This is a genomic window from Haemophilus sp. SZY H53, from assembly GCF_054332375.1.
Genome location: NZ_JBTGNV010000010.1, coordinates 1 through 57671, shown reverse-complemented (window position 1 = coordinate 57671; position 57671 = coordinate 1). Strand labels below are relative to the sequence as shown.

General features: G+C 39.3%; 51 protein-coding genes, 4 tRNA genes and 1 riboswitch (2 of these 56 only partly in view). Of the genes, 44 read left to right on the top strand and 11 right to left on the bottom strand.

The genetic code is table 11. The features are described 5' to 3' along the window. Positions 1-9, top strand: the end of a protein-coding gene (gene vsr / locus ACXVWB_RS09575; RefSeq protein WP_289902463.1) for a DNA mismatch endonuclease Vsr. The gene continues 381 nt to the left of window position 1, outside the view; the window shows 9 of its 390 coding nt (coding positions 382-390); its start codon lies off the left edge, out of view; it ends in the stop codon at positions 7-9. Continuing rightward, positions 1-1057, top strand: partial view of a DNA cytosine methyltransferase gene (locus tag ACXVWB_RS09570; protein WP_049355398.1) — the 3' portion only. It extends 11 nt beyond the left edge of the window; the window shows 1057 of its 1068 coding nt (coding positions 12-1068); the start codon falls outside the window, past its left edge; its stop codon occupies positions 1055-1057. The genes vsr and ACXVWB_RS09570 overlap by 20 nt, the downstream gene beginning before the upstream one ends. A gap of 11 nt (positions 1058-1068) precedes the next feature. Beyond that, positions 1069-2220 carry an HpaII family restriction endonuclease gene (locus ACXVWB_RS09565; protein ID WP_458485343.1) on the top strand — a complete coding sequence of 384 codons (1152 nt, stop codon included), beginning with the start codon at positions 1069-1071 and terminating at the stop codon, positions 2218-2220. A gap of 157 nt (positions 2221-2377) precedes the next feature. Here ACXVWB_RS09565 and ydiJ read toward each other — a convergent pair whose 3' ends face one another. Further along, positions 2378-5455, bottom strand: a complete 3078-nt coding sequence (gene ydiJ, locus ACXVWB_RS09560; protein ID WP_458485342.1) for a D-2-hydroxyglutarate dehydrogenase YdiJ — start codon at positions 5453-5455, stop codon at positions 2378-2380. A gap of 399 nt (positions 5456-5854) precedes the next feature. Between ydiJ and ompA the strand changes: the two genes are divergently transcribed. The 9 genes from ompA (at position 5855) to bioB (ending at position 13875) form a co-directional block, all read left to right on the top strand. Further along, the gene (ompA, locus tag ACXVWB_RS09555; RefSeq protein ID WP_458485341.1) at positions 5855-6943 is read left to right on the top strand and encodes a porin OmpA; all 1089 of its coding nucleotides are present in this window, start codon (positions 5855-5857) and stop codon (positions 6941-6943) included. Positions 6944-7045: 102 nt separating this feature from the next. Next, the gene (locus tag ACXVWB_RS09550) at positions 7046-7627 is read left to right on the top strand and encodes a LemA family protein (RefSeq protein ID WP_458485340.1); all 582 of its coding nucleotides are present in this window, start codon (positions 7046-7048) and stop codon (positions 7625-7627) included. 8 nt (positions 7628-7635) lie between these two features. Continuing rightward, the gene (locus ACXVWB_RS09545) at positions 7636-8085 is read left to right on the top strand and encodes a TPM domain-containing protein (RefSeq protein WP_458485339.1); all 450 of its coding nucleotides are present in this window, start codon (positions 7636-7638) and stop codon (positions 8083-8085) included. Beyond that, the gene (locus ACXVWB_RS09540) at positions 8078-8878 is read left to right on the top strand and encodes a TPM domain-containing protein (protein ID WP_128787080.1); all 801 of its coding nucleotides are present in this window, start codon (positions 8078-8080) and stop codon (positions 8876-8878) included. Before ACXVWB_RS09545 ends, ACXVWB_RS09540 begins: the two co-directional genes overlap by 8 nt. Before the next feature lie 75 nt (positions 8879-8953). Beyond that, on the top strand, positions 8954-9280 hold the full coding sequence (gene grxD, locus ACXVWB_RS09535) for a Grx4 family monothiol glutaredoxin (RefSeq protein WP_005699458.1): 327 nt from the start codon (positions 8954-8956) through the stop codon (positions 9278-9280). 145 nt (positions 9281-9425) lie between these two features. Next, positions 9426-9518: riboswitch (TPP riboswitch) on the top strand. A gap of 36 nt (positions 9519-9554) precedes the next feature. Next, complete coding sequence (thiB, locus tag ACXVWB_RS09530; RefSeq protein WP_458485338.1) at positions 9555-10553, top strand: thiamine ABC transporter substrate binding subunit; 999 nt, start codon at positions 9555-9557, stop codon at positions 10551-10553. A 5-nt stretch (positions 10554-10558) separates the two neighbouring features. Further along, positions 10559-12163, top strand: a complete 1605-nt coding sequence (thiP, locus tag ACXVWB_RS09525; protein WP_458485337.1) for a thiamine/thiamine pyrophosphate ABC transporter permease ThiP — start codon at positions 10559-10561, stop codon at positions 12161-12163. Beyond that, the gene (gene thiQ, locus ACXVWB_RS09520; protein WP_458485336.1) at positions 12156-12785 is read left to right on the top strand and encodes a thiamine ABC transporter ATP-binding protein; all 630 of its coding nucleotides are present in this window, start codon (positions 12156-12158) and stop codon (positions 12783-12785) included. The genes thiP and thiQ overlap by 8 nt, the downstream gene beginning before the upstream one ends. A gap of 73 nt (positions 12786-12858) precedes the next feature. Then, positions 12859-13875: a biotin synthase BioB gene (bioB, locus tag ACXVWB_RS09515; protein WP_102704187.1), complete on the top strand. Its 1017-nt coding sequence runs from the start codon at positions 12859-12861 to the stop codon at positions 13873-13875. 44 nt (positions 13876-13919) lie between these two features. On the opposite strand, the gene suhB is transcribed toward bioB, so the two are convergent. Further along, positions 13920-14720, bottom strand: a complete 801-nt coding sequence (gene suhB / locus ACXVWB_RS09510) for an inositol-1-monophosphatase (RefSeq protein ID WP_297569285.1) — start codon at positions 14718-14720, stop codon at positions 13920-13922. A 200-nt stretch (positions 14721-14920) separates the two neighbouring features. Here suhB and ACXVWB_RS09505 point away from each other — a divergent pair, with 200 nt between their 5' ends. The 9 genes from ACXVWB_RS09505 to yfbR all read left to right on the top strand — a co-directional run bounded on the left by ACXVWB_RS09505 (position 14921) and on the right by yfbR (position 23796). After that, the gene (locus tag ACXVWB_RS09505) at positions 14921-15439 is read left to right on the top strand and encodes a prepilin-type cleavage/methylation domain-containing protein (RefSeq protein ID WP_297569283.1); all 519 of its coding nucleotides are present in this window, start codon (positions 14921-14923) and stop codon (positions 15437-15439) included. Then, complete coding sequence (locus ACXVWB_RS09500) at positions 15436-16152, top strand: hypothetical protein (RefSeq protein ID WP_369866785.1); 717 nt, start codon at positions 15436-15438, stop codon at positions 16150-16152. The genes ACXVWB_RS09505 and ACXVWB_RS09500 overlap by 4 nt, the downstream gene beginning before the upstream one ends. Then, a complete protein-coding gene (locus ACXVWB_RS09495) occupies positions 16152-16832 on the top strand; it encodes a DUF2572 family protein (protein WP_289902453.1) in 681 nt (226 codons plus the stop codon). The genes ACXVWB_RS09500 and ACXVWB_RS09495 overlap by 1 nt, the downstream gene beginning before the upstream one ends. Positions 16833-16845: 13 nt before the next feature. Beyond that, the gene (locus ACXVWB_RS09490; protein WP_049364346.1) at positions 16846-17112 is read left to right on the top strand and encodes a DUF5374 domain-containing protein; all 267 of its coding nucleotides are present in this window, start codon (positions 16846-16848) and stop codon (positions 17110-17112) included. 37 nt (positions 17113-17149) lie between these two features. Then, on the top strand, positions 17150-20509 hold the full coding sequence (gene recC, locus ACXVWB_RS09485; RefSeq protein ID WP_297569274.1) for an exodeoxyribonuclease V subunit gamma: 3360 nt from the start codon (positions 17150-17152) through the stop codon (positions 20507-20509). A gap of 77 nt (positions 20510-20586) precedes the next feature. After that, positions 20587-21036 carry a transcriptional regulator NrdR gene (nrdR, locus tag ACXVWB_RS09480; RefSeq protein WP_005695670.1) on the top strand — a complete coding sequence of 150 codons (450 nt, stop codon included), beginning with the start codon at positions 20587-20589 and terminating at the stop codon, positions 21034-21036. A 1-nt stretch (position 21037) separates the two neighbouring features. Continuing rightward, entirely contained in the window at positions 21038-22168 is a 1131-nt protein-coding gene (ribD, locus tag ACXVWB_RS09475) for a bifunctional diaminohydroxyphosphoribosylaminopyrimidine deaminase/5-amino-6-(5-phosphoribosylamino)uracil reductase RibD (RefSeq protein WP_289902451.1), read from the top strand. Positions 22169-22170: 2 nt separating this feature from the next. Next, positions 22171-23193, top strand: coding sequence for an outer membrane-stress sensor serine endopeptidase DegS (degS, locus tag ACXVWB_RS09470; RefSeq protein ID WP_128787089.1), 1023 nt, complete (start codon positions 22171-22173; stop codon positions 23191-23193). Between the two features lie 6 nt (positions 23194-23199). Continuing rightward, a complete protein-coding gene (gene yfbR, locus ACXVWB_RS09465; RefSeq protein ID WP_128787090.1) occupies positions 23200-23796 on the top strand; it encodes a 5'-deoxynucleotidase in 597 nt (198 codons plus the stop codon). A 50-nt stretch (positions 23797-23846) separates the two neighbouring features. Here yfbR and ACXVWB_RS09460 read toward each other — a convergent pair whose 3' ends face one another. Further along, positions 23847-24614, bottom strand: a complete 768-nt coding sequence (locus ACXVWB_RS09460) for a TOBE domain-containing protein (protein ID WP_149785903.1) — start codon at positions 24612-24614, stop codon at positions 23847-23849. 134 nt (positions 24615-24748) lie between these two features. Here ACXVWB_RS09460 and modA point away from each other — a divergent pair, with 134 nt between their 5' ends. The 4 genes from modA to ACXVWB_RS09440 all read left to right on the top strand — a co-directional run bounded on the left by modA (position 24749) and on the right by ACXVWB_RS09440 (position 28842). Then, the gene (gene modA, locus ACXVWB_RS09455; protein WP_128787091.1) at positions 24749-25513 is read left to right on the top strand and encodes a molybdate ABC transporter substrate-binding protein; all 765 of its coding nucleotides are present in this window, start codon (positions 24749-24751) and stop codon (positions 25511-25513) included. Positions 25514-25606: 93 nt separating this feature from the next. Then, positions 25607-26323, top strand: coding sequence for a molybdate ABC transporter permease subunit (gene modB, locus ACXVWB_RS09450; protein WP_263970176.1), 717 nt, complete (start codon positions 25607-25609; stop codon positions 26321-26323). Further along, positions 26310-27365, top strand: coding sequence for a molybdenum ABC transporter ATP-binding protein ModC (gene modC / locus ACXVWB_RS09445; RefSeq protein WP_049355374.1), 1056 nt, complete (start codon positions 26310-26312; stop codon positions 27363-27365). Before modB ends, modC begins: the two co-directional genes overlap by 14 nt. 148 nt (positions 27366-27513) lie before the next feature. Further along, a complete protein-coding gene (locus ACXVWB_RS09440; protein WP_289902450.1) occupies positions 27514-28842 on the top strand; it encodes an L-cystine transporter in 1329 nt (442 codons plus the stop codon). Between the two features lie 103 nt (positions 28843-28945). Here the strand turns inward: ACXVWB_RS09440 and dnaJ are convergent, their stop codons facing one another. The 3 genes from dnaJ to dnaK form a co-directional block, all read right to left on the bottom strand. After that, the gene (gene dnaJ, locus ACXVWB_RS09435; RefSeq protein WP_289902449.1) at positions 28946-30082 is read right to left on the bottom strand and encodes a molecular chaperone DnaJ; all 1137 of its coding nucleotides are present in this window, start codon (positions 30080-30082) and stop codon (positions 28946-28948) included. A 62-nt stretch (positions 30083-30144) separates the two neighbouring features. Continuing rightward, positions 30145-30549, bottom strand: coding sequence for a GyrI-like domain-containing protein (locus ACXVWB_RS09430; protein WP_289902448.1), 405 nt, complete (start codon positions 30547-30549; stop codon positions 30145-30147). Positions 30550-30786: 237 nt separating this feature from the next. After that, complete coding sequence (dnaK, locus tag ACXVWB_RS09425; RefSeq protein ID WP_289902447.1) at positions 30787-32685, bottom strand: molecular chaperone DnaK; 1899 nt, start codon at positions 32683-32685, stop codon at positions 30787-30789. Between the two features lie 268 nt (positions 32686-32953). On the opposite strand from dnaK, the gene ACXVWB_RS09420 reads away from it, so the two are divergent. Then, the gene (locus ACXVWB_RS09420) at positions 32954-34450 is read left to right on the top strand and encodes a YdgA family protein (protein WP_289902446.1); all 1497 of its coding nucleotides are present in this window, start codon (positions 32954-32956) and stop codon (positions 34448-34450) included. Between the two features lie 71 nt (positions 34451-34521). On the opposite strand, the gene mgsA is transcribed toward ACXVWB_RS09420, so the two are convergent. After that, positions 34522-34980 (bottom strand): methylglyoxal synthase, encoded by a 459-nt coding sequence (mgsA, locus tag ACXVWB_RS09415; RefSeq protein ID WP_128787098.1) that lies wholly within the window; start codon positions 34978-34980, stop codon positions 34522-34524. A gap of 307 nt (positions 34981-35287) precedes the next feature. Here mgsA and aceE point away from each other — a divergent pair, with 307 nt between their 5' ends. From aceE to ACXVWB_RS09395, 4 genes are all read left to right on the top strand, one after another. Further along, on the top strand, positions 35288-37954 hold the full coding sequence (aceE, locus tag ACXVWB_RS09410) for a pyruvate dehydrogenase (acetyl-transferring), homodimeric type (RefSeq protein WP_049355368.1): 2667 nt from the start codon (positions 35288-35290) through the stop codon (positions 37952-37954). 89 nt (positions 37955-38043) lie between these two features. Next, on the top strand, positions 38044-39942 hold the full coding sequence (gene aceF / locus ACXVWB_RS09405) for a pyruvate dehydrogenase complex dihydrolipoyllysine-residue acetyltransferase (protein WP_329505217.1): 1899 nt from the start codon (positions 38044-38046) through the stop codon (positions 39940-39942). Positions 39943-40033: 91 nt separating this feature from the next. Then, positions 40034-41458: a dihydrolipoyl dehydrogenase gene (gene lpdA, locus ACXVWB_RS09400; protein ID WP_049355366.1), complete on the top strand. Its 1425-nt coding sequence runs from the start codon at positions 40034-40036 to the stop codon at positions 41456-41458. 160 nt (positions 41459-41618) lie between these two features. Next, positions 41619-42170 carry an NlpC/P60 family protein gene (locus tag ACXVWB_RS09395; protein WP_049355365.1) on the top strand — a complete coding sequence of 184 codons (552 nt, stop codon included), beginning with the start codon at positions 41619-41621 and terminating at the stop codon, positions 42168-42170. A gap of 74 nt (positions 42171-42244) precedes the next feature. Here ACXVWB_RS09395 and ACXVWB_RS09390 read toward each other — a convergent pair whose 3' ends face one another. Beyond that, positions 42245-42694 carry a LexA family protein gene (locus ACXVWB_RS09390; RefSeq protein ID WP_075875252.1) on the bottom strand — a complete coding sequence of 150 codons (450 nt, stop codon included), beginning with the start codon at positions 42692-42694 and terminating at the stop codon, positions 42245-42247. 273 nt (positions 42695-42967) lie between these two features. Here ACXVWB_RS09390 and sstT point away from each other — a divergent pair, with 273 nt between their 5' ends. The 6 genes from sstT to ACXVWB_RS09360 are packed head-to-tail and all read left to right on the top strand — an operon-like array spanning position 42968 to position 48385. Beyond that, positions 42968-44209, top strand: coding sequence for a serine/threonine transporter SstT (gene sstT, locus ACXVWB_RS09385; RefSeq protein WP_049355364.1), 1242 nt, complete (start codon positions 42968-42970; stop codon positions 44207-44209). Between the two features lie 57 nt (positions 44210-44266). Further along, a complete protein-coding gene (gene modF, locus ACXVWB_RS09380; protein WP_458485335.1) occupies positions 44267-45715 on the top strand; it encodes a molybdate ABC transporter ATP-binding protein ModF in 1449 nt (482 codons plus the stop codon). A gap of 45 nt (positions 45716-45760) precedes the next feature. Beyond that, positions 45761-46675 carry an SPFH domain-containing protein gene (locus tag ACXVWB_RS09375; RefSeq protein ID WP_049355362.1) on the top strand — a complete coding sequence of 305 codons (915 nt, stop codon included), beginning with the start codon at positions 45761-45763 and terminating at the stop codon, positions 46673-46675. 52 nt (positions 46676-46727) lie between these two features. Beyond that, entirely contained in the window at positions 46728-47183 is a 456-nt protein-coding gene (locus ACXVWB_RS09370; RefSeq protein ID WP_014065643.1) for an NfeD family protein, read from the top strand. Further along, entirely contained in the window at positions 47180-47785 is a 606-nt protein-coding gene (locus tag ACXVWB_RS09365; RefSeq protein WP_458485334.1) for an NAD(P)H-dependent oxidoreductase, read from the top strand. The genes ACXVWB_RS09370 and ACXVWB_RS09365 overlap by 4 nt, the downstream gene beginning before the upstream one ends. A 24-nt stretch (positions 47786-47809) precedes the next feature. After that, on the top strand, positions 47810-48385 hold the full coding sequence (locus tag ACXVWB_RS09360) for a TorD/DmsD family molecular chaperone (RefSeq protein ID WP_308602917.1): 576 nt from the start codon (positions 47810-47812) through the stop codon (positions 48383-48385). 79 nt (positions 48386-48464) lie between these two features. Here ACXVWB_RS09360 and gyrA read toward each other — a convergent pair whose 3' ends face one another. Then, on the bottom strand, positions 48465-51110 hold the full coding sequence (gyrA, locus tag ACXVWB_RS09355; RefSeq protein ID WP_289902442.1) for a DNA topoisomerase (ATP-hydrolyzing) subunit A: 2646 nt from the start codon (positions 51108-51110) through the stop codon (positions 48465-48467). Positions 51111-51263: 153 nt separating this feature from the next. Beyond that, on the bottom strand, positions 51264-53027 hold the full coding sequence (ycaO, locus tag ACXVWB_RS09350; RefSeq protein WP_289902441.1) for a 30S ribosomal protein S12 methylthiotransferase accessory factor YcaO: 1764 nt from the start codon (positions 53025-53027) through the stop codon (positions 51264-51266). Between the two features lie 179 nt (positions 53028-53206). On the opposite strand from ycaO, the gene ACXVWB_RS09345 reads away from it, so the two are divergent. Further along, entirely contained in the window at positions 53207-53545 is a 339-nt protein-coding gene (locus tag ACXVWB_RS09345) for a YegP family protein (protein ID WP_049381360.1), read from the top strand. Here ACXVWB_RS09345 and ACXVWB_RS09340 read toward each other — a convergent pair whose 3' ends face one another. Further along, positions 53546-54262, bottom strand: coding sequence for a class I SAM-dependent methyltransferase (locus tag ACXVWB_RS09340; protein WP_289902440.1), 717 nt, complete (start codon positions 54260-54262; stop codon positions 53546-53548). It abuts the gene before it with no gap. Between the two features lie 10 nt (positions 54263-54272). Here ACXVWB_RS09340 and gloB point away from each other — a divergent pair, with 10 nt between their 5' ends. The 7 genes from gloB (at position 54273) to ACXVWB_RS09305 (ending at position 57670) form a co-directional block, all read left to right on the top strand. Then, on the top strand, positions 54273-54974 hold the full coding sequence (gloB, locus tag ACXVWB_RS09335) for a hydroxyacylglutathione hydrolase (RefSeq protein ID WP_458485333.1): 702 nt from the start codon (positions 54273-54275) through the stop codon (positions 54972-54974). Positions 54975-55109: 135 nt separating this feature from the next. Beyond that, complete coding sequence (gene hemA / locus ACXVWB_RS09330) at positions 55110-56432, top strand: glutamyl-tRNA reductase (RefSeq protein WP_458485332.1); 1323 nt, start codon at positions 55110-55112, stop codon at positions 56430-56432. Next, complete coding sequence (locus ACXVWB_RS09325) at positions 56416-57159, top strand: phosphodiester glycosidase family protein (RefSeq protein WP_458485331.1); 744 nt, start codon at positions 56416-56418, stop codon at positions 57157-57159. The genes hemA and ACXVWB_RS09325 overlap by 17 nt, the downstream gene beginning before the upstream one ends. A 123-nt stretch (positions 57160-57282) precedes the next feature. Beyond that, positions 57283-57359: transfer RNA gene (locus tag ACXVWB_RS09320), tRNA-Met, on the top strand. A 5-nt stretch (positions 57360-57364) separates the two neighbouring features. Further along, positions 57365-57449: transfer RNA gene (locus ACXVWB_RS09315), tRNA-Leu, on the top strand. Positions 57450-57476: 27 nt separating this feature from the next. After that, positions 57477-57551: transfer RNA gene (locus ACXVWB_RS09310), tRNA-Gln, on the top strand. 47 nt (positions 57552-57598) lie between these two features. Continuing rightward, positions 57599-57670 (top strand) — tRNA-Gln (locus ACXVWB_RS09305). Position 57671: the final 1 nt, after the last annotated feature.

Here is a 57671-nt window from a genome sequence, read left to right as displayed (position 1 = left end):
GTTAGATGATAACTTGTTAGAAGAACCCGCTGCACAATATAGTTTATTTGAACCAGAGTCTAAGCCTAATTCACAAGAAAAATTTACTTTTATTGATTTATTTGCAGGTATTGGTGGATTTCGTATTGCTATGCAAAATTTGGGTGGTAAATGCATTTTCTCTAGTGAATGGGATGAGCAGGCACAGAAAACTTATGAGGCTAATTTTGGAGATTTGCCTTATGGAGATATTACCTTAGAAGAAACAAAGGCTTTTATTCCTGAAAAATTTGATATTTTATGTGCTGGTTTTCCTTGTCAGGCATTTTCTATTGCAGGAAAACGTGGAGGGTTTGAAGATACTAGAGGGACTTTGTTTTTTGATGTTGCAGAAATTATACGTCGCCATCAGCCCAAAGCATTTTTTTTAGAGAATGTAAAAGGATTAAAAAACCACGATAAAGGTAGAACATTAAAAACTATATTGAATGTACTAAGAGAAGATCTAGGTTATTTTGTCTCTGAGCCAGAAATTATTAATGCTAAGAATTTTGGTGTTCCACAAAATAGAGAAAGAATTTATATCGTAGGCTTTCATAAATGCACTGGTGTTAATAGTTTTAGTTATCCCGAACCTTTAGATAAAATTGTAACTTTTGCTGATATTAAGGAAGAAAAAACTGTTCCAACTAAATATTATCTATCAACTCAGTATATTGATACTTTAAGAAAACATAAAGAACGTCATGAGAGTAAAGGTAATGGTTTTGGTTATGAAATTATTCCAGATGATGGAATAGCCAATGCGATTGTAGTTGGAGGTATGGGACGTGAACGTAATCTTGTAATCGACCATAGAATTACGGATTTTACTCCTACTACAAATATTAAAGGGGAGGTAAATCGTGAAGGAATTCGTAAAATGACTCCACGAGAATGGGCAAGGTTGCAAGGATTTCCAGATAGTTATGTTATTCCAGTCTCTGATGCATCAGCGTATAAACAATTTGGTAATTCAGTGGCAGTGCCGGCTATCCAAGCCACAGGTAAGAAAATTTTAGAAAAATTATGTTATTAGGGAATAGTAATATGGAAATTAGAGGCAATGTTGGCGAATGGAGTGAGCTGTATGTGTTGATAAAATTATTATCAGATGGAGTACTTTATCAATCGGATATAAATCTTTGTAGTGATAGTAATAATGCATATCAAGTGATAAAAGCTTTTAAGGACGAGGCGAATTATAGTTTGGAATTTGATAGAGTAGATAACCATTTAAAAGTATATCGTGTTATTAATGATGAAAATACTTTATTGAAGGAATATACATTTGATGATTTTAATGAGATATCAAAACAAATATTAGATTCAATAAAAACTAAATCAGAAAGAACGTTTTCTATTCCTAATATTCAACAGTTTTTATCTGATAACTGTATTCTTACTGCAAAAGCAAGCTCGAATTCTAAAGTCGACATAAGATTAAGAATTTATGACCATCGTCTGGCCAGTGAAACTGAATTGGGTTTTAGCATTAAATCTCTACTTGGAAGAAAATCTACTTTATTCAATACTGGACCAGGTAATAATTTTAGATATGAAGTTAAATTTTTAACAGACTCTATAAATATAAAAGAATTTAATGAGAGTACTATAATCGATAGACCCAAAATTGTATCGCGAATAAATAAACTAAATGAACTAGGTACAAAAATTTCGTTTGATAGAATTGACTCCAGGCAGTTACAGAAAAATTTAAAAATGATTGATGGTGATTTACCAGAGGTTATAGCTTGGAGTTTATATTATAGATATTTAAAAAACGAATCTTCTCTTTCCCAGATTGCCGAACTCTTGGAAAAAGAGGATCCGTTAGATTTTTATGAGACCGATGATGATAATAAGCAGAGAATGTATGTTTATAAATTAAAAAAGTTTTTAGCAGAATCAGCTATGGGGATGACTTCTGAAAATATTTGGCTTGGGGAATATGATTCATTTGGAGGAGTTATTGTTGCTAAGAATGATGGTGATATTGTTTGTTTTCATATTTATGATTTTAATTTATTTAGGAATTATTTATTGAATAACACAAAGTTTGAACAGGCATCAACTGGTGAGAATGAGAGCCAACCAGGACTAAAGGATCCTAATGCTAAGAAAAAATATTATTTTGGTTGGTTGTATAAAGAGAATGAAAGCCACTATATTAAATTAAATTTACAAATCAGGTTTAATTAGAGGTATAAAATATCTGGAATAATTCATATGTTACTTTCTATTTTAAATTTAAAAATAGCGGTAATTTTACTGTGATTTCAATAAAAGAAAGCGGTCAGATTTAAAATCTGGCCGCTTTTTTACTTTCTACGATATTGTGGTAAGTAGAAAATCTATTTTAGTGATTCAATACTTCAAGCAATGCTTGAACAGGGTGTTTTAAGATGGCTTTTTCATATCGTTTCACTTGGCTACGGCAGGAATAGCCGGTCGCGAGACAATGATTCGGATCTTTACCTTGTAATTTTTTGCCCCAAGATACGTCGTAAATATCTTTCGACATGGTTTGATTTTGTACTTCATGGCCAAATACACCCGCCATGCCACAGCAGCCGACTTTTTCAACGTTCAAGGTTTGTCCAAATTGCGCAAAAATATGTTGCCATTCTTTGGGACTGTTTGGCATGAAGGTGGATTCAGTACAATGAGGGAATAAATGCCACTCAAAAGTGTGGTCAGATTTTGCAATATTTTTCACCGCACTTTGTAATGCGTTACTTTCTAATTGATTGGTCAGCCATTCATGTGCTGTGAGTACATGGAAATCACCGCGAGAATCACCTAAAGCCTCTTTATATTCATCACGATAAGAAAGCACAATAGCTGGATCTACGCCGACCAAAGGCACATTTAATTTAGCGACGCGATTTAAAAACTCCGCTTGTGTTTTAGCGGTTTTACTAAAGCGAGCTAAAAAACCTTTAATGTGCATGGCTTTGCCATTGGGTTTAAAAGGCAGAAGGATTGGATCGAATCCTAATTTTTGCGTGAGAGCCACGAAATCACGTACCACTTTGGCATCGTAATAAGAGGTATAAGGATCTTGTACGATAAAGAGCATATTGGTTTTTTCGACAGCACTGAGACCTTCCAATTCTTCTAATTTTTTGCCTTGGTAGCCAATTTCCACTAATTGCTGTTGAAGGTTTGGCTCTGAAAGGAGAGGCAAATCGGTCATGCCCAGTGTTTTTTCAACCAAGCTTTGAGTAACTTTCAGTTTGGTGAAATAATTGAATAATGCCGGTTGTTTTGCCATATAAGGTGCAGCAACTTCTAAATTTGCCACAATATAATCTTTGGCTGGGCGCAAATAACGACTGTGGTAGAAATGGAAAAATTTCGCACGGAAACTTGGTACATCAATTTTAATCGGGCATTGGCTTGCACAGGCTTTACAAGCCAGACAAGTATCCATTGCCGCTTTTACTTCATGTGAGAAGTCATATTCACCACGCCATTTCTGCACGCTATTGCGGAAACGTTCCACAAGTGCGGTCAGTTTCACTTGTATTTTATGAAAATCTAATTGATCAGGCGATACGTTTTCATTGGCCATTAATCGCAGCCATTCACGCACCATCGCGGCTCGTCCTTTTGGCGAGAATACGCGATTTTTACTCACTTTCATGGAAGGGCACATAATGCTGTGCTCATCAAAGTTAAAGCAAAGTCCATTTCCGTTACAGTTCATCGCGCCTTTGAATTCGTCTCGCATTTGAATTGGAATTTGGCGATCATTGTCCGCACGCATTGGCGAGAGAATGGAATAGAGTTCCGCATCGCTATTAAGTGGCGTACAGATTTTACCTGGATTCAGACGATTGTTTGGGTCAAATAAGAACTTCACATAACGTAACTCTTGCCAAAGTTCAGGCGTAAAGAACTTCTCTCCATAATGAGAACGTACGCCTTTACCGTGTTCCCCCCATAGTAAACCGCCGTATTTCACGGTGAGTTCTGCCACTTCATCTGAAATTTGTTTAAAGAGTTTGACTTGTTCTTTATCGCATAAGTCTAAAGCCGGGCGAACGTGCAATACACCGGCATCCACATGGCCAAACATCCCATATTGCAGATTGTGACTATCTAATAAAGCTCTAAATTCTGCAATGTAATCCGCAAGATGTTCTGGTGGCACACAGGTATCTTCCACAAAAGGAATCGGTTTGGCTGCGCCTTTCGCATTACCTAATAGCCCCACCGCTTTTTTACGCATGGCGTAAATACGTTCAATAGAAGGCAAGTCAGAACAAAGTTGATAGCCGATAATATGATCTTTGCCTTGTGCAATTTTTTCATCTAATTGCTGACAAAGTGCGGTCACTTGGCTGTCGATTTTAGCTTGATTGTTGCCCGCATATTCCACAATGTTTAAACCAAGAATTGGCTTTTGTTCTTCTTCTGTTAAAAGTTCTTTCACTGAATGCCAAATAATATCTTGCTTAGCGAGGTTCAGCACTTTGGAATCAACAGTTTCAACTGAAAGGGCATTGGCTTTCACCATAAAAGGCGCATTGCGAAGGGCGGCATCAAATGAGCTGTACTTCACATTAATTAAGGTGCGATATTTCGGAATCGGTAATAAATTGAGTTTAGCTTCGCAGATAAACGCAAGTGAACCTTCTGATCCCGTTAAAATTCGGGTGAGATTAAATTCACTTTCATCGTTATTAAAGACATTCTTAAGATCGTAACCGGTGAGAAAGCGATTGAGTTGTGGTAAATCTTGAATGATTGAGGCACGTTTCTCTTTACAACGTTGGAAAATCGTTTGATGTAGCGTTTTTCCATTTTCTGCAAGCGGGTAGCTTTCTAAAACATCGTCGGATTTGACCGTACTTGTATCTAATATTTCACCATTCATCAAAACAGAACGTAATGCTAAAACGTGATCAGAAGTTTTACCGTATTGTAATGAGCCTTGACCAGATGCATCGGTATTAATCATGCCACCGAGAGTTGCTCGATTACTGGTAGAGAGCTCTGGCGCAAAGAATAAGCCGTGAGGTTTTAAAAATTGATTGAGTTGGTCTTTTACAACACCTGCTTGCACACGAACCCAACGTTCTTCTATATTAAGCTCTAAAATGCCTGTCATGTGGCGAGAGAGATCCACAATAATATTGTTATTAATAGATTGCCCATTTGTGCCCGTGCCACCGCCGCGAGGTGTAAAGGTTAAGTGAAGGTATTTCTCTTTATTGGCTAATTTGGTGATGCGTACTACATCAGCAACAGATTTAGGGAACAAAATAGCCTGTGGAAGCTGTTGATAGACGCTGTTATCCGTAGCAAGACTTAAACGGTCAGCATAATTTGAGGCAATATCACCTTCAAAATGCTGTTTTTGGAGTTCGCTAAGATAATCGCTTACTACATGATTAAGTTGAGGTACATTAGAAAGACGGGGCAACATAAAATCACTCACCTATATAATAGAGAAGAAAGTGAATTTGATGATATATGAAGCTCAAAAAAAAGTCGATTTTAATAGCTGTTTTTTGTTAAAATTGGAAACGGGTTACGAATCATCCTATTTTTTTTGTGAATAGATGTTCATTTTATTAACTATCTGTTCGTAAAATAACCAAAAAGGCAAAAAAAGTTTGATCTTTAATGTTTTTATAGGATAATAGACTTACTTTTGAACGTTCCTTTGGCTATGGCAAAGGAATTGAATTTGTCAAAAGGATAAGTTAGGGCAAATTCAAAACCCTAGTTAAGCAAATGTTTAGAGTGTTTCTTTTTCGTAAAGTTCACAATAAACAAGGAAACTTTTATTATTAATAACGATGACTAAATAGAGGACATCAAAATGAAAAAAACTGCAATCGCATTAGTCGTTGCTGGTTTAGCAGCAGCCTCAGTAGCTCAAGCAGCTCCTCAAGAAAATACTTTCTATGTAGGTGCTAAAGCAGGTCAAGCATCTTTCCACGATGGTATTAAAGCTAATTCAGCTGGCAAAGCATTAAACTTTGGTGAAGGTTATCTTCGTAACACTTTAACTTACGGTGTATTCGGTGGTTACCAAATTTTAAATCGTGATAACTTCGGTTTAGCAGCAGAAGTTGGTTACGATGATTTCGGTCGTGTTAAATTCCGTGATGCAGGTGAAACCTCATTCAAACACACCAACCACGGTGCTCACTTAGGTTTAAAAGGTAGCTATAACGTTGGTGGTTTAGTATCAGCTTTAGACGGTTTAGATGTGTATGGTCGTGCAGCTGCAGCATTAGTTCGTTCTGACTATAAAGAATATGAAGCTAATGGTGCTAAATCTTTCAAAGAGCACAGCTTACGTGTTTCTCCGTTATTTGCTGCGGGTGTTGAATATGCATTACCTTCATTACCTGAGTTAGCATTACGTTTAGAATACCAATGGTTAGCTCGCGTAGGTAAATTACGCAATTACAATGGTGTTGAAGGTCAAGCAGCTGATTACAACCCATGGATCGGTTCTATCAACGCTGGCGTATCTTACCGTTTCGGTCAAGGTGCTGCACCAGTTGTTGCGCCTGAAGTGGTAAGCAAAACTTTCAGTTTAAACAATGATGTGACTTTCGCATTCGGTAAAGCTAACTTAAAACCTCAAGCACAAGCTGTATTAGAAGGTATCTACGGTGAAATCGCACAAGTTAAAAGTGCTAAAGTAGCTGTTGCTGGTTATACTGACCGTATCGGTTCTGAACAATTTAACTTGAAACTTTCTCAAAAACGTGCAGACTCTGTTGCTAACTACTTAGTAGCTCGTGGTCTTCCAGCACAAGACATCTCAGCAACTGGTTATGGTAAAGCTAACCCAGTTACAGGTGCAACTTGTGATGCGGTTAAAGGTCGTAAAGCACTTATCGCTTGTTTAGCACCAGACCGTCGTGTTGAAATCGCAGTTAACGGTACTAAATAATTTTATTTAGTTATCCATTAACGGATTAACATTAGAAGACCTAAACTTCGGTTTAGGTCTTTTCTTATATAAATTAAACCTATAAATTGAAGGAATTTTTGAATGAAAAAGTGGATTATCTTGATTATTATTGCGATTGCTGCAGGGGTAGGCTTAATGTCAAGCTACAATGGTTTAGTTAAAGCAGAAACTGAAATTGATTCTGTTTGGGCAAATGTTGAATCATCTTATCAACGTCGTGCTGATTTAATTCCAAATTTAGTGAATACGGTAAAAGGTCAGGCTAATTTTGAACAACAAACATTAACCAATGTGATTGAAGCTCGTGCGAAAGCGACACAAACTAAAATTGACCCGTCTAATTTAACGGAAGAACAATTAAACGAATTCCAACAAAACCAAAATCAAGTGGGTTCAGCATTATCTCGTTTACTTGTTTCGGTAGAACAATACCCCCAATTAAAAGCTCATGAAGGCTTTATGAATTTACAATCTCAACTTGAAGGGACAGAAAACCGTATCAATGTCGCTCGTAATAAATTCAATGAAGCCGCGCGTATTTATAATGAAAAAGTACGTCAATTCCCAACAAAATTAGCAGCAATGATTTTTGGTTTTAAAGCAAAACCTTATTTTAAATCAGCTGCTGGCTCAGAAAATGCACCAACTGTAAACTTTAACTAAGGTTTATTATGCCATTCTTTTCCAGAATTCCGGTAGATAAAAAGCAAATCGAGGCGGCGATTAGTCGCCTCGAAAGCTTAAGTTCGGCTGAAGTACGTGTTTATATTGAACGCAAAGTACCCAAGGATTCAGCACAACTGTCTGCAATGGAACGAGCTTTAGAAGTGTTTGATGAATTGGAAATGCATAAAACAGCGGCACAAAATGCTGTGTTGATTTATGTGGGATATAAAAATCATCTCTGTGCAATCGTAGGTGATAAAGGCATTCATCAATTTGTTGATATGGCTTATTGGCAGTTACAATGTGATTTAATGATTGAGCAGTTTAAACAAAAAGCTTATACACAGGGCATTGTCGATGCGATTGATCGTATCTGTGATATTTTATCTCGTCATTTCCCTGTTCAACCTGATGATGTGAATGAATTATCTAATGAGGTAATTATTAATGGCTAAGCTTTTATCTTTTATGAAAAGTGCGGTTATTTTTAGCCTTATTTTTTTTGCTCAAATGGTTGTTGCGGCAGAATTTCCGCCTGCACCAAATCCTTTCCATTATATAAACGATTACACCAACACACTTTCATTAGAACATAAGCAAATTTTAGAAAATAAACTGATTGCTTATAGTAAAGAAACGAGTTCACAAATCGCGGTTGTTTTGGTTCCTACAACTGGTGAATATGAAATCGCTGATTATACCTTTACTTTAGGTGATAAATGGGGTATTGGACGTAAAAATCTAAACAATGGCGTGTTGATGCTGATTGCGAAAGATGATCGCAAAGTTTTTATCGCAACCGGGCAAGGTTTAGAAGGTGTATTGCCGGATGCTTTTTTATCGCAAGTCATCCGTTCGGCAATTTTGCCACAATTTAAACAAGGGCAATATGCCCAAGGTATTAATGATGGCTTAAACCAAATTATTGCGGCAAGTAAAGGCGAGTTTGATGCGTCACAAGTTGAAGAAGATGCGTTTGATAAGTATATTCCATTCTTAATGGTATTGGCGTTTATTGCTATTGTATTATTTGGTGAATTCCAATATCACAAAGATGAAGTCTATATTAGCCCGAATCAACGTGATCAACTGAATAAAATCATTCGTCAAAGTACGATTTCTCGTCGACGTGGTGGCGGTTCCGGTTTCGGAGGCGGATTTGGTGGAGGCTTCGGTGGCGGTGGTTCTTCCGGCGGTGGTTTTGGTGGCGGTGGCTTTGGCGGCGGCGGAGCGGGTGGAAGTTGGTAAGACCAAGTCTTTCACTCAGGTTCTATCTCATGCTAGAATAGCGCCCTATTTAGACTTATTTGAACAAGGAACATCATGGAAACGTTAGACAAAATCAAAAAACAAATCGCTGAAAACCCAATTTTAATTTACATGAAAGGTTCTCCCAAATTGCCTTCTTGTGGTTTCTCTGCGCGTGCATCTGAAGCATTAATGAACTGCAAAGTACCTTTTGGCTATGTTGATATTCTTCAACACCCAGATATTCGTGCTGAATTACCGGCTTATGCAAACTGGCCAACTTTCCCACAATTATGGGTAGAAGGTGAGTTAATTGGTGGCTGTGATATTATTTTAGAAATGTATCAAGCAGGCGAACTTCAAACTTTATTAAGCGAAGTAGCGGCTAAACATCAAGCTTAATTGACGATAGATGACCAAGATAAACCTGCTTTTTAGCAGGTTTTCTTTTGCTCAAAAAATGATAAACCCGATATAAAAGTGTGATCGGATTAACATTTTTAAATGAAATAACTTGTTGATAAAATTCCATTACGTTAGACTACATTACACTTAGTCGGGGTGCCAATACTAATGGCTGAGAAACACCCGTGAACCTGAAACAGATAATGCTGGCGTAGGAAACTAATCATCTCATTATGCTGTTTCGTTATGCAAAAAATAAGGAGAACGCATAATGAAGAAAACGCTTCCCATTTTAACCGCACTTTTTACCGCTTCCGCTTTCGCACAAGCTGCACCTCAAACATTAGATGTTTATACTTATGATTCATTTAGTGCGGATTGGAGTGCCGGACCAAAAGTTAAAGCGGCTTTTGAACAACAGTTTCCGCAATGTAAGCTGAATTATGTGGCTTTTGACAATAACGGTACTTTGTTTAACCGTGTACGTCTAGAAGGTAAAAAAATTAAAGCCGACGTGGTACTTGGTTTAGATAGCTATCAAATTGAAGAAGCACAAAAACTCAATATTTTTGAGCCAAATAAAGTGGATTTAAGCCAGTTACGTTTACCGATTAAATGGGAAAATAAAACTTTTTTACCATTTGATTATGCGCAATATGCGTTTATTTATGACAAAAATAAGCTGGCTAATCCTCCAAAAAGCTTAAAAGAATTAGTTGAGCGTCAAGATCTTAAAGTGTTATATCAAGATCCACGTACGAGCAGTATTGGACGTGGTTTATTACTTTGGATGAATGCAGTTTATCCAGCAGCAGATGTCGCAAATGCCTGGAAAACCCTTTCTAAACATACTGTCACGGTCACAAAAGGTTGGACCGAGTCTTATGGGGCCTTCTTAAAAGGTGAAGGTGATATGGTTTTAAGCGTCAATACTTCACCGATTTACCATATTCTGTCTGAACAAAAAGATAATTATGTGGCAACAGAATTTGCAGAGGGGAGCGTATTACAAGTTGAAGTGGCAGCCAAAGTGGCTAACCGTAATAATGCCTGTGCTGATGAATTTTTAGGATTCTTACTTTCTCCGCAAGCCCAAGCGGATATTGCTAAAAATAATGTCATGTTACCCGTGGTAGAGACCAATATCGAAAGTCATATTGATGCGCTTAATTCTCACTCAAAATCAATGCGTATTTTAGATACCGCAACGGTGACAAGTGGGCAGCTTAAAGGCTGGATCAATCAATGGCAAAAAGCGTTATCTAAGTAGTATTGATGCACTTATTCCAACATCCGCATTTTCGTCCTCGCCATTATTTGGGCGGAAGTGCGGTCATCTTTTTTATTGTTTTACTCTATGGTTTTTCTCTTTCTGCGGTTTTTTCAGTTGGAAGCGATTATGCCTTATCTGATTTCTTAAAAGACGATTATTTGCATCAAGTTATCGCCTTTAGTATCGGACAGGCATTCTTATCAGCCATTCTTTCTAGCATAATTGGAACATTATTTGCACGCGCTTTTTTCTATTTAGGTTTCAAAGGCAAATCACTCATTTTACGCATTTTTTCCCTCACCTTTGTTTTGCCTGCATTACTGGCTATTTTCGGTCTGATTGGTATTTATGGCACGGCCGGTTGGCTAACACAACTGCTGCAAACCTTAGGTATTTCGTGGAAACCCTCTATTTATGGTTTAAGTGGTATTCTCATTGCCCATTTATTTTTTAATATTCCCTTATCTGCCAGAATGAGTTTGCAGGCTTTGCAAAGTGTGCCGACCGAACAGCATCAACTTGCGGCACAATTAAATATCAAAGGTTTCACATTTTTCCGCTTAATTGAATGGCCTTATTTGAAAAGTCAAATCGTGTCTGCCTTTGTGCTGATTTTTATGCTGTGTTTCACCAGTTTTACGATTGTATTGGCGCTTGGTGGCGGGCCGCAAAATAGCACATTAGAAGTCGCGATTTACCAAGCCATTTTCTTTGAATTCGATTTACCCAAAGCCGCATTTTTTGCGTTGGTACAATTTGCATTTTGTTTTGCATTATTTTCACTTTCACAATATTGGGCGAAAGCACCTGAAACGCAGATTTCGCAACGTTATCGATGGGTTTTACCTGTTTCAAGAGCGGTCAAATTTGGACATGTTTTTGTCTTATTCTCGGTGTGCTTATTTATTTTAAGTCCCTTATTCAATATTATTTTCCAAGGTTTGTCAGCTACCCAATTATTTGGCTATTGGCAAAACCCACAATTATGGAAAGCGCTTGCTTATTCATTAACCATGGCACCGACCGCAGGGATTTTATCGGTATTATTTGGGTTCTTCTTATTGTTACTTTCCCGTCAACTGCAATGGTTATCTCATCCCAAATTAGCCCACTTAATTTTAACGGGGGGCATGATGATTTTAGCCATTCCAACGATTGTCTTCGCAGTCGGCTTATTCCTTTGGTTACAAGATATTGATTTTTCAGCTGGGCATTTGTTTGTAGTGGTATCTGTTTGTAACGCCTTGGCTGCCTTGCCATTTGTGATCAAAATTCTCAATACACCAATGAATCAATCGATGCAATATTATGAAAAACTCTGTTTATCGCTGAATATTACAGGTTGGCAGCGTTTTCGTTTAATTGAATATCCGTTGCTAAAAGCCCCGTTGAAATATGCCTTGGCACTCGCGACAACCTTATCACTCGGCGATTTTACAGCGATAGCCTTATTTGGTAGCCCTGATTTTACTTCTTTGCCTCATTTGCTTTATCAACAAATCGGGCAATATCGAAGCCAAGAGGCAGCAGTGACGGCATTGATTTTATTGGGCTTATGTTTAGGTTTATTTATGTTTATTGAAGGGCAGAAGGAACGACATGATTAAATTAAATAATGTGGTCTTCAATTATCAATCCATGCCGATGGTATTTGATTTACATATTCAAGCCCAGGAAAAAATCGCCATTATTGGTGAAAGTGGCGCAGGAAAAAGTACCTTACTGAATTTAATTGCTGGCTTTGAATATGCGGATAGTGGCGAGATTTGGCTAAATGGTGAAAATCATACCAAAACAGCACCTTTTGAACGCCCCGTTTCCATGTTATTTCAGGAAAACAATCTCTTTACTCATCTTTCTGTGGAAGAGAATATTGCCTTAGGTTTAAAACCGAATTTAGCCTTAAATGCAGAAGAAAAAGCCCTTGTAGAACAAGCTGCAAGTGCGGTCAATTTACAGGATTTTTTAACGAGAAAACCGACCGCACTTTCGGGTGGACAAAAACAGCGAGTGGCGTTAGCGCGCTGTTTGCTACGAGATAAACCCATTTTATTATTGGATGAACCTTTTTCAGCCCTTGATCCTAAATTACGTATTGAAATGCAGGATTTAATGGATCAATTATGTGAAGAGAAAAAGCTCACCATGTTATTGGTGACGCATCAACCCCAAGAAATTGAACGGCATATTGATCGAGTGGTTGAAATTCATCAAGGAAAAGTGATCTGATCTCTTTTTATCATATTGCAGAGTAATATGCTCAACTTAATAAAAGCTACATAGCTTAAACGAGGAAAATATAATGACCACAACAAATGTAGTACAGCTTTCATCTATTACGCCCCATCCATCAGTAGAGTATTGGTCTGTTTGTAAAGTCGAAGCGTTGTTTGAAACACCGTTTTTAGAATTAGTCTATCGTGCGGCTCAAGTGCATCGAGAGCATTTCAACCCTGGTGCGATACAGTTATCGACGTTGATGTCGATTAAAACGGGTGGCTGTCCAGAGGATTGTGGTTATTGCCCGCAATCGGCACGTTATCAAACCGGCGTGCAAAATCAGCAGATCTTGGATATCGATGAAATTGTCGAAAAAGCCAAAATTGCGAAAGCACGTGGTGCAGGACGTTTTTGTATGGGCGCAGCATGGCGTGGTCCTAAGCCTAAAGATATGGAAAAAGTGACGGCGATTATTCGTGCGGTAAAAGATATTGGCTTAGAAACTTGCGGCACCTTTGGGTTGTTGCAAGATGGTATGGCGGAAGAGTTAAAAGATGCGGGATTGGATTATTACAACCACAATCTTGATACCGCGCCAGAGAATTATCACAATGTCATTGGTACACGCCGTTTTGATGATCGTTTAAGTACGTTAGGAAAAGTTCGTCGTGTTGGTTTAAAAGTTTGCTGTGGTGGTATTGTGGGCATGAACGAAACCCGTAAAGAGCGAGCTGGTCTCATTGCAAGTTTGGCAAATCTTGATCCGCAGCCAGAGTCCGTGCCAATTAACCAATTAGTGAAAGTAGAAGGCACACCAATGGCAGATGCAGCTGATTTAGATTGGACAGAGTTTGTTCGCACTATTGCCGTTGCGCGTATTACTATGCCGAAAAGTTATGTTCGCCTTTCAGCAGGTCGTCAAGGCATGAGTGAAGAAATGCAAGCCATGTGCTTTATGGCAGGAGCGAATTCCATTTTCTATGGTGATAAATTGTTAGTGACAGGTAATCCAGAAGAAGATGGCGATCAGCTTCTTATGGCAAAATTGGATCTTGAGCCAGAAACGGAAGAAAATAGAAAGCCACTCGACAGAAATTAGTCAGAAAAAAGTGCGGTGAAATTTCACCGCACTTTTGTTAAGATTTACTTAACTTGTTCCGTTAGGCAAGGCTGAATTTTATTTAGCATTTCTTTTAAAATACGCGCTGGTGCAGCCACGATATTGCCTGAGCGTAAATAGCCATGACCCGCATTGAAATCACACACTAAACCGCCAGCTTCACGTACAATTAAATCACCCGCTGCGCAATCCCAAGGTTTTAAGCCCATTTCGAAATAGCCGTCAACGCGACTGGATGCTACATAGCAAAGGTCTAATGCGGCAGAACCTGTACGACGAAAATCAGCTGCTTCATCAATTAAGTTATTCATGATAGCAAATTGAGTTGGCATCAAGCTTGGTTGTTTGAATGGGAAACCGGTAGCTAAAATCGCCCCGTTAAGTTCATTTTGGCTATCGACACGTAAACGCACTTCATTTAATTTTGCGCCTTCACCACGCACAGCAGTGAATAATTCATTACGAATAGGATCGTAAACCACTCCCACTTCGGTACGGTTTTTTACACGGATAGCAATAGAAACAGAGAAATGTGGCAAGCCTTTTACAAAGTTGGTTGTGCCATCTAGTGGATCAATCACCCATTGAATATCACTGTCTTTGCCTTCTAATGCACCACGCTCTTCACTGATAATTGTATGATCAGGATAAGATTTCTGAATAATTTCAATGATCTCAGCTTCAGCGGCTTTATCGACGCTAGTCACATAATCATTAATACCTTTTTTACTTGTTTGGATGTCATCACGGCGCTCATAGTTTTTAGCAATCACGTTGCCCGCTTTTCGTGCCGCACGAATAGCGATATTTAACATTGGATTCATATTTCCACCAGATTTTAAAGAACAGATAAATAGGTCGCCTATTATAAGGGAGTTTTAGTAAATAGCCAGTTGAAAATGTTTAATTCACGGTTTTTCCCATTTTTTAAAGGAAATTTGCGATCGGTATCGCAAAAATAAAGTAGCCAATTTGGCTTTCTTCTAAAGGACTTTTAAAGTGCGGTCAAAAAAGAAGGCATTTTATGTATAAAGGGATAACCTTATTAGAAACCTTGATTGCGTTATTTATTTTAAGCTTAACGTTAGCGTTTGTATTGCCTAAATGGCAGAAAAACGATCCCAAATATTTTCTTGAAAAAGAGCAACAACGGCTTTATTTTTTCTTACGTAATATTCAAGCGAGGGCAGAAAACTCATCGGCGATTTGGTTTATTTTGGCCAATCGAGATACAGCAAATCAACGTTGGTGTATCACAGCTCAAGTAAAAAGCGATCATTTTTGTGATTGTTTTCATCCCCAGAATTGTCCTAAAAACCTTTATGCGCATTTTTACTATCCTTATTTTGAAGAAAAAACGATGCTTATCGGCCCTAAATTATATCCGTCAGAAGTGGCGGTGAAATTTAATGGGGCCAGAAATACCATGGAAACGAATTGTTTTATGTTACAGGCTGAAGAGCATCGAACATTGTTCTCTTTTTTCAATGTAGGCAGTATTAAATTAAAGTCTGATCAAGCAGCGAGTGCATGTACAAGATGAAACCATTAAAAGGCGAAACATTGGTGAGTTTGTTGATTTCACTTGGCTTATCCGCTTTATTATTGTTATTAGTTGCACAATTTTATGCCCAAACTCAACAGCAAAATCAGCGTTTAATGTTACAACTCAAATTACAGTCTGAATTGCAACGTACCATTCAACTCATCGGTAAAGATCTGCGTCGCGTAGGTTTTCGAGCCGTAAACCAAAAACTCATCGAGGATAATCTGGTTTTATTCGAATTAGACGAAAAGGGTACTTCAATAACCATTGCTCAAGCAGACAATGCACCATCAAATAGTTGTGTCTTGTTTTTTTATGATTTAAATACTAATGGTTGTATTGGTGAAAAATACACAAAAAATACCTGCGTAAATGGCGTTAAAAATGTGGCAAAAAATATCGAAAAAGAGCTATTTGGTTACAAACTTAACGGCAAAATGATCGAAACCAAACAAACTTATAAAAATGCGGTAAATGCAGATTGTCGCTCGGAAGAATGTCAGCGTGCTCTAATGCAATCTACTTGTAATGCTGGTGGTGGATGGACAGATTTATTGGATGAAAAAGAGTTTGAGATTTCTCAATTACGTTTTGATTGGTTAAAGGCAGGGAAAGGGATTGAAATCAAACTCGCGGGAAATCTTGCAACACATAAGCATATTCAATATGAAACTTCGCTTGTGGTGCCTTTATTAAATCAAGAAGAATGATGAAAAAAGGGATTGTGACACTGACGGCACTGATTTTACTTTCGGGCTTATTGGCGCTGATCTTATTATTTGATGAACAGATCTTTGCGTTTTTTCGAGCTCAAATGAGTTTGCGAAAATATTACGTAGAACAGAGCCTTCCTTTACAGAAAATCAGTCAGCAACAACAAACACACATTTGCCAAAACTTGCCTTTAAATGGTACTGAAAAAGTGAAACAAATCTTTTTCGAGTCTTCAGGGGCAGAGGATAAAGTGGCCTATTCTGTTTGGTGTAAACGTGCAGAGTTGTTTAAGAAATCGCCCACAAAAGGCATTAATGAAAATATGCTGCGAGATTTTATTTCCAGCGAAAAACAAGCTGATTTTCAACCGCACTTTGTGAAAGTAGATACTACTTTAACTGTTCAAAAAACACCACAAGTGTATTGGATAACGCAAAGCCAATTAGAAATTAAAGGGAATGTGAGTGGTATTCTGCTAGCAGAAGGAGATTTAAGTTTAATCGGCAAAGGGCGTATTAGCGGTGCTGTGATTACTGGAGGCTCTCTTAAGTTGGAGGGAGGCGTGACGGTAGCTTACGGTAAAGCCGTGGTGACAAAACTCGTACAAGAATATAGCCAATGGCGTTTGGTGGATAAAAGTTGGAGTGATTTGAGTGCGCAAGATCAAAGTGAATAAAGGCATGTCGTTAATGTCACTTTTATTAGCCTTATCGATTTTCAGCGGGTTATTTTTGATTTTTAACCGATGGACGACTGAGCAACGAAAAAGTGCGGTCAGAATTTTTCAAGAATTTCAGGCGATTCAAATCGCTGAAAATCAGGCTCAACGTCAGTTTTTAGGCTTGTCTTGTGAAAATAGCGTAGAACAAAATGGCATTCAATTTGCAATTCAATGCAGTCATCATCAAGTGAATATACGCTATCCTCAAGGTGAATTTTTATTGAAAACCGAGTAAAATAACGCATTGTTTTTGCTTTCAAAAGGGCGTTACTTTGTTCGTTACTTATTATTCAAACCAACCAGAAATTCAAAAGGATATTTTAGTTTCGCTGTTGGAAAATTTACCGCAACATGATCCGTTTCAATCTGACATTGTGTTGGTGCAAAGTCCAGGTATGGCACAATGGTTGCAAATGGAAATGGCTAAAAAACGCGGCGTTGCAGCGAATTTCCAATTCCCCATGCCTTCCAGTTTTATTTGGAAACTTTACGCCGATAATTTGCCGAATGTTTCTACGCAAAACCCTTTTGAAAAAGATTCAACGTTATGGCGATTAATGCGATTAATCCCTACCTTTTTACAGCAAAAAGAATTTGAACCATTAAAAAAATATTTAGCGTCTTCACCTGCATCAGAACAGCAAAAGCTTTATCAATTAAGCCTAAAAGTTGCCGATTTATTTGACCAATATCTCGTCTATCGTCCCGAATGGATTGCTGCATGGGAGGAAAATAACGATGAAAAGATCTTGGCTCAAATTGATCAGCAAAAGCAGGGGCTTTCGGCATTAAATCCTACCTTTCTTTCTCAAATTAAAGGCAATATTCACTGGCAGGGAATTTTATGGCGAGCCTTGGTGGATGATGTTCAACGTGATTTCGGTGGAAAAGCAAAGCATCGTGCTGCACTCAATCAACAATTTTTAGCATTATGTCGTGATCCCAATGCGACACTCAACTTGCCGGAACGTATTTTTATTTTTGGTATTCCAGCATTGCCAACGGTTTATCTCAATATTTTCCAAGGTATTTCAGCTAAAACAGACGTGCATTTATTCTTCAATAATCCATGTCAAGAATATTGGGGCGACTTGCGAGATCTGAGTAAATCCTATTTATTAGAAAGACAGCGTTTCGTGCAAGCAAGTGATGATGTGAAGCCTTTAATTTCAGCCGAGCAAGTGTCATGGGAATCTGCTAACCTTGATTACACCAATCAACAAGAAGAATTGTTCAGCGGAAATCCGCTTTTAGCCTCTTGGGGAAAAATGGGACGGGATTTTCTCTATCAATTAGTGCGAGATGAGGAGAATATTCAAGCTATTTCCCGTGATTACTATGCAGAACTTCCCGAAAAAACGTTGTTAGGGCAGATCCAAAATCAAATTTTGACGTTAAGTCATGGTGCATTAAATGTCGCGAAAAATGACCGCTCTTTGGTCGTGAAATCTTGCCATAGCGCGATGCGAGAAGTTGAAGTGTTGCATGATTATTTGTTGGATTTATTCAATCAGAATCAACATAAACCAAAAGAAGAACAGATTACACCAAAAGATGTGGTGGTCATGGTGGCCGATGTTAACCAATATACGCCTTATATTCAGGCTGTCTTTGGTGCGAATAGTGCGGACGCACCTGTTATTCCATTCTCAATTTCTGACAGTAAATTGTCTGAAAGTGATGTGATCGTGTCGAGTTATCTTTCCCTGTTAAATTTAAGAGAAAGTCAGTTTGGCGCGGAAGAAGTACTGGCTTTATTGGATATTCCTGCTATCCGTGATCGTTTTAACATTGCGCTTGCAGATCTCGAACAAATTCGTGAATGGGTGAAAGAGTCGGGTATTCGCTTTGGTTTAGAAAAACTGCAGAACACACTGAATTTTAATGCGTGGCAGGCGGGGCTTGAACGTATGACTTTAGGCTATGCGATGCGTGAAGAGCAAGGTGTTTGGCAAGACAGCCTTGGACTTGATAGTAGCTATGGATTGAAAGGGCAGTTAGTTGGTGCAGTGAATCAATTTTTTACGGCCTTAAATAAATGGCATCAAGATTTGCAAAAGGCACACAATATTGAAAAATGGCGTGAAAAATTGACCGCACTTTTGATGGATTTCTTTGTGCAAAATGAAGAAACAGCGGATACCTTATTTTATATTCAAGATTGTATCAATGCCTTTGCCGATGATTTGCAGACCGTCAATTTTGAAGAAACCTTGCAAGCGGATGTGATTGCGGAAGTGATGTCTGCTCGTTTAGAAGAAACACCAAACAGCCTTCGTTTCTTAGCGGGGAAAGTGAATTTCTGCACGCTTTTACCAATGCGTTCTATTCCTTTCAAAGTGGTGTGTTTGCTTGGGATGAATGAGGCAGATTACCCACGCAGTCATACACCAAATAGTTTTGACTTGATGCAATATCATCATCAAAAAGGCGATCGTGTTCGTCGAGATGATGATCGTTACTTATTCCTTGAAGCCTTGCTGGCCGCAAGATCTCATTTTTATGTGAGTTATGTGGGTTGTTCAATTATTGATAATCAACCCAAAGAGCCTTCAGTATTGGTGAGCCAGTTAATTGATTATATTAATCATTATTCAGACAATGGCTTGAGAATTGAACAACATCCAATGACGGCGTTTAGCCCAAGTAATTTCCAAAATGAAGGGAAAATTAACCGCTCTTTTGCAAAAAAATGGCTACCGATTGCGCAATTCCAAGAAAGAAAATGTCATGAATTTGTTGTGCCGATGGCAGAAAATCAAGAGCCAATAACGGAAATTGAACTCGATCGTTTTGTGAGTTTTGTTGAAAATCCAGTGAAATTCTTTTTTGAAAAGCAGCTTGGCGTATATTTCCGAGATGAAGATGATCGCATTGAAGAAAGTGAAAACTTTACGTTAAATGGTTTGGATCATTATCGCATTAGTAATGAGTTATTGCATTTAGAGGAAGCGAAATTTAACGATTATTTCGCCAAACAGCGAGTAAAAGGCATCATGCCACGCGGCGAATTTGCGGAAGTTTGTGCGCAATCCATTCGTGCTGATGTATTGGCTTTTAAAGAGAAAATTAAGGATTATTCTTCACCCCACAGTGAGAGTGTTGATTTTGTGGTGGAAACGGCACAAGGCAGTATTCGCTTGTTTGGCTATATGGAGCCATTATTTGGCGATGAAAATCAGATAATCGAATGGCGATTTGCAAAATATAAAGAGCGTTATCGTATTCGCCCATGGCTCTATTATCTCATTCAACTGGCGACAAAAGAGCAGGCACTGCCACCACGTATTATCGCTAAAGATAAGGATTTAACATTAAAAACAATAGAAAAATCAACCGCACTTGAGAAACTGAAAATGTATGTAGAGGCTTATTTACAAAGCCAGCAACAAATTCAGCTCATTCCAACGGAAAATATAGCGAAGTTTATTGAAAAAGATGAAAGTGCGGTCAAATTTGACAATGTTTTGACGAATATCGAATCCCTTGCGAAAGATGATCCTTATGGCTATGGAAAAGCTGATCCTTATTGGGCGAGGGTGTTAGGGCAAACAGAACAATTTAAATCAGAGAAAGGCCTTTTGCAGTTGGTGAAACAAACCACATCTTGGTTTGGAGAAATGTTGTCTTAAAGCGGATCTTCAGATCGAAAAGATCTTGGATTTTTGATAAGATAATGGCTTAAGAATAATTTTGAAAAGGATCTAAAATGCGTTGTCCGTTTTGTTCAACTGAAGAAACTAAGGTGATTGACAGCCGTTTGGTTTCTGATGGGTATCAAGTACGTCGTCGTCGGGAATGCGGGAATTGTCATGAACGCTTTACCACCTTTGAAACGGCCGAATTAGTGGTGCCAAAAATTATTAAAAATGATGGGTCACGCGAGCCGTTTAACGAAGATAAATTGCGTAGCGGTATTCAACATGCATTAGAAAAACGCCCAGTAAGTTCGGATGATGTGGAAAAAGCCATCAGCCATATTATTATCCAATTACGTGCGACGGGTGAACGAGAAGTACCAAGTCATCTCGTAGGTAAATTAGCCATGAATGAGCTGAAAGAATTAGATAAAGTGGCGTATATCCGTTTTGCGTCCGTTTATTTGAGCTTTGATAATATCAATGAATTTACCAAAGAAATTGAAAGCTTAAAGGATTAATATGAGTGACACCTTTTCCCCTGATGACGTGAAATTTATGCAACTGGCTCTTGAGCTTGCAGCAAAAGGGCAGTACACCACTACGCCGAATCCATCCGTAGGATGTGTGTTGGTTAAAAACGGTGAAATTGTCGGGAAAGGGTTTCATTTTAAAGCCGGTCAGCCTCATGCAGAACGAGTAGCGTTGGCAGATGCCGGTGAGAAAGCGAAAGGCGCAACTGCTTATGTGACGCTTGAACCTTGTTCTCATTATGGTCGTACACCGCCTTGTGCATTAGGTTTAATTGAAGCGGGTGTCAGTCGAGTTGTCGCAGCCATGGCTGATCCTAATCCTCAAGTGGCGGGCAAGGGCTTAAAAATGTTAGCCGATGCAGGCATACCAAGTGCGGTCAATTTATTGAACGAACAAGCAGAAGCTTTAAATAAAGGTTTTCTCAAACGTATGAGAACTGGCAAGCCTTATGTACAGCTAAAATTAGCCATGAGTTTAGATGGCCGAACAGCTATGGCGAGCGGTGAAAGCAAGTGGATCACGGGTGAAGCAGCCCGTGCGGATGTACAAAAAATGCGAGCCAAAGCGACCGCACTTTTATCTACAAGTGCTACCGTGTTAGCCGATGATCCAAGCTTGAACGTGCGTTGGAATCAATTCCCCGACGATCTAAAAGCGGAATATGCTGAAGATACTGTGCGTCAGCCTATTCGCATAATCTTAGATTCTAAAAATCGAGTTCAACCAAGTCATCAATTATTCCGCACCCATTCGCCAGTTTGGCTTGTGGGTTCAATTCCACGAGATATGTCTCTATTCCCTGATTTCTGTGAGCAAATGTTACTGCCAGAAAACTATGATTTCGATCTATTGATGACAGAATTAGGCAAGAGACAAGTGAATTCCATTTGGGTTGAAGTGGGCGCCAATTTAGCGGGAAGCCTGATTGAACAACATGCTGTAGATGAATTAATCATTTATGTCGCCCCGAAACTCTTGGGGGATAACGCTCGAGGATTATGCCAACTCCCGCATTTAGAAAAACTTGCGGATGCCCCATTGTGGCAATTGCAAGAATGTGAAAGAATTGGGGATGATTTAAAGCTCAGTTATTTACCTAACTTATTAATAAAAGAATAAAAATGTTTAAAAAACTTTTCCATTCCGCCCTTTGGGGGCTTGCTGCGGCAGGCGTTATTTTATTTGCCGTTCCTAAGCTCAATAACAGCAGCCTTTTCTCTGCTGATGATATTGTTTCATTCAATAGTGCAGTGAGAATTGCTTCGCCTGCTGTGGTGAACGTGTACAACCGATCTTTTTCTTCTGCCAGCATTAATGATAGCGATCAATTACAGGTAAATAACTTAGGTTCTGGCGTGATTATGACCAAAGACGGTTATATTCTTACCAATAAACACGTTATCCAAAATGCGGATCAAATTGTGGTGGCACTGCAAAACGGCAATATTTATGAAGCGAATTTAATTGGTTCGGATAATTTGACGGATCTTGCGGTATTAAAAATCAAAGCAACCAATCTTTCTACCATTCCGCAAAATAAAGAACGCCAGGTACGAGTTGGTGATATTGCTCTTGCTATTGGTAACCCGTATAACCTCGGTCAAAGTGTTTCCCAAGGGATTATCAGTGCGGTAGGGCGTAGTGCCGTAGGGGATTCTTTAGGTCGTCAAAACTTTATTCAAACAGATGCATCAATTAACCGTGGTAACTCTGGTGGCGCGTTGATTAACTCTGCGGGCGAATTAGTGGGGATCAGCACGTTAAGTATTGGTAAAACAGCCAATGAAATTGCAGAAGGGCTGAATTTTGCGATTCCAATTAGTATTGCAAATGATGTGTTATATAAAATTATTCGCGATGGACGCGTGATTCGTGGTTATTTTGGGGTGCAAAGTGAAATTACTTCTAACTCAAACGGTGGTATCGTGATTACTGGCGTGACCGCCAATAGTCCTGCCGCAAAAGCAGGTATACAAGTCGGTGATGTGATTTTGCGGTTAAATAAACAAGATAACCTCTCTATTCGTGAAATGATGCAAATTATCAGTGATACTAAACCGCATACAGAGGTCATTGTTACCGTTTCTCGCTTAGGTAAAGTAATTGATCTTCCTGTGATTATTGAAGAGTTACCGTTTAATTAAGGATGTATTGTGGAAGTTAAAACCAGCCACTTTTTTGCCTGTTTAGATCGTCTTCGCTTAATTCAGCGTTGGTCATTAATGCGCAATATTGAAAAGGAAAACTTGGCGGAGCATAGCTTGCAAGTAGCCTTTGTAGCACAAGCTTTAGCCATTATTAAAAATCACTTTTTTGATGGTAAAGTCAATCCTGAACGTATTGCAGTGATGGCGATGTATCATGATACCTCTGAAATTTTCACTGGTGATTTACCGACCCCAATTAAGTATTTCAACTCTGAAATCACGCATGCTTATAAAGATATTGAAGCAGCTGCAGAATTGCATTTAATTAGTTTGCTCCCGACTGAATTGCAAGAGAGTTTTGCTCCATATTTAGATAGTGAGCAATTTAGCCCAGAAGAAAAGCATTTAGTAAAACAAGCGGACTTGATTTGTGCGTATATTAAAGCTCAATTTGAATTAGAGCATGGTAACCATGAATTTAAAACCGCGAAAAAACGCTTAGAACATCTAATGGAACAATGGCACAGCCAAGAAATGGATTATTTTTTGCAAGTCTTTTTACCAAGTTTTGGACGCTCGATTGATGAGATTGCGTTATAAGCGCAAATAATAAAGTGCGATAAATTTTGATCGCACTTTTTGTTTGAGGATTATTTCAATGTCGCTAGAATGATCTGTTCTGGATCCACATGTAACCACACATCTTGTCCCACTTTCCAACCATCTTTGCTATGAATGCTGGCACAAAATTCAATTGAGCTGTGCTTTAATTGCACAATGGCTTCTTCGTTTTCTATTGAAAGAATTGTTGCTTGGAAAAGGTTATTTTTTTCTTCTAATGGGGTAGCACTAATTTTCACCCAAGGGGCTTTAAACATCACCATCACTTCTTTTTCAGTAATGAGTCTGAGACGCTCAGCACTGCGCATTGTGATTGAAACATGTAATGGATGAGCTAAATCCTGAATATTTACTGCAACAATGCAGCGGGAGTCAACGATATGTTGGCTTGCCACCTTACCGAAAAATTGATTACGCGCGCTACTTTGTAAGGAGAATTTTGCCGTTGCTGAAAGTAGACTGTTTAGTGGGATCGTCTCATCTTGCAGAATATGAAAAGCGTGTTCCTGTGTTTGTTCGAGCAAATCATAAAGCTGCAGTAAACGCTCGGCATAAGTGGTTAATGAAGTACCGCCCCCATTTTTTCCACCAATATTGCGTTCTAAAAGCGGTTTGGGACTGATTTTATTCATCGCCTCAAGGTGATCCCAAGCACTTTTATAGCTCACTTTCGCATTTTTAGCTGCTTGGTTGATTGAGCCACATTCTTTAATTTCTTTTAAGAGGCGAACACGTTTTGGATCAATAAATAATTCTTGATGAAGTTTGATCGTCAGTAAAATTTCAGTTTGTTTCATCATCTCCTCCTAATACACAATTCTGTTTATTTTACTTGATCTTTAAGTTTTTCTGTATGCTTATTTGAAAATTCAAGTTATAATTTACTCGTAGTATATTTTTTTATATATAGTTTCATTTATATAGGAGATAAATAATGAAATTAACTAAATTTGCAACCGCACTTTTAATTGCAGGCATGGGCGTATCTTTTGCTGCATCAGCAAAAGTGACTGTGTTTGCTGCTGCTTCAATGACTGATGCGTTACAACAAATTGCGAATCAATACCAAACTGAGAAGCCAAATAATACCGTGGTTTTCTCTTTTGCTTCTTCTTCCACCCTTGCAAAACAAGTTGAAGAAGGTGCACCTGCAGACTTATTTATTTCAGCTAGCAACAAATGGATGAAATATTTATCAGACAAAAATCTCACTGTAAAAGAAACTGAAAAAGTATTAGCAGGCAATGAATTAGTATTAATTGCGCCGGCTAAAAGTGCTGTTAATTCAGTGGATATTGCCAAAGGTGAATGGATCAAAGGCTTAAAAGACAGCTATTTATCCGTAGGTGATCCTGCGCACGTTCCTGCAGGACAATATGCAGAAGAATCATTAACCAAATTGAATTTATGGGATCAAGTTAAAGATAAATTAGCGCGTGCGAAAGACGTACGTGGTGCATTAGCCTTAGTTGAACGTGCTGAAGCCCCTTATGGTATTGTGTATAGTACCGATGCGAAAGTGAGTAAAGACGTGAAAGCAGTCGGTGTATTCCCGAAAGACAGTTATAAACCGGTTGAATATCCCGTTGCGATTTTAAAAGATCATGACAATGCGGATACCCGTGATTTCCTTAATTACTTAGAATCGAGCGCAGCGAAAAAAATATTTGTTGAATATGGTTTCTCTGTGAAATAATGAGCTAGACTTTATAAAGAAAGGACAGGCAACTGTCCTTTTTGTTATCTCTAAAGAAATTTCGACATATCGACATATACACAAGGAAATATTTTGCTCTCTTGGTTTCAATTAAGCCCGATGGAATGGGATGCGATTCACTTAAGCATGAGTGTTGCATTGAGTTCTATGCTTTGGAGTTTGCCCTTCGCAATTTTTATTGCTTGGTTAGTGGCTCGTAAGGAATTTTACGGTAAGTCTTTGATTACAGGAATTATTCATCTGCCTTTGGTATTGCCGCCAGTGGTTATCGGTTATTTATTATTAGTCGCCATGGGACGTAATGGATTTATTGGCAAGTATTTATATCAATGGTTTGGCTTATCCTTCGGCTTTAGCTGGAAAGGGGCTGTATTAGCTTCAGCGGTGGTGGCATTTCCATTGGTCGTACGAGCGATACGTCTTTCCTTAGAAAGCATTGATTTTAAATTAGAGCAAGCTGCACAGACGCTTGGCGCTTCGCCTTGGCGAGTCTTTTTTACGATTACATTGCCCCTTTCTCTACCTGGTGTATTGGCAGGTTTAGTATTAGGGTTTGCTCGCTCTTTAGGAGAGTTTGGTGCAACCATTACCTTCGTATCTAATATTGCGGGGGAAACTCAAACCATTCCTTTAGCAATGTATTCGTTTATCCAAACACCAGGCGCCGAAGCACAAACTGCACGCCTTTGTTTGTTTGCGGTGATCCTTTCATTAATTTCTTTATTGCTTTCCGAAGCATTGAGCAAACGGATGCAGAAAAAATTGGGGCAGGGCGATGCTACACATTAATGTACAACAACAATTAGGTCGCTTGACCTTACGTGCGGATCTGCAGTTGCCAACTCAAGGTGTGACGGCTATTTTTGGTTTGTCAGGTTCGGGTAAAACCTCATTGATTAACTTGGTGAGTGGTTTAACTCATCCCGATCAAGGATTTATTCGTTTAAATGACCGCACTTTGGTGGATGTGGAGAACGGTGAGAATCTCCCCGTGCATCAGCGCAAAATTGGTTACGTATTCCAAGATGCCCGTTTATTTCCGCATTACAACGTCAAAGGCAATTTACGTTATGGCATGAAGAATGTCAGCCGTGAAGACTTTGACTATATCGTTCAGCTACTTGGTATTGAACCGTTACTCAAACGATATCCACTTACTTTATCGGGTGGTGAAAAACAACGTGTGGCGATTGGGCGAGCCTTATTAACAGATCCTGATATTTTGTTAATGGATGAACCGCTTTCAGCTTTAGATGTGCCTCGCAAACGTGAGCTTATGCAATATCTGGAAAGTCTATCTAAAGAAATTAATGTGCCGATTTTATATGTGACGCACAGTTTGGACGAATTATTGCGTTTGGCCGATCGTGTTGTGCTGATGGAAAATGGCAAAGTGAAAGCCTATGACACCTTAGAAAATGTATGGAACAGTCCGTTATTTGCCCCTTGGAAAGGCGAATCGGAGCAGAGTAGTGTGTTGGCGTTGCCAGTATATTTACATAATCCAGCCTATAAAATGACCGCACTTTCTTTGGGCGAACAACAGCTTTGGATTAATGAAGTACATCATCAAGCGAATGAAAAAGTGCGCGTCTGTATTTATAGTTCCGATGTCTCGCTTACTCTCAGCAAGCCAGAGCAAACGAGTATTCGTAATATCTTACTCGGGCAAATTGTACAAATCGTTCCGCAAGAGAATCGCATTGATATTGCGGTGTTGGTGGAGGGGCATAAAGTTTGGGCAAGTATCAGTAAATGGGCGTTTAATGAATTGCATTTTGCTCAAGGCATGGATGTTTATGTACAAATAAAAGCCATTTCTGTCGTCTAACAATCACTCTCTTTTCAATCTGAAAAGGGATAAAATCGTTTATCCCTTTTAAATTCTACTTAGTTATATCTCATTCCTAAAAAACATTTTATTTCCTTTGATAAAAACCATTAAATAGACTTAGTTATCAACTTCTTAAGGAATAAAAATGTTATTTCTTACTTTGGTGCTTTTTGTCGCAGTGCTTTTAGGGCTTAATTATCTCTATCGTAGCACGCAAAAATTAGGTCAAACGGTATTTGTTGGTTTGTTATTAGGGCTTGTAGGCGGTGCATTACTGCAATCTTTAGGTGGGCAAGAAACCGTGAAAACAGCCTTGGATTGGATCAATGTAGTGGGCGGTGGTTATGTTCGCTTACTCCAAATGATTGTAATGCCGTTGGTGTTTGTGTCGATCCTTTCTGCGATTACGCGTTTAAATCAAGCCGGTTCATTAGGCAAAATCAGTTTTAGCGTACTTTCCGTGCTTTTAGTTACCACAGCGATTGCGGCATTAATCGGTATCATTATGGTGCAAGTGTTTGGTTTAACTGCAGAAGGTTTAGTGGCGGGTGAGCGTGAGTTAGCGGCACAGGCGAAAGTTGTAGGACGAGTTGATCAAGTCAGCAACCTTTCTATTCCTGCGATGTTGATTTCCTTTATTCCTAAAAATCCATTTGCAGAATTAACCGGAGCGAATCCAACTTCGATTATCAGCACCGTGATTTTTTCTGCATTTTTAGGTGTAGCAGCATTAAGTTTACGCAAAGAAGATCAATCACTCGGTGATCGTATCGCACAAGGGGTTGATACATTAAATAAATTAGTCATGCGTTTAGTGCGCTTCGTCATTCGTTTAACCCCTTATGGTGTGTTTGCGTTAATGATTAAAATGGCGGCTACATCAAAATGGGAAGATATTTTGAACTTAGGTAGTTTTATTGTTGCGTCTTATATTGCGATTATCTTGATGTTTATTGTGCATGGTGTGTTACTTGGTTTATCTGGTATTAACCCAATTACTTACTTCAAAAAGGCATTGCCAACATTGAGTTTCGCCTTTACCTCTCGTTCAAGCGCGGCGAGTATTCCGTTAAACATTGAAACTCAAACAGATAAACTAGGTAATAATCCTGTTGTAGCAAACTTTTCAGCCACCTTTGGGGCAACAATTGGACAGAATGGTTGTGCGGGGATTTATCCTGCGATGCTAGCGGTAATGGTGGCGCCAACAGTGGGTGTCGATCCATTTACGGTGAGCTATATTGCAACATTAGTATTGGTGGTGGCGATTTCCTCTTTCGGTATTGCCGGCGTAGGTGGTGGCGCAACCTTTTCTGCGATTGTGGTGTTATCGACTTTAAATCTCCCGTTAGAATTAGTCGGTTTATTGATTTCAATTGAACCATTAATTGATATGGGACGAACTGCACTGAATGTGAATGGTGCAATGACAGCCGGAACATTGTCTAGCAAATGGTTAAAGCTTAAAGACTAATTAATAGAGAAGAGGGCATATTCAATATGCCTTTTTTTATCAATAAAAAAAGTGCCGTCAATTTCAAAATAGTTTTAAAATTGACCGCACTTTCTGTTTAGGATTATTTACCTAAGTTATCAAAGAATTTCTTCACACCGTCTAAAAAGCTTGAAGATTTCGGGCTATGAGATTTTTGTTCTTTCAAACTTTCTTCCAGTTTTTCTAATAATTCTTTTTGTTCTTTATTTAAGTTTACTGGTGTTTCAATCACCACACGGCAAATGAGATCGCCTGCGTAGCCAGTACGTGTAGAGCTTACTCCTTTACCACGCATACGGAACAATTTGCCTGTTTGGGTTTCCGCAGGAATTTTGAGTTTTACTTTACCGTCTAAGGTTGGGACCTCAATTTCACCCCCTAACGCTGCCATTGAGAAACTAATTGGCACTTCGCAGTAGAGGTTATTTCCATCACGTTCAAAGATATGATGTTCTTTAACGTGAATAACTACATATAAATCACCTGCTGGAGCACCATTTTCACCTGCTGCGCCTTCACCGCTTAAACGTAATTGATTGCCAGTATCCACACCTGCTGGAATTTTAACAGAAAGGTTTTTCTTCTTGTGAACACGACCTTCGCCATGGCAGCTTTTACATGGTTTTTCAATTTTCTTACCAGAACCATGACAAGTAGGACAAACGGCTTCGGTTACGAAGAAACCTTGTTGACGACGAATACGACCAGAACCATGACAGCTTGGACATGTTTCAACTTTTGAGCCTTTTTCTGCACCAGTGCCATCGCAGCTATCACAGTGAGCAAGCGTATTGATTTGGATGTCTTTGGTTGTACCTTTTACGGCTTCTTCTAACGTAATTTGGATGTCATATCGTAAATCTTCACCGCGAACTACACGCTGACGACCACGTCCGCCACCGCCAAAGATATCGCCGAACATATCACCAAAAATATCACCAAAATCAGCGCCGCTGAATCCACCACTGAAGCCACCGCCTCCCATGCCGCCTTGTTCAAAGGCTGCATGACCGTATTGATCGTAAGCAGCACGCTTTTCTTTATCGCCTAAGATTTCATAGGCTTCTTGGATTTCTTTAAATTTTTCTTCTTTGGCTTTATCACCTTTGGTTCTATCAGGGTGATATTGCATGGCGAGTTTTTTGTAAGCACGTTTAATTGCTTTTTCATCTGCGCCACGTTCAACACCAAGAACGTCGTAATAATCTTTCTTTGCCATAATGTTTCCGTATTTTTATTTGCAAATATTTTGTCATTTCTGACCGCTTACATTCGCTATTTTTAGCAATGTGGGCAAATTGAAATGTAAATATCCACTTTTCCATTTGGATAATATTTTTCAAAATCCACGTTATAAGCACGTTTTAATAAGCCTTGCTTTTCTTTATTCCAAATATGTTGCCACGTTTGAACTACTGATTTATAAGTCGTAGGGAAGATTTCATACCAAGTCAGATCTTCAATTTCAATGGTTGAAAAACTGCCTTCAGGTTTACTTTCTTGAGCAACAGCAACATCATAATAGCCCGTAAAATCCGATTCGTAATTCAGATAAACACCATAATAAGGCTCATTTTGAGGCAATTTGGTAAAATTATTCTGCCAAAGCTGTCCAATCTTTTCTGCGGGATTTTCCTTTGTGTTATGCGTACGAATTTTAGCAAGTGGATAAAGTGTAAGTGGCATAACCATTACTTAAATTTACAAAATTCTGGGTAAATTTGACCGCTTGTAACATACTCCCTTCTTTAGCAAAGAGGGGCGGGGGGAGATTTGGCAGAAGTAAATTTAGCTCATAAGAAAATTTGATATCGCTATCAAATCACCCCTCCCCCCCCCCTCTTTTCTAAAGAGGGGAACTTGTTAGATACACCAAAAGGGCGTGTTTCCACGCCCTTTGTTTATGGTAAGAAGAGCGGTGAATTATTTATTGTCTTTCACTTCTTCAAACTCAGCATCAACAACATCATCATTTGGATTGCTACTTTGAGCTTGTTGTGCATCACCTTGTGGTTGTGCAGCTTGAGCAAGTTTTTGAGCCACTTCTGCAAGTGCTTGAAGTTTAGCTTCGATTGCTGCTTTATCTTCACCTTTCGCTGCAGTTTCTAAATCGCTTAATGCGCTTTCAATTGCGGCACGATCTTCAGCTGGAACTTTGTCACCTGCTTCTTCTAATTGTTTACGTGTGCTGTGTACAAGGTGATCTGCTTGGTTTCGCGCTTGTACTAATTCTTCAAATTTACGGTCTGCTTCAGCATTTGCTTCTGCATCACGAACCATTTGTTGAATTTCTTCATCACTTAAACCCGAAGAGGCTTTGATGGTGATTTGTTGTTCTTTACCTGTACCTTTATCTTTCGCAGAAACGTGGATAATACCGTCAGCGTCGATGTCGAAGGTTACTTCAATTTGTGGCATACCGCGTGGAGCAGGGTTAATACCTTCAAGGTTGAATTGGCCTAAAGACTTATTCGCTGATGCTTGTTTACGTTCACCTTGTAACACGTGAATGGTTACTGCACTTTGGTTATCTTCTGCTGTTGAGAACACTTGTGATTTCTTAGTTGGAATCGTCGTGTTTTTCTCAATTAAGGTAGTCATTACACCACCCATGGTTTCGATACCTAAAGATAACGGTGTTACGTCTAACAATAATACATCAGTTACATCACCTGCTAATACACCACCTTGAACTGCTGCACCGATAGCAACGGCTTCATCTGGGTTCACATCTTTACGAGGTGCTTTACCGAAGAATTCTTCTACTTTTTGTTGTACTAATGGCATACGGGTTTGACCGCCCACTAGGATCACATCATCAATTTGTGATGCACTTAAACCAGCATCGTTTAATGCAACTTTTACAGGTTCAAGTGATTTCGCCACTAAATCTTCGACTAAAGATTCTAATTTAGCACGAGTTAATTTAATGTTTAAGTGTTTAGGACCTGTAGCATCTGCAGTGATGTAAGGTAAGTTCACATCAGTTTGTTGTGCAGAAGAAAGTTCAATTTTCGCTTTTTCACCTGCTTCTTTTAAACGTTGCATTGCAAGTGGATCGTTACGTAAATCCACGCCTTGCTCTTTTTTGAACTCATCTACTAAGTAGTTGATTACACGGTTATCGAAGTCTTCACCACCTAAGTGGGTATCACCGTTGGTTGCCAATACTTCAAAGGTTTTTTCGCCGCCTACTTCATCAATTTCGATGATAGATAAGTCGAATGTACCACCACCTAAGTCATATACGGCGATAGTTTTGTTGCCTTGACCTTTATCTAAACCGTAAGCTAACGCTGCCGCTGTTGGTTCATTGATGATACGTTTAACTTCTAAACCAGCGATACGACCCGCATCTTTTGTTGCTTGACGTTGCGCATCATTAAAGTATGCTGGAACGGTAATTACTGCTTCAGTTACTGGCTCACCCAAGAAATCTTCCGCAGTTTTCTTCATTTTTTTCAATACTTCTGCAGAAATTTGTGGCGGTGCAAGTTTGTCACCTTTTACATTTACCCATGCATCACCATTGTCTGCTTTAGTGATTTCAAATGGCATAATGTCGATGTCACGTTTTACTTCAGTATCTTCAAAACGACGGCCTATTAAACGTTTGATTGCGAATAATGTATTTTTCGGGTTGGTCACCGCTTGGCGTTTTGCCGGTTGACCCACTAAAATTTCGTTATCATTTGTATAAGCGATAATTGACGGGGTAGTACGATCACCTTCTGCGTTTTCAATTACGCGAGGTTTATCGCCATCCATGACTGCCACACAAGAGTTTGTTGTACCCAAATCAATACCAATAATTTTTCCCATTTTGTTACTCCTAAGTAAATTTTAAATTCGTCGTAAATCATTACGATGAATAAGATGTGGATATTTTTTCGCATTTCAAGAGGCTTGATTTAAATTTTTTCATCCTCTTAAAGTGCGGTCGCTTTTGTTCTTGTTTTACAAAATAAGTCCAACGAAACAAAGTTCAAGGGGGAATATAAAATTATTTTGGAAAAATAAGAAAAAGATTGTGTTTTATGATAAATTGCTGACAATTTTAATCATCTATTAATTTAGCAAAGGAATCAAAATGAAAAAATCAACCGTAGCATTAGGTGTGATTATGGCTCTTGGTGCGGTAGGTGTCGGTGGGGCCTGGTTTACAGGCGAAAAAGCACAAACTGAATATTTACGCCAAATTGAATTAGCAAATAAACAAGCTCAGGCTTTAGGCTCATCTGATTTATTTAAGGTTGTTTATCAAAATAAACAGTTTGAGCGCGGTTTCTTTACTTCTCAAGTGGAAGATGAAGTGGTTATATCTTTACCCAAAGAGGGGAAGGTATTTACTATTCCATTTTCAACTAAGCTTTATCATGGTCCATTTCCTCTTAATCAGCTAGAAAAATTCAACTTTGTACCAACAATGTTTTCAGCACAAGGTGTGATTGGTAAAAATGAAACAACCCAACCTTTATTTGATTTGCTTAAATCAGATAAACCTGTTCAATATCAAGCAACTACTAGCTATAACTTATCGACAAAAGGTAAAGTTGAATTAGCAGGTGGAGAGCTAACTGATCCAGAGTCACCAGGAACGAAAGTCACTTGGTCAAATATCAATATGGGCTTTGATGTCAATAAAGATCTCGCTGGCAAATATGATATGACCTTAAATGAAGTGAGTGCTACCGTCTTGCCAGAAGTTATGGAGGAGCAAGATGGCGAAGATATGCCTAAATCAATCACAATGAAAATGAAAGGCATGAAAGTCGAAGGTTCATATAATCCAACTAAGTGGGCTTACATTTATACGGGAAAAAGCACTTCTTTAATTGACAGTTTTGAAATGGCTACGCTCGATCATGCGGGAAAAGAGAGCACTGTAGTCGAAAAGGGTTTTAAAGCAAAATCTGATATTTCGCTCGATGGTGATTTCGTGAGTGCCAAAAGTGAAAATACGGTAGACTCGATAGCTGTTGATGGGAAGGATTTTGGAAAATTAACTTATAATGGTGAATTAAACCATATTGAAGCGAACGCAGCAAATGCTTTGATTGAAGCACTTTTCACCGTCTTTAAGTCAGTAAGTGATGATAAAAATGTGAAGAATGAAGTGGTATCTGAAATTTTAAGTTCATGGGTTGAAAATCATGGTATGGTTATTTTTAATAATCAGCCTCAAATTAAACTTAACCCAGTGTCAATTTCAGATAATCAAGGTAAAGTGTCATTAGATTTAAATGTGGCATTAGCGAAAGATCCGAAATTTGATTTAATGGCGGGTAGTTTATATAAACAATTTACGGATTTCGCGGTAAATATTCATGTAGATAAAGCGACAGCAGAAAAAATCATGACACAATTTGCTCCAGAAGAAGATAAAGCTTTGGTTAAAGAGAAAATTGAAGAGCAAGCGAAACAAGCGGCAGCACAAAATATTGTGGTGAATAACGATAAAAATGTGACGCTTACCTTAGTGCTCGAAAAAGGCGAACTCAAACTTAATGGTCAACTGATTCCAGAAGAACAAGTTCAAGGCGTATTATTTATGTTAATAATGGGCGCAGCAATGCAGACAAGGTAATAATCGTTAAATAATCAGAAGGAGATAAAGCAATTTATCTCCTTTTTTATTTGGTCGGGATTATTTGATTTTTAATCTAAACGCGCCTTTAAATACCCGTCATAATCGGGGATATCAATATTGATTTCTTGATCAAATAAGCTTGATGTTAACAGAAAATCGGCTGTACTTTGATTGATCGCAATGGGAATATTCCAAACGGTTGCAATACGTATTAAGGCTTTTACATCAGGATCATGGGGGGCCGCATTCATCGGATCCCAAAAGAAAATCATCATATCAATCTTTTTCTCAGCAATCAGTCCGCCAAGTTGTTGATCTCCACCCATAGGGCCACTCAATAGCGAAGTTATTTTTAGTCCTGTTTCTTTCGATAAAAGATGGCCTGTCGTGCCCGTTGCATAGAGCTGATGATGGGTGAGCACGGATTTATGTTTTTGAACCCAAGTAAGTAAATTTTGCTTACAACTATCATGAGCTACTAAGGCTATATGCTTATAGGAAAAGATTCGGCGAGTAGTGGTGTTCATTATTTTTCCTTGGACTAAATGAAAAATCTTTATTGACGCTTTAAATTAATCTTAGTCAGCGCTATCATATTAATAGGCAATAAGTATCAGAATTGTACTAAAATAATCGTACGATTGACAATCTGCATAAAAATAATACGGGTAAATGCACCAGTATAATGAAAATTTACTATCTTTATTATAAAAAATCTTATAAAATTTACAACATTTGTTAAATGTTTGTAACATGGATGCAAGCTTAATTTTCATTTTCGCGTTTGGTTATGAACCAAATTTTATTTTCACTCAGTAAAAATAAGGAAAGACTATGTCAGATACCTTAGTAAACGATATTGACCCAATTGAAACGCAGGATTGGCTGTCAGCAGTTGATTCATTGATTCGTGCAGAAGGCGTAGAGCGTGCGCATTACATTATGAATCAAGTAATTGAACAGGCTCGTAACGGTGGTGTGAATATTGCTAAAGGTGGATTTACTACCCCTTATGTCAATACAATCCCCGCTTCTGAGCAACCTGTATATCCAGGTGATAAAACGATTGAGCGTCGTATTCGTAGTGCTGTTCGTTGGAATGCTATCATGGCGGTATTGCGTGGACAGAAAAAAGATCTTGAATTAGGTGGCCACATTTCAACTTACCAATCTGCAGCAAGCATGTATGAAGTTTGTTTTAACCACTTCTTTAAAGCGGCGACAGATAAGAATGGCGGTGACTTAGTCTTCTTCCAAGGCCACGCAGCGCCAGGTATGTATGCTCGTGCATTTGTTGAAGGTCGTATTACTGAAGAACAAATGAATAATTTCCGTCAGGAATGTGAACCAGGTAAAGGCCTTTCTTCTTACCCACACCCGAAATTAATGCCTGAATTCTGGCAATTCTCTACGGTATCTATGGGACTAGGTCCAGTGAATGCTATCCGTTCTGCTCGTTTCTTAAAATATTTAGATAATCGTGGTTTAAAAGACACTAAAGATCAAAAAGTGTATGCTTTCCTTGGTGACGGTGAGATGGATGAAATCGAAGCAAAAGGTGATTTAACATTCGCAGCACGTGAAGGCTTAGATAACTTAATCTTCGTTGTAAGCTGTAACTTGCAACGTTTAGATGGTCCAGTAACGGGTAATGGCAAAATCGTTCAAGAATTAGAAGGTTTATTTGCTGGTGCGGGTTGGGAAGTGATCAAAGTCATGTGGGGTAGTGGCTGGGATAAATTATTTGCAAAAGATACTAGCGGCAAATTAACCCAATTAATGATGGAAGTGCTTGATGGTGACTATTTAACCTTCAAATCTAAGAATGGTGCATATGTTCGTGAACACTTCTTCGGTCGTTATCCAGAAACTGCTGCATTAGTGGCTGATATGACAGATGATGAAATCTGGGCATTAAGACGTGGTGGTCACGATTCAGAAAAACTTTATGCCGCATTCCATAAAGCGCAAACTGCAGGTAAACCTGTTGTGATCTTAGCGCACATGGTTAAAGGTTATAAAATTCCTGAAGCAGAAAGTAAAAACACTGCGCACCAATCTAAAAAAATGTCGATTGAGAGTTTAAAATCTTTCCGCGACCATTTCCAATTAGATATTAAAGATGAAGATATTCCTAACTATCCGTACATCACATTCCCAGAAGGTTCGGAAGAGTACAATTATCTTCACGGCAGACGTAAAGCGTTAAACGGTTACTTACCAAAACGTTTACCAAAATTTACGACCGAATTTAAAGTGCCAGCATTGGAAGAGTTTGCGCCATTATTGGAAGAGCAAGCGCGTCCAATTTCAACTACAATGGCATTTGTACGTTTCTTAAATACCTTATTGAAAGATAAAAATATTGGTAAACAAATTGTGCCAATTGTTGCTGATGAAGCGCGTACTTTCGGTATGGAAGGTTTATTCCGTCAAATCGGAATTTACAACCCGCATGGTCAAAACTATGTGCCTTCTGACCGTGAGTTAGTCGCTTACTACCGTGAAGCGAAAGATGGTCAAGTATTACAAGAAGGTATCAATGAATTAGGTGCGGCATCATCTTGGTTAGCGGCAGCGAACTCATACTCTGTAAATAATCTTCCGATGATTCCATTCTTTATCTACTACTCAATGTTTGGTTTCCAACGTGTGGGTGACTTAATGTGGGCAGCGGGTGACCAATTAGCTCGCGGTTTCATGATCGGTGGTACTTCTGGCCGTACAACATTAAATGGTGAAGGTTTGCAACACGAAGATGGTCACAGCCATATTCAATCTCTGGTTATTCCTAACTGTGTGTCTTATGACCCCGCTTACGTTTATGAAGTGGCCGTTATCCTACAAGACGGTATCAACCGTATGTACGGTGAAAAACAAGAAGATGTGTTCTATTACATCACCACATTAAACGAAACTTACGAACAACCAGCAATGCCAAAAGGCGCAGAAGAAGGTATTCGTAAAGGTCTTTATAAATTTGAAACCGTTGAAGCGAAAGGCAACAAAGGTCATGTTCAATTATTAGGTTCCGGTGCTATCTTCCGTCACGTTCGTGAAGCGGCACAAATCCTTGCAAATGAATATGGCGTAAGCTCTGACGTGTATAGCGCACCTTCATTCACAGAGGTGGCGCGTGAAGGTGCAGATGCCGTACGTTGGAATATGCTACACCCAACTGAAAAACCACGTGTTCCTTACATTGCTCAAGTAATGAATGATGCACCAGCAGTTGCGGCTACTGACTACATGAAGTTGTTCGCAGAACAAGTTCGTGCCTTCATTCCAGCACAAAGCTATCACGTATTAGGTACTGACGGTTTCGGTCGTTCAGATAGCCGTGAAAACTTACGTGAACACTTCGAAGTGGATGCGCGTTATGTTGTGGTTGCAGCATTGCATGAGCTTGCAAAACAAGGCAAATTTGATGCGAAAGTGGTCGCTGATGCAATCGCAAAATTTGGTTTAAAAACTGAAATTTTAAATCCACTTTACGCTTAATAAAGAATATCCTGTGTGTGAAAGCACACAGGATCATCTACAAATAAAGTGCGGTTAATTTTAACTGCGTTTTTTAAAGGTAAGATAACATGTCAAAACAAATTCAAATTCCTGATATCGGTAGTGATGAAGTTACCGTAACAGAAGTGATGGTGAAAGTAGGTGATACCATTACAGCTGATCAAAGTATTATCAATGTTGAAGGTGATAAAGCTTCAATGGAAGTACCAGCACCAGAAGCTGGTGTAGTAAAAGAAGTATTAGTAAAAGTGGGTGATAAAGTCACAACTGGCACCCCAATGCTTGTTTTAGAGTCAGCGGATGCGGCAGCGCCTGCTCCAGCTGCAGCAGCATCTGCGCCGGCAGCCGCACCAGCAGCTGCAAGTGTAGTTGAAGTGAATGTACCAGATATCGGTTCAGACGAAGTAAACGTGACTGATATTATGGTGAAAGTAGGCGATACCGTTGAAGTAGACCAATCAATCATCAATGTTGAAGGTGATAAAGCCTCAATGGAAGTGCCTGCTCCGGTTGCTGGCGTAGTAAAAGAAATTTTAATCAACGTGGGCGATAAAGTTGTTACTGGTAAATTAATCATGAAATTTGAAGTAGCGGGTGCAGCACCAGCCGCAGCGCCTGCTCAACAAGCTTCAGCGCCTGCAGCAGCACCAACAGCTTCAGCCATTAAAGAAGTGAATGTACCAGATATCGGTGGCGATGAAGTTAATGTAACTGAAATCATGGTTGCAGTTGGTGACAGCGTTTCTGAAGACCAATCTTTAATTACCGTTGAAGGTGATAAAGCCTCAATGGAAGTGCCAGCTCCGTTTGCGGGTGTGGTAAAAGAAATTTTAGTGAAATCAGGTGATAAAGTTTCAACTGGTTCATTAATTATGAAATTTGAAGTGGCAGGCGCAGCACCCGCTCCTGCAGCAGATCTGGCAGCGGCAGCTCCTGCGCCTCAAGCAGCATCTGCAGCAGCGCCGGCAGCACAATCAGGTAATGTATCTGGTTTAAGCCAAGAACAAGTTGTCGCAAGCGCAGGCTATGCACACGCAACACCGGTGATTCGTCGCTTAGCGCGTGAATACGGTATTAACCTTGATCGCGTAAAAGGTACGGGTCGTAAAGGTCGTGTTGTGAAAGAAGATATTCAAGCTTACGTGAAAACTGCTGTTAAAGCGTTTGAAACAGGCACTGTATCTTCTGCAGCTGCGGGTAATGGTGTGGCAAATGGTGCGGGCTTAGGTTTATTACCATGGCCGAAAGTTGACTTCAGCAAATTTGGTGAAGTAGAAGAAGTTGAATTAAGCCGTATCAACAAAATCTCCGGAGCGAACTTACATCGTAACTGGGTAATGATTCCACATGTTACTCACTTCGATCGCACAGATATCACCGATTTAGAAGCATTCCGTAAAGAACAGAACAAAATTGTTGAAAAACAAAAATTGGATGTGAAAATTACACCTGTTGTGTTCATTATGAAAGCGGTAGCAAAAGCATTAGAAGCGTTCCCACGTTTCAATAGCTCGATCTCTGAAGACGGACAAAAATTAACACTTAAAAAATACATCAATATTGGCGTAGCGGTAGATACACCAAACGGTCTTGTTGTACCTGTATTTAAAAACGTGAACAAAAAAGGTATTATCGAACTCTCTCGTGAATTAATGGAAATCTCCAAAAAAGCACGTGACGGTAAACTTTCAGGTTCTGATATGCAAGGTGGTTGTTTCACCATTTCAAGCTTAGGTGGTATTGGTACAACTCACTTTACACCAATCGTAAATGCACCTGAAGTAGCTATTTTAGGTGTGTCTAAATCAGAAATGCAACCGGTATGGAATGGTAAAGAATTTGAGCCACGCTTAATGCTTCCATTATCATTATCTTTCGACCACCGTGTGATCGATGGTGCTGATGGTGCTCGTTTCTTAAGCTATATCAATGGCGTATTAGCTGACTTACGTCGCTTAGTGATGTAATTAACGCAGTAAGATGTGAGTGATTAGGCTCACATCTTACAGAAAGGATCGCAAGTGCGGTCAAAAATTTGAACGTTTTTACGAGGTAAAAATGAGTAAAGAAATTAAAACCCAAGTTGTGGTACTTGGTGCTGGTCCAGCAGGTTATTCAGCGGCATTCCGTTGTGCGGACTTAGGTTTAGAAACAGTACTTGTTGAACGTTATTCAACATTAGGTGGGGTATGTTTAAACGTAGGTTGTATCCCTTCTAAAGCATTACTTCACGTAGCGAAAGTAATTGAAGAAGCAAAACACGCAAACAAAAACGGCGTGTATTTCGCCGAGCCTCGCATTGATTTAGATGAAGTGCGCGCAGGTAAAGAAGCGGTTGTGGCGAAATTAACAGGCGGTCTTGCAGGCATGGCTAAACAACGTAAAGTAACCGTTGTTGAAGGTTTAGCGGCGTTTACCGATCCACATACATTAGTGGCACGTGATCGTGATGGTAAACCAACCACAATTAAATTTGATAATGCGATTATCGCAGCGGGTTCTCGTCCAATTCAATTACCATTCATTCCACATGAAGATCCACGCGTTTGGGATTCAACGGATGCACTTAAATTAAAAGAAGTACCGAAAAAACTTTTAATCATGGGCGGTGGTATCATCGGTTTAGAGATGGGTACTGTATATGATGCATTAGGTTCTGAAGTTGAAGTGGTTGAAATGTTTGACCAAGTAATTCCTGCGGCAGATAAAGATGTGGTGGGTATTTATACCAAACAAGTTGAGAAAAAATTCAAGTTAATGCTTGAAACTAAAGTGACTGCAGTTGAAGCAAAAGATGATGGTATCTATGTTTCAATGGAAGGTAAAGCATGCAACGACACTAAACGTTATGATGCAGTATTAGTCGCAATCGGTCGTACGCCAAACGGTAAATTGATTGATGCAGGTAAAGCAGGCGTTGAAGTGGATGAGCGTGGTTTCATTCATGTTGATAAACAAATGCGTACCAATGTGCCTCACATCTTTGCAATCGGTGATATCGTTGGTCAACCAATGTTAGCTCACAAAGGTGTGCACGAAGGTCATGTTGCGGCAGAAGTGATTGCAGGACAAAAACATTACTTTGATCCAAAAGTCATTCCTTCTATTGCTTATACTGAACCAGAAGTGGCTTGGGTGGGTAAAACTGAGAAAGAATGTAAACAAGAAGGTTTAAACTACGAAGTGGCTAAATTCCCTTGGGCAGCTTCTGGTCGTGCGATTGCTTCAGAATGTGCTGAAGGTATGACTAAATTAATCTTCGATAAAGATACTCACCGTATACTTGGTGGGGCTATCGTAGGTTCTAACGGTGGTGAATTATTAGGTGAAATCGGTCTTGCGATTGAAATGGGTTGTGATGCAGAAGATATCGCATTAACTATCCATGCTCACCCAACACTTCATGAATCTATAGGTCTTGCAGCTGAAGTATTTGAAGGTTCAATTACCGATCTTCCAAATGCAAAAGCGAAGAAAAAATAATCAATTCTAATCTTTTTAAGGGCGGCTCATTGAGCCGCCCTTATTTTTTTGAGATCTCACTCACAAAATTGCATAAAAATTCAATAAAGACTGGCGAGCATAATGACTTTTTGGTAGAATCCACCCAGTTTTTTTTATATTTTTTTATTATTTGAAAGCGATGTTAAAGAAGATTTTGATTATTGTAGGGTTGGCTGTATTAACAACAGCCTGTTCTAACGGTCCTAGGCATGCCCATAATGGTGTAATTACAGAGACTGATGATGTGGAGCTAACAGGGTTAATTGCTGGTTTAGATGGAAAAAAAGGTGGACTTCACCCTAAATTAAGAACAAACCGTCCTAAATCTGGTTTAATTGGTGATAAAGCACTTGATCAAGTTTATGACGAATGGGTGGGAACACGTTATAGAATGGGAGGAACTACAAAACGTGGTATTGATTGCTCTGCATTTATGCAAACAGCTTTCCTTGATGCTTACGGTATGGAACTGCCACGTTCAACTTCAGAACAGCGTTATTTAGGTCGTCAAATCCAAAAAAATGAATTGCGTAAAGGCGATTTAGTATTCTTCCGTCGAAATAACCATGTAGGTGTTTATATTGGTAACAACCAATTTATGCATGCAAGTTCAAGCCAAGGTGTAACAATTAGTTCATTAGATGAAGATTACTGGGCAAGAACCTACACACAATCTCGTCGTGTGATGTAATGACAATTTTGTTTCAACAAAAAAGTGCGGTTAATTTTAACCGCATTTTTTCTTTACGTAGATCATTTATTGGCTTAAGCCGCAAATTTCATTAAGTCTCTTCTTGGTTTCATTTGATGGATGGTATTCGTTACCGTGCCAACTAATGGAAGGTTTGTCCATTGTGTTGTTTTAATATTTTCCACTTTAGAATCTAATGCCATGAATACAAATTCATTACCGCTTACGCCGGCAAATTCATAAATATGGAATTCATCTTGTTTTTCTAATACTACAAGATCACCAATGAAAAGGCTGTCATTTTTTTCAACCACTAACATATCGCCCATTTCAATTCCCCAAGCAAGCATATTCGGATTGGTAACACGAATGAAGCAAGTTTGTTGTGGACGTTTTATGCAATAAAGGTTGAGATCTAATTTTTTATTAAATGTCGATTTACTTTCAACATCATTGAAAAATGGCATAGGATGATAAGAAAACGTCATATCATTTTGTGCAACTGTATTTGCGTAGTTCATCATCTTGTGTTCCTTTTAGTTAGTGTATTTTTAATCATTGGTTGTTTATACAGGTGCAATATACTGTAGTTAAATACAGTATGTCAATAGGGCATAGAAAAAATTTTTTTATAGGCGGAAATTTTAGAAAAAATTCATTCCAATCTTAAAAAGTTCAATTTTTTAACAAAATAATAAAGAAAAAATTTTCTTTTAAACAAAATTTAAGCTATCTTTACTCTGTTTCGGTGGATCGTAACGATCTGAGGTTCAACTTAATCTTCATTTAAAACTATTATGAATACATCACGTTTATTTCATTTTTTGTTTCAAGGTAATTTGGTAAAACGAATTGCTATTGGTTTGGTACTCGGGATCCTTGTTGCGTTGGTGAATGAGAATGTAAAAAATTCAGCAGGTATAGATCTTGCATCTAGCTTTGGTGTGTTAGGTCAAATTTTTGTGAAAGCATTGCGTGCAGTTGCACCAATTTTGATTTTCTTCCTTGTTATGGCTGCACTGGCTAATAAGAAAGTGGGTTCTAAAAGCAATATGAAAGAAATTGTCGTGCTTTATCTTGTGGGAACTTTCTTAGCCGCTGTTGCTGCGGTAGTGGCAAGTATGGCATTCCCATCAGATGTAGCGCTTGCGGTAAAAGAAGATGCGAGCTCTGCGCCTCAATCTATTGGCCAAGTGATGCTTGCTTTAGTATTGAACGTGGTTGATAACCCATTAAATGCAATTTTCAAAGCAAACTTTATCGGTGTTTTAGCGTGGTCTATCGGTTTAGGTTTAGCCCTTCGTCATGCATCAGATGCAACAAAACAAGTGGTGGCTGATTTTGCAGAAGGCATTTCTAAAATTGTTCACGTGATTATTTCATTTGCACCTTTCGGTGTATTCGGTTTAGTAGCTGAAACATTATCTGACAAAGGCTTATCTGCGTTAGGTGGATATGTTCATTTATTATTCGTGTTAATTGGTACAATGTTATTTACAGCCTTTGTACTTAACCCCATTCTCGTTTATTGGAAAATTCGTCGTAATCCATATCCATTAGTGTGGACTTGTGTACGCGAAAGTGGTGTAACTGCATTCTTTACGCGTAGTTCTGCAGCAAACATTCCTGTAAACATTGAATTAGCAAAACGCTTAAATCTTGATGAAGAAACCTATTCTGTGGCGATTCCATTGGGTGCAAATATCAATATGGCGGGGGCGGCAATTACCATTACTGTATTAACGCTAGCAGCTGTTCATACATTAGGTATCGAAGTCTCTTTCATTAGTGCGCTGTTATTAAGTATTGTTGCTGCGCTTTGTGCGTGTGGAGCGTCTGGTGTGGCAGGTGGTTCATTATTGTTAATCCCATTAGCTTGTAGCTTATTCGGTATTAATGATGACATTGCAGCTCAAATGATCGGTGTCGGTTTTGTTATCGGTATCTTACAAGACTCAACAGAAACTGCACTTAACTCTTCAACTGATGTACTATTTACTGCGGCAGTATGTATCGAAGAAGAGCGTAAAAACGGTTAATTAAATTCATCTAACAAGGCGGGCAATTGCTCGCCTTTTGTTTTTAAGGGAAAGAGAATGACACTTTTAATTCAGCAAGCAAAATTTGAACTTCATCAAAAACAGGCCTTAAACTTACCGCACTTTGCGATTGAGCCACAGCAATATTGGGTTGTGGTGGGGAGCAATGGGAGTGGGAAATCGGCGTTTGCTTTAGCCTTGCAAAATGAGTTGCCTTTACAGGAAGGGGAGTACTATAATTCCTTTAAACGTGTTCACTTCTTTTCTTTTGAAAAACAACGAGAAATTCTTGAAGCGACATTAAAGAACTTAAATAACGATGATACCGATCCCGATTTTTTTGGTCAAACAGCAAGAGAAACCATTTTAAATGGTAGTACGGCGCTTACTTTTTGTGAACAAATTGCAGAAAAATTAGGAATTACTTATCTCTTAGATCGTTTCTTTATCAAACTTTCTACTGGGGAAACGCGTAAAGTGTTATTGGCACAAGCGTTATTACAAAAGCCTGATTTGTTGATTTTAGATGAGCCTTTTGAAGGGCTAGATCAACAATCTGTGCAAGATTGGATGACGATGTTAAACGAACTGAAAAAAGAATGTGCAATTGTTCTAATTGTTAATCGTTTGGCCGATATTCCTGCTGAAGCGACTCATTTAGCCATGTTGGAAAATTTAGAGTTAGTATTAGAAGGTGAACGCCAATTCATTGAGCAACAAAGTATTTATCAACAATTAGTTTATGCGGAACAGTCTGTTGATGTAGCTTTGCCTGAGCCAGCCTCACCATTACTAAAATTGCCTGAAAACCAACCGCACTTTGAGCTTAAAAATGTCACGGTCCAGTATGGCGATAAAGTCATTTTGGAGCAGTTAAACTGGGTTGTTCAGCCAAATCAAAATTGGTGGATTAAAGGACCTAATGGCGCAGGAAAGTCTACGTTACTTTCGTTAATTACAGGTGATCATCCTCAAGCATTTGCGAATCATGTAGTGATCTTTGGTAAACAACGTGGATCAGGTGAAACCATTTGGGATATTAAACAAAAAATTGGCTACGTAAGCAGCCAACTGCATTTAGATTATCGTGTGAATTGTTCCGTGCTAGATGTCATTATTTCAGGCTTTTTTGATAGTATTGGGATTTATCAACAAGTGCCAGAGGCAATTCGTTTAAAAGCCATGCAGTGGTTAGCTCGTTTAAATCTGACTCATTTAGCCAAAAAGCCATTTCGTTCACTTTCTTGGGGACAGCAACGTTTATTGCTCATTACTCGTGCGATGGTGAAATATCCACCTGTTTTGATTTTAGATGAACCTTTTCAAGGGCTTGATGGATTAAATCGCAAGCTCGTAAAAAATTTTATTGAGCAACTGGTCAATAATAGTAAAACCCAACTTTTATTTGTCTCTCATCAAGATTTAGATGCCCCGAATTGCATTACGCATCTTTTTGAATTTATAAGAGAAAACGATAAATATATTTATATACAAAGTGCGGTCTAATTTGATAGACTTTTCTTATATTTCCTCATCATTAAGGAGCAATCTATGGAAGGCTTATCTATTGCCGCAATCGTCTTTATTGTATTAGCCGTTGTTGTGCTATTTTCGGCACTTAAAACCGTACCGCAAGGTTACAACTGGACGATTGAGCGTTTTGGGCGTTATACCCACACCTTAATGCCGGGCTTGAACTTTGTGGTGCCGTTTGTGGATCGTGTTGGTCGTAAGATCAATATGATGGAACAGGTATTAGATATTCCCTCACAAGAAGTTATTTCTAAGGATAACGCGAACGTATCCATTGATGCGGTTTGTTTTGTACAGGTGATTGATGCTCGCAGTGCAGCTTATGAAGTAAATCATTTGGAACAAGCAATTATCAATTTAACCATGACCAACATTCGTACTGTATTAGGTTCGATGGAGTTGGATGAAATGCTTTCTCAACGTGATTCCATTAATGGCCGTTTATTGGCAATTGTGGATGAAGCGACCAATCCTTGGGGGATTAAAGTCACCCGTATTGAAATTCGTGATGTGCGTCCACCACGTGAATTGATTGATTCCATGAATGCACAAATGAAAGCGGAACGTAATAAACGTGCGGAAGTGTTGGAAGCGGAAGGTATTCGTCAGGCGGAAATTTTACGTGCCGAAGGGGAAAAACAAGCCCGAATTCTGAAAGCGGAAGGGGAGCGTCAAGAAGCTTTCTTACAAGCAGAAGCGCGTGAACGTGCGGCAGAAGCGGAAGCGAAAGCAACTCAAATGGTGTCAGAAGCGATTGCTAGCGGTGATACCAAAGCAATCAATTACTTCATCGCACAAAAATATACAGAAGCCTTAAAACAAATCGGTGGTTCACCGAATAGCAAAGTGGTTATGATGCCGCTTGAAGCCGGCAATTTAATCGGCTCGGTAGCGGGCATTGCCGAACTGTTAAAAGGCGACAAAAAAGCATAATTTCCTAAAGTGCGGTTAAAAATGACCGCACTTTTTCTCTCAAGGAGTTGATATGGCAGATTGGTTGACAACTTGGTCGGTGTGGCATTGGTTAGTATTAGGTTTTGTATTATTAATCGCTGAAACCCTCGTACCTGGCGTATTTTTATTGTGGTGGGGCTTGGCCGCGATTGTGGCTGCTGGCGTGATGGCGTTGGTGCCAAGTTTATCCTTAACCGCTTTAGCCGTTTTTTATGCGATTTTAGCGATTATTCTCTCGCTGCTTTGGTGGAAATACCAACATAGCAAAGATAATCAGGATCAATCACGTACAACCTTAAATCAACGAGATCATACTTTGTTAGGTAAAAAAGGCACGGTATTAGAAATCGGTTCTAACGGGATTGGTCGTGGTGCCTTTGGCGATACCACATGGCGTATTCAAGGCGAGCATTTAACAGTGAACGATCTTGTGGTAGTAGAACGCGTTGATGGCATCACATTGTTAGTGAAAAAGGTCACAGAATGAATCATTTAATTATTTTTGCACATCCCAATAGCCAAAAAAGTTTTGGTCGCGCCATCGTGGATCGCATTGTAAAAGCAAGCCAACAGCTTGGTGTTGAAACCCATTTGCGCGATCTTTACACCATGGAATTTAATCCGATTATTTCCTTTGAAGAATTACAATCGGCCAATAAAGGGATTATTCCGGTAGAAATTCAGCAAGAGCATGAGTTTATTCGCCAAGCAGATTTGATTACGATGGTTTATCCTTTATGGTGGATGGGTTTTCCTGCAATGCTAAAAGGCTATTTGGATCGTGTATTAAGCCATGGTTTTGCTTATAAAACAGAAAATGGTGAATCCAAAGGTCTGCTTCAAGGTAAAGTGATGCAACAATTTATCACTATAGGGAGTAGCGTAGCAAAATATCAAGAATACGGCGTGGATAAATCTCTTAATCATTGTTTGATCAATGGTTTATTTAATTATTGCGGTATCGAGAATGTGGATTACACCCTGTTTGGGGATATTCATATTATCGATAATGCTGCTCGGCAAGCGATGCTTGACGAAGCTACCGAAAAAACAACGGCAAAATTGACCGCACTTTTAGCTCAATCGTGAGCACAATCATAGGAAAGCAAATAGATGTCAGAAACTCAAGTGAATAATTTTTCTTTAATAAGCCGCCTATTTGGCAATTTATTTTATCGCAGCCCCACAGATCCAATTTTGAGTGGGGTATTTGATTGGTTACAGCAACAAGGGTTAAGTCAAGTGTGGGCACTTTCTACGGATAAAGAAAGCGAAGCAGCCATTGATAATTTACAAATGAAAATTGATTTAACGTTGCTTGATCAAGAATATCAAAAATTGTTTGGCCCAAACGGTAACGTACCAACGGCTATTTCTAGTTATGATATGGATGTGCAACGTTTTGTGGATTTTCGTCATGCGCGTAATGTACCTGAGGCAGAGAATGTGGATCATTTCGCTTTGTTATTGCTTACGGCTTCTTGGTTAGAAGACAACACGGAATCGCTATCTGCTCAACAAGATTTATTCGGTGATTTCTTATTACCTTGTGCAGCGAAATTCTTAACCCAAGTGGAAACTTATGCAACACTTCCTTTCTATCGTTCATTAGCGTATTTAACCCGTGAAATTTTGGCTGCAATGGCTGATGAGTTAGAGGAAGGCGAGTCGTTTTCATCAATAGAATAGATCTCTAAAAGAGATTTTTAGATGCCAATAAAAAGCCCCGCGAATCAAAACGCGGAGCTTTTATTTAATGGAAGATCAATTATTCTTCAGAAGTCACATCTTCAGTGCCTTCGTCTTCATCATCCACATCACAAACACGTTCAAGACTGACTACGTGCTCATCTTCTGCAGTACGAATTAAACGAACCCCTTGGGTGTTACGGCCAACGATACTCACTTCACTTACACGGGTACGTACTAAGGTACCCGCATCAGTGATAAGCATAATTTGGTCGGTTTCTTCTACTTGTGTCGCGGCAACGACTTTACCGTTACGTTCGCTCACTTTAATCGAAATCACCCCTTTGGTATTACGGGATTTGGTTGGGTATTCGCTTAATTGCGTGCGTTTACCGTAACCATTTTGTGTCGCGGTAAGAATTGCACCATCATTTTTCGGTACAACTAAGGAAACCACTTTATCGATGTTGAGATCGAGGGTTTCTTCTGCATTATCGTCAGAAACCTCTTCAATTTCGACCGCACTTTCATCGTCAGCGATGTCGTTGGTGAGAGCGAGTTTAATACCGCGTACACCTGTTGCTAAACGCCCCATTGCACGTACTGCGCTTTCAGCGAAACGTACCACGCGACCTTGAGAAGAGAACAACATGATTTCGTTAGAACCGTCAGTGATATCCACACCGATTAATTCATCTTCATCACGTAAGTTCAAGGCGATGATTCCGCTTGAACGTGGACGGCTGAATTCAGTTAGCGCAATTTTCTTCACAATACCGCCAGCGGTTGCCATGATAACGAATTTATCTTCTTCATAAGCAGAGATTGGTAGGATTGCGGTGATACGCTCGTTTTCTTGTAACGGTAGAATATTTACAATCGGACGACCACGCGCACCACGGCTCGCTTGTGGTAATTGATAGACTTTCAACCAATATAAGCGGCCACGGCTCGAGAAACAGAGAATTGTATCGTGAGTATTCGCCACTAAGAGTTTTTCGATGAAGTCTTCATCTTTCATCTTCGTTGCGGATTTACCTTTACCACCACGACGTTGTGCTTCGTAGTCGGTAAGCGGTTGATATTTCACATAACCTTCGTGAGAAAGGGTCACTACCACATCTTCTTGAGCAATTAAATCTTCTAAATCAATATCACCGGAAGCGGCAGTAATTTCGGTACGACGTTCGTCAGCGAATTGAGCACGTACTTGTTCAAGCTCTTCACGAATCACTTCCATCAAGCGCTCAGGGCTGTTGATGATGTGGAGAAGTTCTGCAATTTTAACCAATAACTCTTTGTATTCATTGATCACTTCTTCGGTAGCAAGACCGGTTAAACGGTGTAAGCGAAGTTCTAAGATTGCATCAACTTGTTCTGGAGAAAGATAGTAATCAGAACCTTGAATACCAAATTCAGCCGCTAATTCAGCCGGACGTGCCGCCGCATCAAGCAAGCCTAAAATGTCGTTATTCAGTTTCCAAGGGCGAGAGATTAATTTTTCTGCCGCTTCTTTACGCTCTTTCGATTGACGGATGATGTCGATGATTTCATCGATATTTGATGTTGCAACCGCTAAACCTTCTAAAATATGGGTACGCTCACGGGCTTTGCGTAATTCAAATAAAGAACGGCGAATCACCACTTCGCGACGGTGCATCACAAAGGCTTCAATGATTTGTTTTAAGTTGAATAAACGTGGTTGACCGTGATCCAAGGCCACCATGTTGATCCCGAAGGTCACCTGCATTTGGGTGAGGGCATAAAGGTGATTTAAAACTACTTCACCCACCGCATCACGTTTGATGTCGATTTCAATGCGGATCCCTTCTTTGTTCGAAAGGTCGATAATATTGCTGATACCTTCGATTTTTTTATCTTTGATAAGCTCAGCAATTTTTTCCACTAATTTCGCTTTGTTCACTTGATAAGGCAATTCGGTCACGATGATTTGCTCTTTGCCTTTATCCGTTGTTTCTACGCTAGCACGAGCACGAACATACACTTTGCCGCGCCCCGTGCGATAAGCTTCTTCAATTCCTTTACGGCCATTAATTAATGCCGCTGTCGGAAAGTCTGGGCCCGGGATATATTGCATTAATTCATCAATGGTGATGTTTTCGTTATCAATATAAGCCAAGCAGCCATCTAAAACTTCATTTAAGTTATGCGGTGGAATGTTGGTTGCCATCCCCACCGCAATACCGGAAGAACCGTTTGCTAAAAGTGCAGGAATACGGGTTGGCAATACATCCGGAATCATTAATTCGCCATCGTAGTTAGGCGAGAAATTCACGGTTTCTTTATCCAAGTCAGTTAATAACGCTTGGGTGATTTTTTGCATACGGACTTCGGTATAACGCATTGCCGCTGGTGCGTCACCATCGATTGAACCGAAGTTACCTTGCCCATCTACCAACATGTAGCGCAATGAGAACGGCTGTGCCATGCGCACAATGGTGTAATACACCGCAAAATCACCGTGTGGGTGATATTTACCGATTACATCACCTACCACACGGGCAGATTTTACGTATTTTTTGCCGGCAGTGATGCCAGATTGATCCATGGAGAAAAGCACACGTCGATGCACCGGTTTTAAACCGTCACGTACGTCGGGCAAAGCACGCCCAACAATCACCGACATGGCGTAGTCAAGGTAAGAAGATTTGAGTTCTTCTTCAATATTGACTGGAGTAATAGAGGAATGGATTGAATCCGTCATTTTTATTCCTTTTTTGATCAAAAAATTGTGACGGATTATAGCATAAATTTAAGCGTTTTTGTGTGAAAAGTGCGGTTGATTTTAAAGCAGTTTTTTAATGCGGAAATAAATAAGGCAGACATTAAGTCCGCCTTACGATTGAGAGAAAATCGTCTATTTCCAATTTTCTCGTTTGGCTTTTTGTAGTTTAGCATAGGCACCAAGTAAAGCTTGGTGTTCTTTAAAGTTTTCAAGCGTTTCATCACTGGCTGGCAAGTTATAGAACGGGTTACCTTTTTCTGCCACCGCAGCCCAAGCTTGTTGAACGGCTTCTTTACCATACATTCTTTCAAATGCACTGCGATATTGTAGTGGATCGCGAGTATTGTCTAAATGCAATTCAATGATGCTGATTAAAGCACGATAGTAATTTGCACGCTCTGGTGTAAATACAGAGCTATTCATATTCATCGTCCAGTTTGCCCAATCTAAGGCTAATTCTAATTCACCTAATGCTAAGTAAAGCATGGATTTCAGTTCACCAACACGTAATGTTGTCCAACCGCTTGCTTTTGGTGCAACGATACCGATAAATTCGCGAATACGAGTGGCATCGTCAATATCTTGCTCATCTAATTCTGCTAATAATTCTTCATAAGTTTCAGCATCATGATGATGGTGCGGTAGATCCAATAAGATCTCACGCCAGTCCATACCCATATTATTATTGGCATAAATGAGGTCATCAGCAGGATAGATATCAGACATGCCTGGTACGATAATGCGGCAAGCGTAAACGTCTAAATGGTTGTAATCCATGATATAGACTTCTTTTTCCTCTGCATTAAAGATTGCCATCAAGTTTTCATATTCTTCTTGCGTTGAACCTGAGAAATCCCAATCTACAAATTCATAATCTGGCGTATTTTTAAATAAATCCCAAGAAATTAAACCGCTAGAATCAATAAAGTGTGTTTCAAGGTTAGCATGCTCTGCCACATCATCATTATTGAATGATGGAGGCGAGAATACATCCAGATCTTTTAAGCTGCGACCTTGTAAAAGCTCCGTTACGGTACGCTCTAATGCCACTTGGAAATTCGGATGTGCACCAAAAGAAGCAAAGCACGTGCCATTATTTGGATTGAGCAATACCACGCAAATGACAGGATATTTGCCACCTAGTGACGCATCAAAGGCATAAATAGGGAAGCCTTCTTCCTCTAATTTTGTAATAGAGGCTTGAATAGATGGATAGCGATCCATCACGGATTTTGGAATTTCAGGAAGACTGATTGCTTCTGCAATAATGCGATTTTTTACGTAACGTTCAAAAACTTCTGAAAGCCCTTGCACTCGAGCTTCATTTTTTGTGTTACCGGCAGACATCCCGTTAGAGACGTATAAATTCGCAATGATACTTTGTGGAATATAGACGGTTTCTTGATCGGATTGACGCACATAAGGCATCGCAACAATACCACGATCGTAATTACCGGATTGCAGATCCACAAGCAATTCTGGGGTTAGTTCTTGATTTGGATCGAAATAATCCCATAAGTAATCATCTAAAATCCCTAATGGTAAAAGGGCGTCATCTTCAATAGGAAACCATTTTTCAGTGGGATAGTGGACGAAATCACCGTTAGCAATCTCTTGCCCTAAATAGAAATCAGCAAAGAAATAGTTGGTGGAAAGACGTTCGAAATATTCACCTAATGCAGACGCTAATGCGGCTTTTTTACTCGCGCCTTTACCGTTAGAAAAACATTGTGGGCAATCTTTATCACGAATGTGTACAGACCAGACATTTGGCACAGGATTAAGCCAAGAGGCTTCTTCGATATTGAAACCAAGTGCGGTCAATTTTTGTTGAAATTTTGAAATACTGTCTTCAAGTGCGGCATCTTTGCCAGGAATAAATGTTTGTCCGTTCATAATTGTTCCTGTTATAAAAAACTTTCGGATCATAGGGGAGTTTGAGATGCTAATCAAGCATAAAATTTATACGCTTTAGCGCTTGTTTTCCTTGATTTTTAAGGGTAAATTAGCTTGGCGCAGAAAGGCGTTTTCTGTGTAGGTAAAATTATAAACAAATCAATCAATTGGGAGACATCATGGCTCAAGGATTTTATGAATTAAAAGTGGCTAAAGACGGACAATTTATGTTCAACTTAAAAGCAGCAAACGGACAAGTTATTTTAACTAGCGAACTTTACAAAACAAAAGCATCAGCTGAAAACGGCATTGCATCAGTGCAAAAAAATGGTGTGGATGCGAAAAACTTTGAATATCGCGTAGCGAAAAATGACAAACCTTACTTCATTTTAAAAGCGGCTAACCACCAAGAAATTGGTCGTAGCCAATATTATTCTTCTCAAGCTGCAGCAGAAAAAGGCGTTGAGTCTGTAATGAATAATGCATCTTCTGCAGTAATCAAAGAAGTGACAGAATAATCATTCTGTTCTGATTTCTTTAAATGCACCTGCCGGCTCTAAAAACGCCGGCATTTTTGATCGCGCTTTCTCTGGATTCAGTGTTAAGGGATAAGTTCGTTTTTGGGCAACGATTACAGTAAGCGGAGAGCAGAGCGTACTCTTTTCTTGTTTTATGGCTAGTCTTTCTTCTGCAATCACATCAAAATTTAATAACGATAGCCAGTCAATGACTCGCCAAGTAGCATATTGTCGGAATTTAAACTCACCTAATTTCGGTTTGAAAAGTAATGGACTCATCGGATTAAATAACGTGATGAAAATCCAGCCGTCATCCTTTAAAACACGATGTGCTTCACGCAATATTTGATGAGGATCTTGCGCAAAATTTAAGGTGTTTGCCAACAAGCAGGCATCCATTTCTTTTTCAATAAAAGGCAAGGCTAATGGCGATGCTTGGAGCAAGCTATCACTTTCATTTAAAAGTGCGGTAGGAAAATGCGCTGTTTTTTCAGCTAACACAATTTGATGACGTAAAGGCAAGTCAAAGGCAATTTCGCCACTTAAGGCACCGACTTTCAGAATTTGATAGCCTAAAATTTTTGGTGTCCATTCTGTAAAATAATGAGTCAATACGTTACAATAGACATTGCCTTGTGGTAATTCTTTCCAGCTTTCAGGTGAACGAAGTGGTTTGTGCCATTTGGCTTTCCAATTCAATGTTAATCCTATTTTCATCAGGTAATTTATGCTAGTTCCTATTCCTGCACTCAATGATAACTATATTTGGCTTTATAGACGAGAAAATTTCCCCGTAATTGTGATCGATATCCCAGAAATAACCCGTTTAATTCCGTATTTAGAATCCAATAAGCTAGATGTAGAAGCGGTGTTATTAACCCATAATCACGATGATCATGTGCAAGGTGTCGCAGCGTTTAAGCAATATTATCCTAATGTGCCTGTTTTCGGTCCGACAGAATGTGCCAATAAAGGGGCAACCAATATCGTTGAGAGTGGTGTGATTAATACGGCACATTATCATATTGAAGTTTTGCCAAGTGGTGGTCATACGGCAGGGCATGTCAGCTATTTGGTGGATGGGCATCTATTTTGCGGTGATGCGTTATTTTCTGCAGGCTGTGGTCGCGTATTTACAGGAAATTTTGCTCAAATGTTTGAATCTATGCAACGTTTTAACCAATTACCAGATGAAACCGTGGTTTGTCCGGCTCATGAATATACGCTGGGTAATTTAGCTTTTGCGAAAACCGTATTGGCGGATAAAAGTGCGGTTGAAAATCAACGTGTTTTGGTGGAACGTTATCGAGCTGAGGGTAAACCGAGTTTGCCAACAACAATAGGATTAGAGAAACAAATTAACCCGTTTTTACAAGCAAAAAATTTAGACGAATTTACGCAATGGCGTTTAGCGAAAGATAAGCTTTAACTCGTTTTAGTTATTTGTTTGAGTTTTTTCTCTTGAAATTTGCTCAATTCCCAACAATTCATTAAAATAGCGAAACTTTTACTTTCTACTTAAGTCGCATATTGATAAAAGTGCGGTTGTTTTTATTAGATTTTTATGACCCTTCTTGTTCTAGGCATTAATCATAAAACAGCTTCTGTCGCTGTTCGTGAGAAAGTCGCTTTTTCTGAAGAAAAGCGGCAGTTTGCCTTACAACAAATTCATCAACAAGATTTAGCCGAAAGTGCAGTTATTCTTTCTACCTGTAACCGTACAGAGATTTATCTTCACCATCGTCAAATTTCGCCTCAAGAGTGTAAGCAATGGCAAACGAACTGTACAAATTGGTTTGCTAGTATTCATCAGCTTTCTGTCGATGAATTAAATAAAAGTATTTACACACATCAAAATCAACAAGCTGCAAATCATTTAATGCGCGTGGCCTGTGGTTTGGATTCATTAATTTTGGGTGAGCCGCAAATTTTAGGACAGGTGAAACAAGCGTTCCAAATCAGTGAAGATTATTATCAAGCGGCGAATATTCCGCTTTCAAGCACGCTTTCTCGTTTGTTCCAAAAAACCTTTGCTACGGCAAAACGTGTACGCACTGAAACCAATATTGGTGAAAGCGCTGTATCGGTGGCTTATGCAGCTTGTAGCTTGGCACGTCAAATTTTTGAATCTTTACGTGAATTACAAATTTTGCTCGTTGGGGCAGGGGAAACTATTGAATTGGTAAGCCGTCATTTATTACGCCACGGTGTAAAAAAATTGATGATTGCTAACCGCACGTTATCTCGCGCTGAACAGTTGGTAGAGACTTTAGCCTCCAATACGCCGATTGAAGTATATTCTCTCGATGAGTTGCAAACACCGTTAAATCAAGCGGATATTGTCATCAGCTCAACAGGCAGTCCGAATGTTTTAATCACCAAAGCAATGGCTGAAATTGCGGAAAAAGCACGCCAATTTAAACCGACTTTAATGGTGGATATTGCGGTGCCGCGTGATATTGATGAAAACGTCTCGGAATTAGAAAGTGTGTATCATTACACCGTAGATGATTTGCAAGATATTATTCAACGCAATCTTTCTCAACGTGAGCAAGCATCAGAGCAAGCGCAAGATATCATTACACAAGAATGTACGGATTTCTTTGAGTGGTTGAAGGTTCATCAGTTCTCTAATTTGATTCGTCATTATCGTAATGAGGCGGAGAATACTCGCCAAGAATTACTCGAAAAAGCCTTACACCAAATTCAACAAGGTGAGAATGCTGAAAAGATTCTGCAAGAATTGAGTTATAAGTTAATGAATAAACTCATTCATGCGCCAACCCAAACCATGCAAGCCATGATGAAATCCGGTAATGCGGAAGGCTTGCATGCCTTTTCAAATGCTTTGCATTTAACCCATCCTTTAAATGAAAAAAACGATTAAATTTTTGACCGCACTTTTAGGTAGCTCATCGCTACTGATGAGTGTATCAGCCCTAGCTGAATACCGAACCTTTGATGATGGCAATATTACTTACGGAATTTTTCAAGCAAAGCCCGAAGAAGTACAGCTACATTGGAAGGATGCTGAAGGTAACGATTATCAAAGTTTAACGCGTCTCAAAAATGCCTTAGAGCCTAGCTATAACGTGAAAATGATTATGAATGCAGGCATTTATAGCATGGATAATACGCCAGCGGGATTATGGATTGAGCATGGAAAAGAGCTCAATGCGTTAAATACAAAATCAGGCAAAGGTAATTTCCATGTGCAGCCTAATGGGGTATTCGCCATTGCAGGAAATAAGCCCTACATTTTAACAACCGTCGCGTATCAGAAAAGCAAACTCAAGCCTGATTTTGCGTTGCAATCAGGCCCGATGTTGATTATTCATGGAAAAATGAATCCGCAATTTCGAGCTAGCCTAGAAAGCTATCATAAGCGTAATGCAGTGTGTTTGACGAAACAGAATGAATTACTTTTCTTAATGACGATAAAAGGTGAGCCTAACCTTTATACATTGAGCCAAGGGTTGCTGAAAGTAGGTTGTTATGACGCCTTATATCTTGATGGAACAATATCTAATTGGTACATTCCAGGGCAATTTAACACCTTGCATTGGAAGCGTTTTGTTGGAATGATCTCCGTTCTTGATATGAACAAAAAATAGCAAAAGCGTTTTATTTATAATCAATTAAATCAAAAAAAACGTTTTTTGCAAAAAAATGATTGACGAGAATGGACTAAATCAGGATAATACGCCCCGCAAAGCCGATAAGGTAAAGCAAATGATGGCTACATAGCTCAGTTGGTTAGAGCACAACACTCATAATGTTGGGGTCGCAAGTTCGAATCTCGCTGTAGCCACCAAGTTTGCGGGACTGGCGAAATTGGTAGACGCACCAGATTTAGGTTCTGGCGCCGAGAGGTGTGTGGGTTCAAGTCCCTCGTCCCGCACCATTTATCAGCTTGCAGTCAAATAGTAGTTGGGGTATCGCCAAGCGGTAAGGCACCGGGTTTTGATCTCGGCATCCCTAGGTTCGAATCCTAGTACCCCAGCCATACTATCTAAATAAAATCTTCTTTATTTCCAATCAAAGAATTTTAGTTGGGGTATCGCCAAGCGGTAAGGCACCGGGTTTTGATCTCGGCATCCCTAGGTTCGAATCCTAGTACCCCAGC

What these genes read in the sequence shown, in the direction of transcription:
- ACXVWB_RS09565 (WP_458485343.1), top strand. Translation starts at nt 1,069, where the DNA reads ATGGAAATTAGAGGCAATGTTGGCGAATGGAGTGAGCTGTATGTGTTG.
- ydiJ (WP_458485342.1), bottom strand. Translation starts at nt 5,455, where the DNA reads ATGTTGCCCCGTCTTTCTAATGTACCTCAACTTAATCATGTAGTAAGC.
- ompA (WP_458485341.1), top strand. Translation starts at nt 5,855, where the DNA reads ATGAAAAAAACTGCAATCGCATTAGTCGTTGCTGGTTTAGCAGCAGCC.
- ACXVWB_RS09550 (WP_458485340.1), top strand. Translation starts at nt 7,046, where the DNA reads ATGAAAAAGTGGATTATCTTGATTATTATTGCGATTGCTGCAGGGGTA.
- ACXVWB_RS09545 (WP_458485339.1), top strand. Translation starts at nt 7,636, where the DNA reads ATGCCATTCTTTTCCAGAATTCCGGTAGATAAAAAGCAAATCGAGGCG.
- ACXVWB_RS09540 (WP_128787080.1), top strand. Translation starts at nt 8,078, where the DNA reads ATGGCTAAGCTTTTATCTTTTATGAAAAGTGCGGTTATTTTTAGCCTT.
- grxD (WP_005699458.1), top strand. Translation starts at nt 8,954, where the DNA reads ATGGAAACGTTAGACAAAATCAAAAAACAAATCGCTGAAAACCCAATT.
- thiB (WP_458485338.1), top strand. Translation starts at nt 9,555, where the DNA reads ATGAAGAAAACGCTTCCCATTTTAACCGCACTTTTTACCGCTTCCGCT.
- thiP (WP_458485337.1), top strand. Translation starts at nt 10,559, where the DNA reads ATGCACTTATTCCAACATCCGCATTTTCGTCCTCGCCATTATTTGGGC.
- thiQ (WP_458485336.1), top strand. Translation starts at nt 12,156, where the DNA reads ATGATTAAATTAAATAATGTGGTCTTCAATTATCAATCCATGCCGATG.
- bioB (WP_102704187.1), top strand. Translation starts at nt 12,859, where the DNA reads ATGACCACAACAAATGTAGTACAGCTTTCATCTATTACGCCCCATCCA.
- suhB (WP_297569285.1), bottom strand. Translation starts at nt 14,720, where the DNA reads ATGAATCCAATGTTAAATATCGCTATTCGTGCGGCACGAAAAGCGGGC.
- ACXVWB_RS09505 (WP_297569283.1), top strand. Translation starts at nt 14,921, where the DNA reads ATGTATAAAGGGATAACCTTATTAGAAACCTTGATTGCGTTATTTATT.
- ACXVWB_RS09500 (WP_369866785.1), top strand. Translation starts at nt 15,436, where the DNA reads ATGAAACCATTAAAAGGCGAAACATTGGTGAGTTTGTTGATTTCACTT.
- ACXVWB_RS09495 (WP_289902453.1), top strand. Translation starts at nt 16,152, where the DNA reads ATGAAAAAAGGGATTGTGACACTGACGGCACTGATTTTACTTTCGGGC.
- ACXVWB_RS09490 (WP_049364346.1), top strand. Translation starts at nt 16,846, where the DNA reads ATGTCACTTTTATTAGCCTTATCGATTTTCAGCGGGTTATTTTTGATT.
- nrdR (WP_005695670.1), top strand. Translation starts at nt 20,587, where the DNA reads ATGCGTTGTCCGTTTTGTTCAACTGAAGAAACTAAGGTGATTGACAGC.
- ribD (WP_289902451.1), top strand. Translation starts at nt 21,038, where the DNA reads ATGAGTGACACCTTTTCCCCTGATGACGTGAAATTTATGCAACTGGCT.
- degS (WP_128787089.1), top strand. Translation starts at nt 22,171, where the DNA reads ATGTTTAAAAAACTTTTCCATTCCGCCCTTTGGGGGCTTGCTGCGGCA.
- ACXVWB_RS09460 (WP_149785903.1), bottom strand. Translation starts at nt 24,614, where the DNA reads ATGAAACAAACTGAAATTTTACTGACGATCAAACTTCATCAAGAATTA.
- modC (WP_049355374.1), top strand. Translation starts at nt 26,310, where the DNA reads ATGCTACACATTAATGTACAACAACAATTAGGTCGCTTGACCTTACGT.
- ACXVWB_RS09440 (WP_289902450.1), top strand. Translation starts at nt 27,514, where the DNA reads ATGTTATTTCTTACTTTGGTGCTTTTTGTCGCAGTGCTTTTAGGGCTT.
- dnaJ (WP_289902449.1), bottom strand. Translation starts at nt 30,082, where the DNA reads ATGGCAAAGAAAGATTATTACGACGTTCTTGGTGTTGAACGTGGCGCA.
- ACXVWB_RS09430 (WP_289902448.1), bottom strand. Translation starts at nt 30,549, where the DNA reads ATGCCACTTACACTTTATCCACTTGCTAAAATTCGTACGCATAACACA.
- dnaK (WP_289902447.1), bottom strand. Translation starts at nt 32,685, where the DNA reads ATGGGAAAAATTATTGGTATTGATTTGGGTACAACAAACTCTTGTGTG.
- ACXVWB_RS09420 (WP_289902446.1), top strand. Translation starts at nt 32,954, where the DNA reads ATGAAAAAATCAACCGTAGCATTAGGTGTGATTATGGCTCTTGGTGCG.
- mgsA (WP_128787098.1), bottom strand. Translation starts at nt 34,980, where the DNA reads ATGAACACCACTACTCGCCGAATCTTTTCCTATAAGCATATAGCCTTA.
- aceE (WP_049355368.1), top strand. Translation starts at nt 35,288, where the DNA reads ATGTCAGATACCTTAGTAAACGATATTGACCCAATTGAAACGCAGGAT.
- aceF (WP_329505217.1), top strand. Translation starts at nt 38,044, where the DNA reads ATGTCAAAACAAATTCAAATTCCTGATATCGGTAGTGATGAAGTTACC.
- lpdA (WP_049355366.1), top strand. Translation starts at nt 40,034, where the DNA reads ATGAGTAAAGAAATTAAAACCCAAGTTGTGGTACTTGGTGCTGGTCCA.
- ACXVWB_RS09395 (WP_049355365.1), top strand. Translation starts at nt 41,619, where the DNA reads ATGTTAAAGAAGATTTTGATTATTGTAGGGTTGGCTGTATTAACAACA.
- ACXVWB_RS09390 (WP_075875252.1), bottom strand. Translation starts at nt 42,694, where the DNA reads ATGATGAACTACGCAAATACAGTTGCACAAAATGATATGACGTTTTCT.
- sstT (WP_049355364.1), top strand. Translation starts at nt 42,968, where the DNA reads ATGAATACATCACGTTTATTTCATTTTTTGTTTCAAGGTAATTTGGTA.
- modF (WP_458485335.1), top strand. Translation starts at nt 44,267, where the DNA reads ATGACACTTTTAATTCAGCAAGCAAAATTTGAACTTCATCAAAAACAG.
- ACXVWB_RS09375 (WP_049355362.1), top strand. Translation starts at nt 45,761, where the DNA reads ATGGAAGGCTTATCTATTGCCGCAATCGTCTTTATTGTATTAGCCGTT.
- ACXVWB_RS09370 (WP_014065643.1), top strand. Translation starts at nt 46,728, where the DNA reads ATGGCAGATTGGTTGACAACTTGGTCGGTGTGGCATTGGTTAGTATTA.
- ACXVWB_RS09365 (WP_458485334.1), top strand. Translation starts at nt 47,180, where the DNA reads ATGAATCATTTAATTATTTTTGCACATCCCAATAGCCAAAAAAGTTTT.
- ACXVWB_RS09360 (WP_308602917.1), top strand. Translation starts at nt 47,810, where the DNA reads ATGTCAGAAACTCAAGTGAATAATTTTTCTTTAATAAGCCGCCTATTT.
- gyrA (WP_289902442.1), bottom strand. Translation starts at nt 51,110, where the DNA reads ATGACGGATTCAATCCATTCCTCTATTACTCCAGTCAATATTGAAGAA.
- ycaO (WP_289902441.1), bottom strand. Translation starts at nt 53,027, where the DNA reads ATGAACGGACAAACATTTATTCCTGGCAAAGATGCCGCACTTGAAGAC.
- ACXVWB_RS09345 (WP_049381360.1), top strand. Translation starts at nt 53,207, where the DNA reads ATGGCTCAAGGATTTTATGAATTAAAAGTGGCTAAAGACGGACAATTT.
- ACXVWB_RS09340 (WP_289902440.1), bottom strand. Translation starts at nt 54,262, where the DNA reads ATGAAAATAGGATTAACATTGAATTGGAAAGCCAAATGGCACAAACCA.
- gloB (WP_458485333.1), top strand. Translation starts at nt 54,273, where the DNA reads ATGCTAGTTCCTATTCCTGCACTCAATGATAACTATATTTGGCTTTAT.
- hemA (WP_458485332.1), top strand. Translation starts at nt 55,110, where the DNA reads ATGACCCTTCTTGTTCTAGGCATTAATCATAAAACAGCTTCTGTCGCT.
- ACXVWB_RS09325 (WP_458485331.1), top strand. Translation starts at nt 56,416, where the DNA reads ATGAAAAAAACGATTAAATTTTTGACCGCACTTTTAGGTAGCTCATCG.